Source organism: Aquisalimonas sp. 2447, assembly GCF_012044895.1.
Classification (GTDB): domain Bacteria; phylum Pseudomonadota; class Gammaproteobacteria; order Nitrococcales; family Aquisalimonadaceae; genus Aquisalimonas.
Map to the genome: position 1 here is coordinate 1,141,100 of NZ_CP050695.1, position 55,796 is coordinate 1,196,895.

Sequence of the window (55,796 nt, forward strand, 5' to 3'; positions counted from 1 at the left end):
CATCGCCATTGCCCAGGGTGCGCGAGATGACCGCCGTGGTGGCAATGCCGAGCCCCACCTGGAAGCCGATGATCAGCTGCTGCATGGGCAGGGTGAAACCCAGCGCTGCCAGAGGTTCCACGCCCAGCTGCCCGATGAAGGCGCTGTCCACGAGCTGGAAGCCCAGTAGTGAAACAACGCCGAACAGCATGGGCCAGGTCATGCTGAACAGTGTCCGGCCCAGGCCGTTGCGAGTGAGGTCCTCGGTGGTCATCGCCGGGATGGTACGTCATCGGCAGTGGGTTTGCCGCCAGTGCGCATGCCCATCAGCTGATCAGCGCCTCAATGGCCAGGGTCAGGCAACCGGCGGCCGGCGCCAGCGGCACACTGGCGAGCAGCCGGAGACCGGTGAACCGCCAGCCCATCATGGGCGCCTCGAACACCAGCAGCCGGTGTACGGCAAGCACTGACCAGGCAGTGACCAGCGTGACCATCTGCGGTACGCCCATGCCCGCCTCCAGCAGCGCCAGCCCCAGGGGAAAGGCGATCATGGGGCCGCCGGGTAACAGACCACCGATGAGTGTGGCCAGCAGGATGCCGCGCAGGCCCGAGGCCTCACCCAGGATTGCCACCACCTGCTGTTCCGGAACCAGCGCCGCCAGGAAGACACCGGCCAGGAGGGCCGGCGGCAGCCTGAGCAGCAAAGGCTGCAGCTGAATCCATGCATCGGTGGCTACGTCGGCATGGTGGATGTCCGCGCGCCGGTGGGCTGCAATGGCAGTGAGCACCAGCAACAGTGCGATGGTGCCGTAGGCAATCACCGTCATCATGGCCGCTGCCACCGCGTCAGGAACACCGTGAGATAGCCCGCCAGGAACGGCAACGGCAGCGACACCAGCAGCCGCAGAAGGACGAGATCCGGTCCCAGGAACGGGAGTTCCCATACCAGCGCGCGGTTGAGGCCCAACACCGACCAGGCGGTGATGTAGGACACGCACACCGGCGTCGAAGCCCCTGCACGGTAGAGTCCGACCACCAGCGGAAACGCCGCAAAGGGGCCGCCCGGCGTGATGGCGCCAGCGGCGGTGGCGACAACGAGTCCGCGCAGGCCGCTGCGACCACCCAGCCAGTGCTCCATGGTGGCCCGCGGGATGAGCCGCTGCATATAGGCACCCACCATCAGCGCACCCAGGAGCACGGGCGTGATCCAGGCAAGCAGCCCCACTGCGCGGCCCAGCGTCTGGTTGAAGACCGCGCCGCCATGCAGCCACCAGGTGGCGCCGCCGGCGCCGAGTGCCAGCAGGGTGAAAAAGACCGTGGTCCCGTCCAGACGGCGCCAGGGCGGGACCGGATTGCGTCCGTGGTCGGGCATGGCCATGCTTGGCTGGTATCTCGTAACTCGGTTACGGGGCATGATGGAAAATGCGCAGTCTACAACAATGCCGGCTCTGCGGTCCGGGGCCGGGGACAAGGGGGAGAGCATGGAACCGGCATACTGTTCCACAACACGACTGGCGGTGATGGTTCGCGAGCGGGAAGTGACCGCTGTCGAGCTGCTGGAGTATTTCCTGGATCGTGTGGCCCGCCACGACCCGGCGCTCAATGCCGTGGTCGTCAGCGATCCGGAGTCGGCCCGTGAGCATGCGCGGGCCGCCGACGCGGCATTGGACCGCGGTGAGCTCTGGGGGCCCCTGCACGGCATTCCCATGACCGTCAAGGAAACCTACGAGCTCGTGGGGATGCCGGCAACAGCCGGTGCCCCGAAGCTGCGGGAGCACTATCCGCAACGCAATGCGGTCTCCGTGCAGCGGCTTGTTGACGCCGGCGCCGTGATTTACGGCAAGACCAACACGCCCCTGTACGCAGGGGACCTGCAGACCTATAACGAGATCTACGGCACCACCAACAATCCGTGGGACGTGACCCGCACCCCAGGCGGCTCTTCCGGCGGCTCCGCCGTCGCCCTGGCCGCGGGCTTGACCCCGCTGGAGCTGGGCAGTGATATCGGCGGTTCCATTCGCACCCCGGCTGCCTTCTGCGGGGTGTGTGGTCACAAGCCCAGCTACGGGGTGCTCTCAAGTCGTGGCCATATCCCGGGTCCGCCGGGAACGCTGGCGCGCGCCGACATCAGCGTTGCAGGGCCGCTGGCGCGCAACGTGGATGACCTGGAGCTGGCCATGGACCTGCTGACCGGGCCGGATGCCGAGGACGCGCCGGGGTGGCGGCTGGAATTGCCCGCGGCGCGGCATCGGCAGCTCAGTGAGTTCCGTGTGGGAGCCTGGCTTGATGACCCGGGCTGCGCCGTGGACGCCGAGGTGGTGCAGGTTCTGGAAGGCGTTGTGCGCAGGCTTGGCGATGCCGGCGTGAGTGTGGACAGCACTGCGCGGCCGCCGGGGGTCGATCTCCGCGAGTCCCACGAACTCTACTACCGGCTGCTGACGGCGACCATGGGCCGGGGGCTGCCGGAGAAGGTCTTCACCGGCATGCTGCGCCAGGCGGAGACGGCTGCCCCGGATGCCGCCACGGCGGACGACTACCCGTCGATATTTGCCCTGGGCGCTACCCAGCGCCATGCCCAGTGGCTCGGGCTCAACGAGCGGCGCCAGCACCTGCGGGCGGCCTGGCAGACGCTGTTCCGGGACATCGACGTGCTGCTCTGCCCCGTGATCCACACCCGGCCGTTCCCTCACGACCACACCCAGCCCATGGCCGAGCGTCGGCTGGTGGTCAACGGCGAGGATCGCCCCTACATGGATGTGCTGGTCTGGGCCGGGCTCATCGGTGTGGCCTACCTGCCGTCGACGGTGGTGCCGGTGGGACAGACCGCGGACGGCCTGCCGGTGGGTATCCAGGTGGTCGGCCCCTACCTGGAGGACTACACCAGCCTCGCCTTCGCCCGGCACCTGGAAGCGTTGTTCGGCGGTTTCCGTGCCCCGCCCGGGCTCTGAGCGGGGCATAGACCATGAGTTGTGGTTTCAGGTGTCGCGCGGCGCGTCGATCTCCGGTACCCAGCCATCCAGGGCGTGGGCGACCATGTCCAGGCGGTCCTGCCCCCAGAACACGAGCCTATTGTCCACCACCAGTGTGGGTGCGCCGCAGGCACCCAGGGCTTCCGCCCTGGCGGTGTTCTCCTTGATCACCGCTTTGTTGTCGTCCGCCGTAGCGCGGTCGAGCACCTCGGCTGGATCCAGGCCGTTGTCCCGGATGATGGCGGAGACCGTGCTCTGATCGCCAAGGTCCCGATCTTCGGCCCAGGCTGCGCGATACAGCGGTTGGATCAGTTCGGGGGCGACCGCGGAGACCCGCAGAGCCAGAACGGTATTCAACGGAAAGTGGCTGGTGAAGTGGAACGGCACGCCCCACTCACGGGCCCAGAGTTGCATGTCGCGGACACCCCAGGCCTGGCGGTTGGTGCTCATGGCCTGTAACGGAATCATCGGTGTACCGATGGACTTGAACAGTGCACCCAGCAGCATTGGTCGCCAGATAAGCTCTGCGCCGTGCTCTGCGGCAATGCGCTCGACTTGCGTGCAGGCAAGATAGGAGAACGGGCTGGAGAAATCGTGAAAGACCTCCAGCCGCCGACGATGACCGTCCGGATAGGATGTCTGTGCCGGCGGCGCGCCGCCCAGCGCTGCGGCCACCAACGGCAACCGATCCGCGCCCCACCAGAGATCATCGCCCAGCATGACGGTGGGCACCCCGAAGACACCGCGTGCCGCTGCCTCCTCGGTGTTGTCCTCAAGCGCTGCCAGGCTTTTCTCGGCGTAGGCCAGTGCGGGGTCCACGCCATGGTCATCCGCGAGCCGCTGCAACAGGCCCTCGTCGTCCAGCGGTTTGCCGCGCTCCCAGGCAGCGCTGAGCAGCGCGTGCATTAACGGCGCGCGCGCGTCCCCCGGCGCACCGGCCAGGAGTTGCTGCGCTAGCGCGCTTTCCGTCACCGGACGCTGCAGCGGCCCCCGTAAACGCAGGCCGGCGAGTTCGGCCTGGCGGTGGGTATCCATGCGGAACAGTGTCCGCTTGTTCTCCGGCCATTGCTGTTCCGGCTGTGACGGCAACCGCTGGCGCTGGTACAGACTTGCCAGGGACACCGGGCGCAGCAGCAGTTCGTGGCCCGTCGCCCGCGCCAGGGTCTCGATCCGGGACGCGGCCAGAAACGTGTGGGGGCAGATGACGTCGAAGAACCACTCGAGTCGCGCCATGGCGTTGTTTTCTCCTCCGGGCGGATGCAGGGGGCACTCAGCGGTGGCCCAGCGCCGCCTCCAGCGCCGTGTAGTAGTGGGAGTCTCCCGTTCCGGCCAGTGCCGCGGCCTGCCGGGCGTGTTTCAGTCCGGCCTCGTCCTTGCCCTGCTGGAGCAGCGACCAGGCCAGGTTGTGGTGCAGCGCCGTGACCTCCGGGTCGCGCTCCAGGCCTTGTCGGTAGTGGCTTTCCGCGTCGGTGTAAGCTGTGCGGGCGTAGGCCAGGTTGCCGAGCCCCAGGTGCGGGATCGCATGCGCCGGCCAGCGCCGGGCGGCCTGCTCGTAGCTCGTCTGCGCCGCGTCGGGTGCCACGTTCTCCAGCGGTGCCACCGCACGCAGGTAGGTGTCGGCGTCGACGGTCGCCGGGAATTCCCCCGGGGGATGCAGCGTCATGGCCCAGTGATCGCCGCTGCGCCAGGTTCGCAGGAACCGCCTGAATGACACTGTCTCGCGCCGGGTTGTGCCGGAGCGCAGGATCATTTCCTGCGCCTCCAGGTCGTAGCCCACCGTCACCGCGTAGTGCCAGACCGGATACGCCTCCAGCGCCAGGTTCTGCAGCACCAGCACCGGGTTCCCGGCGGCCAGTTCCTGCAGCAGATCACCGAAGTCCGGCTCCAGCGGGTAGGGCACCAGGCCCTGGCGCCGGCTGGCCGAGCGGAGCTCCGGCTGGAGGCTGCCCTGGCGAGCGGGGAGGTAGACCTCCGGCTTCAGGGCGTCGGCGTCGGTGTCGACGCCGGCGACGTTCATCATCGTGGCCAGGGCGGCGGGGCCGCACTGGTAGGCGTCCTGCGGGTGGAACGGCACGTCCGTGAGTTCCACCTGGCTCGTCAGCCCGTATGCCGTGGTGTCCAGCCCGGCCTCCTCGGGTGCTGGCCCGGTCGCGCAGCCTGTCAGCAGCATAAGGCCGACTGCGGCCAGCAGCGCGCGCCGGGTCATCGCAGGACCAGCAGCAGGAGGATGATCACCAGAAGCAGAACCACCGTGCTGCCACCGGCGGGCAGGGCGTCGATCTGGGCGGTGAGCTCTGCCGCCTCGGCGTCGGAGAGGCTTGCTGCCCGTTCGGCAGCATGCTCCGGGTCCACGCCACGGGCAATCAATTGCTCCTGGACATCGTCCCGTTCCAGTAGCCCGATCAGGCGTTGCTGCTCGCTGCCCATCGGCTGTTCCAGGGCGGTTTCGGTGCCAACAATGCCCGCTGCGGCGGTCTGCATGGCGAAACCGCTGACAACCAGCACGACGATCAGGGGCAGGGCCAGAAGGCGACGGATCAAGGAACTCTGCATGGATTCACTTCCCGTGTTGCGGATGGTTGGCTCGCAGGCGCGCTGGTAATGCGCAGCGCCCACGCTGCCCTACACTCTACCTAGGCATGCGCAGGCTCGCTATCCCGCGCCGTCAGGGTCAATCGGCGGGCTTCGCTGACCGGCCAGGCTGTCGTCGCGCAGTGACAGTTACCCGGTACCGCTGGTTGCGGTTACCGTTGCACACTCCCTGGGCTTCGGCCGGGAGCGACGAGACTGAGAGACGTTCTGGAGGTGAAGGGCTCATGGCCATGTTCGATATCGGTAAACGAGGGAGCGGGCACGACCGTGATCGGCCCGAAGATGAACTTCCGGAAACTGCGCCTGTGGCGCCGGTGGCCCAGGACTGGGAAGCACCGGGGCAGGGCGGTGTGCGCCGTCGCGAGGCGGCGGTGATCGGGCCGTCGATCCACATTGATGGGACCCTCAAAGGTGAAGAGGATCTGCTCATCGAGGGGCACGTTACAGGCGCGGTGCAGTTGCAGGATCATAGCCTCACCATCGGTGCCAAGGGCCAGGTGGAAGCCGACCTCTACGCCCATAACGTGATCGTGGAAGGGACGGTGAAAGGCGATCTCTATGGCGTCGAGCGGGTGGCAATCCGCGGCAGCGCGAGAGTGCGCGGCAACGTGACGGCACCGCGGGTGAGCCTGGAGGATGGCGCCACGTTCAAAGGGGCCATCGAAATGGACGCCGATGCCGTGGCCGCTGCCATGGGCGGGCCCTCGGGCTCGGCGGCGACGAGGTCGGCGGCGGGCGCGGACAAGGGCGCGACCACGGGGGGCGGCGGCAGTGTATCCACCGGCGCGTCCACTGGGTCGGATTCCGGGAGTGCCACGGCGCCGGAGCAGGGGGCCGGCAGTAGCAAGGCGACCAAGGAGGAGGGCGGCGAACAGACCGGCAAGTCTGGCAGCGGTAGCGCGACCTCCCGCAAGACCGGTGCCGGAAGCGGATCCTGACGTCCCGGTGGTGGCGGTTCCCGGATTGGTGTATGAGCGTGCTTACTAACCTTCTGAGAAGGTGAGTAATGGCAGTGAAAGCGGATGCCGTGTCCTCGTCCTCCCGGGCCGGTGGTGAGCTGCTGCAGGTGCCACTCCTGGCGGAAAGTCTCACGCGCCTGGGCAGCGATGAGCGCATGACGCTGCTGGACCTGGGGCCGCCGCGGTCTGCCACGGTGGCGTACCTGAGTGGATACCGGTGCCGGCTCGGCATCGCTGATGCGCTCCTGGAGCTCGCTGACGCCGATGACCTATTGAAGGGGGCGGGAGCGGACGAGTACCTACAGCGTGCCCTGCCTGCTCGCTCGTTTGCCGACAGCGAGCTGATCCTGTGCTGGGGGCTGGCGGATTACCTCTCCCACGGCGGGATTCGTGCCCTGGGGCAGCACCTTGCGTCACTCGCCGTGCCCGGAACGGTTCTGCACATGCTGATCGCCTATGGTGCCGCCGTGATCCCGTCGCGCCCTCTGGTGTACAGTCTGGCGGCGGATGGCCTTCGCGGCGATCGGCAGCCGGCCGACGACGCGGGTGTGCGGCCACCCCGCCACAGCAGCGGGGAGTTGCAGCGGTTGTTGCCCGATTGGCACCTGGACCGTTCGGTGCTGCTCAGCAACGGCATGCAGGAATACCGGTTCCGATGCTGATCGGCCATTCCTCAGCGATGCTGATTCACGAACCACCGGATCAGGTGCCCGGCGATGGATATCTCGCCGGGCACCTGGGGTAAATCCTCCGGGGTGAACCAGTCGGCGTGCAGGATCTCCTCGCCGTCCACCTGGATGTCACCACCCGCATAATCGGCGATGAAAGCGACCATCAACGAGTGCGGGAACGGCCAGGACTGGGAGGCAAAGTAGCGGATATTCTCCACCTCCAGGCCGACCTCCTCGCGCACTTCCCGGCGCACGCACGCCTCCAGCGTCTCGCCCGGTTCGGTAAAGCCGGCCAGAACGCTGTAGAAACCCTCAGGGAATCGGGGCGCACTGGCGAGCAGTAACTGACGCCCGCGGCGGACCAGGGCCATCATGGCCGGCGTCAGCCTCGGAAACTGGCTGTAGCCGCACGCGGGGCAGACCCGCGCCCGTTGAGCCTCGGCGCGGTACGTCGCTGCGCCGCAGCGCCCGCAGAAGCGGTGATTGCGATCCCACTCCAGAATCTGGAAAGCGCGCCCGGCGAGCAGAAACAGGTCCATGTCCATACGCCCATGGAGGCGGAACAGGTCACGCTCGATAAGGTCCCCATCGGGTGCTGCGCCTGCGAGTTCGGCGGCGAAGCAGGGGGTTCCATCCAGGCGCCCGAGAAAATGCGGTTCCGGCTGTTCGGCGTGTTGCGGGCGCGGATCGCCAGCGCCATACAGGGGTTGCACCCGCCGTTCGTCCAGTCGGCTCAGCAACAGGTCTCGCTGGCGAAACAGGAACCACCAGCCGTCTTCGTCATCGCGCACCAGCGGTTCAATGGCAGGATCAAACGGTCGCTGAATATCGAAAGCGGATACTTCCACAACAGAATCCTCGGCCGGGAAAGTCCGCATTCAACAGCAGGCAGTCCCCCCCCTGCAACCCGGCATCGATCAGCAGGCGTCTGCCAGCACGCCCGTGGCTGGGTTGTCCCCGGGGTTGGAGGCCCGGGGCAGGCGCCGGTGAAGCTCGGTCATTATGTGCCGGAGTTGCTCCAGGCAGCGGATGGTGGCTTCGAAACCAGCGGGCGGCGTGGCGCCGGTTCCGCTCAGCCGTTCCAGGTTGTTGCGCAGGGTCAGGGTGAGGGACTCGATCTCCCCGGCTGCCGTCTGCAGCTGCTCGCAAGGACGCGGGTGATCACTGTCACGGGCGAAGGTCTCGTGTTCGTGCAGGTGGTCGAGGGAACGGGCCAGCTCGCCGCTACGCAGGGCCCACTCTTCCAGGCTCTGCAAGCCGGCCGGTGTGGCTCCGAGGCCGTGTTCCTGCCACTGCCTGGCACGCTGGCTCACATAGGTACTGAAGCTCACGATCAGCATGCTGAACTCTCTGGACATCCCCAACTCCGATGACTGATTTAGTCCGAAGTTGTACAGTTTCTGTATCGATATTGCAAGGCTGACGACGCGGCAAGGGTGGGTTGAGCGGCTCGAAGCGCGGAAGCACGCGGGGACCGGACACTAGAGAATGCCCGTGTCCAGTCCGGCGGCCATGTACAGCCCCAGCTCTTCACAGTCCGTCACGAACTGGTCCTGGAATTCACCGCGGCAGATCAGGGGATCCTGGGCCGGTTGCCAGCGCAGCCCGGTGACAATGGACTCCACCGCCCGGCGGGTGCCGGTGCCGTCCCGGCCCGCGCGCACGTAGAGTGCATAGGGCAGTCCCTGGGTCTCCTCCAGGCAGGGGTAGTAGATGCGGTCGAAGAAGTCCTTCAGGGCGCCGCTCATGTAGCCCAGGTTCTCGGTGGTGCCGAGAATGATGGCATTGGCGGCAAGCACGTCGTCGGGACCGGCCTCCAGCGGGGGGACGTGGCGGGTACTCACGTATTCCACGTCTTCGTGGCTCGCCCCTCGCAGTACCGCATCCACCAGCTTCTGTGTGTTCGGTGACGGCGCATGGGCGACCACAAGCAGATGCCGGGTTGCGCTCATGGGCGGCCTCCTCGTATCGGTTGAGGCGATTTGCTGCGCTCGTTATGACACTTCACAGTAACGCGTTATCCGTGCCCTGTCTCGGGGCGCAGGGACTACCATCGGGGAGATGCCGTGGCGCAGGAAACCCGTGCAACACTGCTGGCGCTCGGAGCGGTACTACTGTGGTCCACGGTGGCCACCGCCTTCAAGCTCTCGCTGGAGTACCTGCAGCCCATCCAGTTGCTGGCGTGGGCAAGCGTGGTATCGCTGCTGACTCTGGGGGCGCTGCTGGTGGCCAGTGGCCAGCTGTCGGTGCTCCTGGCCACGGCCCGGCGGGACGCGCTGCGGTCGCTGGTTCTCGGTCTCTGCAATCCTTTCCTCTACTACTTGGTGCTATTCGAGGCCTATGACCGCCTGCCGGCACAGGAGGCGCAGCCGCTGAACTACACTTGGGCCTTCACCCTGGCGCTGCTGTCCATCCCGTTGCTGGGGCAACGTTTGAGCCGCTGGGACGTGATCGGTGGCGTGATCGCCTATGCCGGCGTCTGGGTGATCGCTACCCGGGGCGACATCTTCGCTCCGGAATTCGCTAATCCCATCGGTGTCCTTCTGGCGCTGGGCAGTACGGTGCTCTGGGCGCTGTACTGGATCGGTTCCGCGCGGGACCATCGGCCGCCCCTGGTGGCACTGTTCAGCAACTTCGCCATGGCGACGCCGGTGGTGCTGCTGGTGTGTGCGCTGACAGTGGGGCTGGTGCCGGATGACTGGCGCGGGCTGGTGGGGGCGGCCTACGTCGGCATGTTCGAGATGGGGCTTGCCTTCGCCCTGTGGCTCGGCGCCATGCGCCTGACCAGTAGCGCCTCGCGGATCGGCAATCTGATTTTCCTGTCACCGTTCCTGTCCCTGGTGTTCATCAGGATACTGGTGGGCGAGCACATCATGGCGTCGACCTTCGTCGGCCTGGGTCTGATAGTGCTGGGCCTGGTGCTCCAGCAGACCCTGCGACGCGCCTGAGGAAACACGGGCCGCGGCCCGTGTTTCCTCCAAGCTCAGTCAGCAGCGGGTTCAGTCAGCGGTCAGTGCCTCCAGCGTCAGCTCCGCGGTGCGGGCGCTGGATGGCGGGTTCTGGCCGGTGACCAGGCGGCCGTCGTGCAGGGCATGGACCTGGAACGCCGGTGCCGGCTCGACCAGGGCACCGAGCTCGCGGAAGCGCGTCTCCAGCAGGAACGGCACGTCCTGGTCCAGTTCCACGGCCCGTTCCTCCTCGTCGGTGAAGACGGCCACCCGGCGATCGGCCACCAACGGCCGGCCGTCCTTGCCTTTGACGCCCACGAGCCCCGCCGGACCGTGGCAGACTGCCGCTATGACCTTGTCCCCGGTCGCGAACGCCTCAAGAAGCGTTACCAGCTGCGGGTTCTCCGGCAGGTCGAACATGGTGCCGTGGCCCCCTGGCAGGAACACCGCGTCGTAGTCGGCCGCCTGCACGTCGCCCAGCGAGCGGGTATTCTGCAGACGCTGTTGTGCTTCCTGCCACTCCTGTTTCTGGGCATCGTCCGGGGTGCTGCGGGGGTCCACCGGAGTCGCGCCGCCGCGTGGGCTCGCCACGGTGACGTCGGCGCCGTGCTGCTTGAAGATCTGGTAAGGAACGGCAAACTCTTCAAGCCAGAGCCCGGTCTGTTTGCCGCTGGTCATGGTGTCGGCGCTGGTGACAATCATCAGGATCTGCGGTGCGGACATAGTGCCTCCGTCAGGTGGCAAGAGTGTTCCCGGTAGCCCGGGTGGCAGGGGTCAGGTGTGGGGGCGTCCAGGGGGAAATCAATGGGGGCGGTGGTTGCGCTGTCGGCGGACGCGGCCGGAGTCGATCCCGACGGTATAGAATGCTGGCAGCCACCGTCGACCGACGGTGGCTGCCAGAGTAACTGACGCGGTAAGCCGTTGCCGCAGGATCAGGCCGTGCCGGAACGCTTGAACTTGCCGTCCGGTACTCGCGGGCCGGCATTGCGCAGCTCTTCGCTGGCCTGATCGGCGTACGCCTGGAAGTTTTGCTGGAACAGCTGCGCCAGATGTGCCGCCATCTCGCGGTACGCGTCCTGGTCATCCCAGGTGTTCGCTGGCGTGAGAACCTCGCTGGGTACGCCGGGGCAGGACGTGGGCACCGCCACGCCGAACACCGGGTCCGGACTGGTCTCCGCCTCCGCCAGGGAGCCGTCGTGGATGGCATCGATGATGGCGCGGGTATGCGCCAGGCTCATGCGCTGCCCCTGCCCGTAAGGACCACCGGTCCAGCCCGTATTCACCAGCCACACATTGGCACCGCTGTTGCGGATGCGCTCGGCCAGCAGATCGGCGTAGCGGGTCGGGTGCCAAACCAGGAACGGTGCGCCGAAGCAGGCCGAGAAGGTGGCCTCCGGTTCCGTGACGCCCATTTCGGTGCCGGCAACCTTGGCCGTGTAACCACTGATGAAGTGGTACATGGCCTGGGCCGGGTTGAGGCGACTCACCGGTGGCAGCACGCTGAAGGCGTCGCAGGTGAGGAAGATGATGTTCGACGGAGTGCCGCCGGTGCACGGAATCTTGGCGTTGTCGATGAACTCCACCGGGTAGGAGCAGCGGGTGTTCTCGGTCAGACTGTTGTCGTGGTAGTCCACCTGTCGCGTCTCCGGGTCGAAGACGACGTTCTCCAGGATGGAGCCGAAGCGGATGGCGTTGTAGATCTCCGGTTCGGCCCGCGGATCCAGATCGATGACCTTGGCGTAGCAGCCGCCTTCAATGTTGAACACGCCGTTGTCGCTCCAGCAATGCTCGTCGTCGCCGATCAGCCGCCGGCGCGGATCCGCCGACAGGGTGGTCTTGCCGGTCCCGGACAGGCCGAAGAAGACCGAGACGTCGCCGTCGGTGCCCTCGTTCGCCGAGCAGTGCATCGACAGCACGCCCTGGCCGGGCATGAGGTAGTTCATGATGGTGAATACGCCCTTCTTCATCTCGCCGGCATACTCTGTGCCGAGGATGACAAAGCTGCCCGACTGCAGGCAGAGGCTGACGCTGGTGCCGGAGCTGACACCGTCGATGCTCTCATTCGCCCTGGCGCGGCCGGCATTGTAGATGACGTAGTCGGGCTCACCGAAGTCGGCCAGTTCATCACGGGTGGGCCGGATCAGCATGTTGTACATGAACAGGGCATGGTAGGCGCGTTCGCAGATGACACGGATCTTGACCCGGTAGTTCGGATCCCAGCCGGCGAAGCCGTCCACCACGTACAGCCGCTCGCAGGCAGACAGGTGCTGCCGGGCCTGCTCGCGCAGGCTCTTGAAGCTGTCGGTTTCCAGGCCGATGTTCACTGCCCCCCACCACACGTCGTCCATGATGTCCGGGTGTTCCACCACGCGCTTGTCCCCGGGGCTGCGGCCGGTCTTTGCTCCGGACTGGGCGATGAGTGCGCCGCTTGCGGAGATGGCGCTGCCTTCCTCGTAGGCGAGGGCCTCTTCATAGAGGCGTGCGGGGGTGGGGTTGCGCAGGACGGTGTCCACGCGGATGCCGTGTTGCTCGAGACTGAAGGTCACGCTCCTGTCCTCCTGGTGTTTTCCGCCGTGGGGCTCCCTGAATCAGCGTGCGCCGACACGCCGCCCCCTTGCCGGACTAGATTGCTGTGAACGGGCTGCGCGCCAGCCATTGCAGTGATGATCGAAGGCATTCCGCCCGGATACCGGGCCTGCCCCTTGGAGTCAAGCGATCTTGCCGGTCAGGGCGATCGCGACTCGACCGATCGGGGAAAGCCAGCGCCAGCTGTTTCGGAGTTGCCGCGGCGGCACGGCGCGCACTTGCGTGCGCTGCCGGAGCATGGGGTCATGCTGCTGCGCGGCTCTCGACTCCGATAAAGGAGGGATGATACACGATTGGGCTGCAAACTCCGAAAACGCCTTACGGTTTTTCAGAAGTCCCAGACGTTCTCGATAAGAGGCTCGGCTGCCCCCGCGGCGCATATCCGCACGGTCTCGCTTATGCCGATTCCCCAGCGTCCGGGGAGGCGCAGGCACAACGGCAGGTGAAAGACCATGTTCTCCCGGAACAGTGTGTCCTGTCCCCGTGCAATGAATCCGGACCCTTCCACCCATGAGGGCGGGAATCCGGCCCCGACGGTGTATCCGAACACGCCAGAGAAGAACGCCTCATCGGCCACCGGCGCCATGGTGGCTTCCGCCGCGCGGGCGGCGTCATCGAAGGTATGGCCCGGGCGCATGTGTTCGGTCAACGTCTCGAATAGCGCCCGGCAGGTCGCGCGAATCCGTTCCATGTGCTGATCCGGGGTGCCGCAGATGCGCGTGCGCATCATCGGCGCGGTGTAGCGGTGGACGCTGGCACCGAATTCCATGAACACCGGGTCGCCGTCGCGTAGAACGCGACCGTTGTGATTGGTGTGGATGACGCTGCTGCGCGGGCCGGTTGTGACAATCGGCTGCATGCTCATGAATTCGCTGCCGCCACCCAGCATGGCCTGTGCCCCGGCTGCCGCGACGGCGCTGTCAGTAGTGCCTGCCGTGATGGCTGCCTCCGCCGCGTCCAGGCCCTGGCGGGTGATGGCGGCGCTGCGGCGAAGGTAGTCCATTTCGGCGGCGCTTTTCACGCGCCGGATGGCCGGCAGCAGATCGCCGGCGTCGTGAAAACCGCACCCGGGCAGGGCACGGCGCAACCCATCCAGCAGAGCGGGGCGGAAACCCGGTTGCCAGGCGTCATAACCCACCGTGCGCGTGCCCGCGAGCAGGTCGGTGAGCGGTGCCAATGGTCCGCCGGTGTCTTCCCAGCGATAGCCCATGAGCTCACTGACGCGGGTGCAGACCACCGCAGGTCCGGTTTCGATGGAAGGCACTTGCAGGGCCGCATAGCCGGGACCGAGGACAAGGCAGGCATGGACCGACACCTCGAAGGTGGTGTAACCGGTGAGGTAGAAGATGTCCGCGGGGGCAGTCACCAGTAGCGCCTCGAGACCGCGTTGCGCCATGGCGTGACGGACTTTGTCTTCACGCCGATCCAGTTCCTCGGCACTGAAGGCCACTTCGGCGCCGGCCAGCTCCCGGCGCAAGGCGTCGCGGTAAGTCTCGTGATCCATGGGGCGCTCCATCGATGGCCGACGCAGGCTTTGTTGGCAAAGGCTCGTTGGTCCCAAGCCTAACGCGGACTCGGGCAACGGGACAGTGAAGGAGGCGCCGGACAAGTCCACGATCACCCACGGTGCCATCAGGCTGTGGCAGAATCTGCTGCGGATTGGCACCGGCAAGGGGAATTCTGACTCATGACTGATCACGACAACGCGCCGCCGCCGGCGACCCCGGGGCGGGAGCTGCCACTGCTCCATGCCCTGTTTGCCCTGGTGGCAGTGGGCCTTCTTTATGCGCCGTTGGTGGAACTGGGCGACGGGGGCGTCTGGACGCTGATGGATATCGGCGGGGCGTGGGCCATGGCCACCCTGATTGTGCTTGCCCTGCTGGGTATTGCCGCGCTGCTGCTGATTGCTGCGGATCGGGTCACGTGGGCGCGTCTACTGGTGGTGGACATGCTCATTGTCATTGCGCTGATCCCGGTGGTGGTCGGGGTGGTCATCAACTGGGAGGCACCGGTTGTCGGTGTCGCCGGCTTCGGCTGGGGTTTCTGGGCTGCCATCGCCCTGCTGGTCGCCCGTTTCCCGCTGAGCATCTGGATTCGCACCCACGCCGCACGCGCCCAGGCGCAACTGCAACACCAGGATACCGATCAGGCCGGTGGCCGCGGCGAGTGATCCTCGCCGCCGGCCTGGTTAGTGACGGTTCAGCCCGATACGGCCCGGACCGGTGAGGATCAGGACCACAGCGGTGAACAGGAAGAAGGCCTGCAGCTCGATGGCCCAGCCACCGGTTCCCGAGAGCGCGAAGATCTCGTGAGAGTGGGCCAGGAAGATGGCAAACAGCATGTTGATGACAATCAGTAGCGCGCCGATGCCACAGTACCACCCGGCGATGACCATCAGCGGCGCCAGGATTTCGCCGATGAATACGCCGAAGGCCAGCCACTGGGGCAACCCGGCGCTGGCCAGCATGCCCTGAATGTGGTCGACGCCGCCCAGCAGTTTGGCGATGCCGTGGGGTAGCATCAGCAGGCCCAGCGTCAGGCGCAGCAGGAACTTGCCCAGGTGGTCGTTCTGCAGAAAAGTCATCGGTGTCGCTCCTGTCCGTCGCGTTCCTTGGTTGCGTCCGCCGCAATGCCGGCACAGTCTCGCGGAAGACCCGCGTGCTGTCGACCCGCTGGAGTTTCCGCTCCTGATCTGTTGCGATGAGCGGTCAGGTTTCCACTATCTCATTGAGGAGTTCCATTCATGCCCGCAGACGTCTTCAAGCTGACCGTCACCCTCCCGCTGCAGACCGCCCGGGAAATCATTGCCGCGAGTCTCGCCGAGGGGCGCCGCCGGGGGTTGCAGCCTCTCACCGTCGTGGTGGTGGACGCCGGAGGGCACATCGTGTCCCTGGACCGCGAAGACGGCTCCGGCATCCGCCGCGTGGAAGTCGCGCGGGGCAAGGCCGGTGCCGCTCTGGGTATTGGCATCGGCAGTGGTGTGGTCGGTGAACGCAACCAGGGCCGTGATGCCTTCCTGGCCAGTGTGGCCACGGCGTCCAACGGCGAATTCGTGCCCGTCCCTGGTGGTGTTCTGGTGCTGGACGGTGCCGAGCGGATCATCGGTGCCGTGGGTGTCAGCGGTGACGCCTCGCCGGAGGACCAGGCCTGTGCCGTTGCCGGTATCGAGGCGGCTGGCTGCCGAGCCGGACTGGACGCCGCCGGCTGAATACCGTATAGGTGTCAGGCGCCGGGGCGGAGTGTCCCCAGCGCCTGATGCAATCGCACCGGCACGTCGGCATCAAGCTCTCGCTTCCATGTGACCGTCGCCGGCGGAAACAGCAGGATTACCGTCGAGCCCATGTTGAAGCGCCCCATCTCTTCGCCGCGTTCCAGCTGCACGGGGTTGGTGTCATAACGCCGGGCGTGCAGCGCGCGTCCCCGGGGCGGGGTCACCTCGCCGGCCCAGGTCGTCTCGATGCTGCCCACGTTGATGGCGCCCACCAGCACCATGGCCATGGGGCCGGCGGAGGTGTCAAAGAGGCAGGCGACGCGTTCGTTGCGGGCGAACAGCCGTGGCACCGTGCGCACCGTATGGCGCCCGACACTGAACAGCCGTCCCGGGATATGGACCATCTCCCGCAGGGTTCCGCCCGCCGGCATGTGCACCCGATGGTAGTTCGCCGGTGACAGGTAGATGGTGGCGAAGGCGCCGTCCAGGAACGGCGCCGCCCGGTCCGCCGATCCCCCAAGGAGGTCCACCAGCGAGTAGTCCTGGCCCTTGGCCTGGATGATCCGCTGGTCGTGCAAATGACCCAGGGCGCTCACGGCGCCGTCCGCCGGGCAGCACAGGGCGTCATCGTCCTCCGGCATGGGGCGCGCACCGGGTTTCAGGGCCCGGGTGAAGAAACTGTTGAAGTCCGGGTAGGCGTCCGGGTCCGGTTCCAGCGCCTCGCCCATGTCTACGCCGAAACGGCGGATGAACCAGCGGGTCAGCGCTCGCCGCAGCCATTTCCGCCGGCTCCGCGTGACCCGGTGGGTGAGCCGGGAGACCGCGTGCTGCGGTAGCGGGTACAGGGGCAGCGACTTGAGCCGGTCGGCAAGGCTGGCTGCGCCGGTGAGATACCGCTGGTCACCGCTGTGGGTAGCCCGCCCGGAGGATTCAGGACGAGCCATGGAAATCGAGAATGGTGGCCAGGTCGCGACCAATTTCCCGGGCCCGATGCGGCGAGCCGAACATGGCCTGGAAGCGCCCGTCCGGGTTCACCAGCAGCACCGAGGCGCCGTGGTCCACCATGTAGTCGTTGCCGCCGTCTTCGTCATGGCGGATGTGGGCAATGCCCATGTCTCGCGCAAGCACGTCGATCTCGTCCAGGGAGCCGGTGATACCACGGAAATCATCGCGGAAATTGGTGACGTACGCCTCCAGGCGCTCCGGCGTGTCGCGTTTCGGGTCCACGGTGACGAACACGGTCTGCAGTTCTCCGCCCTTGCCCTGATCCTCCATCATCTCGTGAACGCGGCTGAGCTCGGCCAGGGTCATGGGACAGATGTCGGGGCAGTGGGTGAAACCGAAGAACAGCAGGGTCCACTGACCCTCGAGATCCGCCCGGGTGAAGGAATCGCCGTTGTGATCCACCAGCTGGAAGTCGGTGATATCACGGCCGCCTTCCATGTAGGTGGCATCGAGGTCGGAGTTCGCCAGGGTGGCGGGCGCGAACAGGTTGTTGGCCGCCCACATGCCGCCGATCAGTGCGACCAGGGCAGCGGAGATGCCGGCGATGGTGATCAGGGAAGTCTGCAGTGTCTTTGTCATGGTGCGGGATTCTGTCACAGGCCTGGTGTCAAGGAAACGCTGAACGATGGCAACAGTCTGACTGCGGCATCGCCCGCCGGTTCCCGGGGCCGGCAAAATGCGCCGCTGTCGGTTATCATGGCGCGCTGATTGAATCACCCGGAGTACGGCATGTTCGAGACACACCGCCCCGTGGAGTCCCTGGTCACACTGCGCGACTATGTGCGCTGGGGTGGCAGCCGGTTCCGCGAGGCCGGTCTGGTGTTCGGTCACGGCACCGACAACGCACTGGATGAAGCCGCGGCGCTGGTGCTGCATACGCTGCACCTGGAGCCGGACATGTCCGAGCCGTTCTGGGATGCCCGGGTGACGGCCGCCGAGGGCGAGGCCATCGTCGCGCGCATGGAGCGCCGGGTCGGCGAGCGTCTGCCGCTGCCGTACCTGACCCACGAGGCATGGTTCGCGGGACTGCCTTTCTTTGTGGACCAGCGGGTGCTCGTGCCGCGTTCACCGGTGGCTGAACTGATCGCGCACCGCTTCGCGCCCTGGCTGGATGCGGACGCGGTGGAGCGGGTTCTGGACATAGGGACGGGCAGCGGCTGTATTGCCATCGCCTGCGCCCTTGCCCTGGACAACGCCGTGGTGGACGCCGCCGACATCTCCGAGGATGCCCTGGAGGTAGCCCGGGTGAACATCAAGCGCCATCATCTGCAAGAGTGGGTGCAGCCGGTACAGGCCGACGTCTTCGATGGTCTCGTCCCCGGGACGCGCTATGATCTGATCGTGGCCAATCCTCCGTATGTGGATGCCGGGGACATGGCGTCCCTGCCGGAGGAGTACCGCCACGAGCCGCGCCTCGGGCTTGCCGCCGGTGACGACGGTCTCGACGTGGTACACCGGGTGCTGGCCGAGGCGCCTCGCTGGCTGAGCGAGAACGGGCTGCTGGTGGTGGAGGTGGGCAACAGCGCGCCGGCGGTTGAAGCCGCGTGGCCGGAAGTGCCCTTCGAGTGGCTGCAGTTCGAGCGCGGGGGCCACGGCGTATTCGTGCTGACGGCAGCAGAGCTTGCCACCCACGCCGGCGCGTTCCGCCGCGACCGGGGCAGAGGCGCGGTGAGCTGACCATCAGTAACGGGGCCCGGTGTGGCCGCCGTAACACAGAGATCGCAACCAGAAGGCTGATATGTCCGGAAATACGTTCGGCAAGCTGTTCCAGCTCACCACCTTCGGTGAAAGCCACGGGCCCGCCCTGGGTGCCATCGTCGACGGTTGTCCGCCCGGTCTGGCGCTGACCGAGGCTGATTTGCAGCACGATCTGGACCGCCGCCGCCCCGGTACGTCCCGATATACCACCCAGCGCCGGGAGCCGGACCAGGTGCGGATTCTCTCCGGCGTGTTCGAGGGGCGAACCACGGGCACTCCCATCGGTCTGCTGATCGAGAATACCGACCAGAAGTCCAAGGATTATTCCGAAATCGCTGCCACCTTCCGACCGGGGCACGCCGACTACACCTACATGCAGAAGTACGGCGTCCGCGACTATCGTGGCGGGGGGCGCTCGTCGGCCCGCGAGACCGCCATGCGCGTGGCGGCTGGCGCGATTGCCAAGAAGTGGCTGGCCCAGCGTTACGGTGTGCACATCCGTGGCTATTTGTCGCAGCTGGGCCCGATACGGCTTGCCCTGCGGGACTGGCAGGCGGTGGATGACAACCCCTTCTTCTGCGGTGACCCGGAACGGGTGCCGGAACTCGAGGACTACATGAACCGCCTGCGCAAGGACCTGGACTCCGTGGGCGCCGAGGTCACGGTGCTGGCAGAGGGGTGCCCGCCGGGCTGGGGTGAGCCCGTGTTCGACCGCCTGGATGCCGATCTGGCTCATGCGCTCATGAGTATCAATGCGGTGAAGGGGGTCCAGATCGGTGCCGGTTTCGACGCGGTGAGCCAGCGGGGGACCGAGCACAGGGATGAACTCACCCCGGACGGCTTCGTGGGAAACAATTCCGGCGGCGTGCTCGGCGGCATCTCCACCGGCCAGGACGTGGTGGCTTCCATGGCGCTCAAGCCCACCTCCAGCATCGTCACCCCCGGGCGCTCCATCAACGCCACCGGACAGCCGGTGGAGGTGGTGACCAAGGGTCGCCACGATCCCTGCGTGGGCATCCGCGCCACGCCCATCGCCGAGGCCATGATGGCGCTGGTACTCATGGATCACGCCCTGCGCCACCGCGCCCAGAACGGCGACGTGGAACCGCCGCTGACGCCCATCCCCGCGGAACCGGGCCGTCGGGGCGAGTAGCGCGTGCCGGCCGGCCTGCCGTACTGGCGGCTCTCCGCCTTTTACTGCTTTTTCTTCGCCGTGCTGGGCGGCCTCGCCCCGTACTGGGGGCCGTACCTCAATGCCGAGGGGTTCTCGGCGGCGGAGATCGGCCAGCTCATTGCCATCCTCCACGCCACCAAGATCGTCGCCCCCAACGTCTGGGGGTTGATCGCCGACCGGACCGGCCGGCGGATGGCCGTAGTCCGCATCGGCGCGCTGGCGGCACTGGTCACCTTCGCCGGCGTCCTGCTGGGCAGCAGCTTCTGGTGGCTCGCCCTGGTGATGGCACTGTTCAGCTTCTTCTGGAACGCCGCGCTGCCCCAGTTCGAAGCCAATACCATGAACCACCTGGGCCAGGCGGATCACCGCTACAGCCGGATCCGTCTGTGGGGTTCTGTGGGGTTCATCATCTCGGTGGTGGGTTTCGGCGAACTGATCGACCGCTTCGGCGTGCACATACTGCCGTGGCTGTTGCTGGTGCTGTTCGTCGGGCTCTGGGTGTCCAGCCAGATCGCCCCGGAGGCCCGACAGCACAGCCATCACCAGCACAGCGATCCCATCCTGCGGGTGTTGCTGCGCCCCGATGTGATCGGCTTCTTCCTCGCCTGCTTCCTGCTCAAGGCGAGCCACGGGCCCTACTACGCCTTCTTCAGCATCTACCTGGAAGAGGTCGGTTACAGCAGCAGCATGATCGGCATTCTCTGGGCCGTGGGCGTAGTGGCAGAAATTCTGCTTTTCCTGGTCATGCACCGCTTGCTGCCGCGCTTCGGCGCCCGCTGGCTGATGACCGTGGCCATGCTGCTCTCCGCCCTGCGCTGGATTCTCATCGCCGCCGCGCCGCAGCTCCTGCCCGTGCTCCTGTTCGCCCAGGGCCTGCACGCCGCCTCCTTCGGCGTCTACCACGCCGTGGGCATCGCCCTGGTGAACCGCTACTTTGTCGGCAGCAACCAGGGCCGTGGCCAGGCGCTCTACAGCAGCATCACCTTCGGCGCCGGCGTGGCCGTGGGCAGCCTGGCCAGCGGACTGCTCTGGGACGTCCTGGGCGGCAGCATGACCTTCTACCTGGGTGCGCTGGCCGCTGGACTGGCCGCAGTGATTGCCATGGCAAGCCTGCCGGGGCGACACGCCGAGGAGCCGGTTCCGGCATGATGGTTACGGGGTGCTTCGTACGGTTTGCGTTCGCGGCGAATCTGGGGCGCCGGGGCGGGGACTTTGGTTCCGGACACGCCGCAAGTACGTCCTTGTAGGCTCGGCTCCAGCCATCCATGGCTGGAGACGGTCCGGAACCAAAGTCCCCGCCCCGGCGCGTGCCGTGGAGGTGAATCCGGTGGTGCATCCGGGGCTGCTGGTGCCTCGTCATGGGTTGGCTGGAGGATGACTGCTGGGGCGACTAGCGGAGCCCCGGAACGCAGGCCGTCCGGCCCCGAAGGGGTGGCCGCAGGGATGCGGCCACCGGCGCCCAGCGCATGGATGCGCTGTAAGCCGGCCAGGCCGGAGTGGAGGGAACTTTTCTTCGAGAGAAGAAAAGTTAGGCGGAGCTCCGGAGCCCCAGCAGTCATCCCCCAGCCAACCCATGACCCATCCGTAAGCTGCCAATAGCCTGAGTCAGGGGGCTTGAACGAAGCCAAATTGCGCCACATCTCCGTGGATACATCGCTAACGCGGAATCCGTTATACTTACGGGTTTGCAGGCAAACTGAACACTGAAAGGCCGCGGGCCGGGTGAGGATATGGCAGGCAGAACGCTCTACGAGAAGCTCTGGGATGACCACGTCGTTCGTGACAACGAAGACGGCACCTCGCTTCTGTACATCGACCGCCAGCTGGTCCACGAAGTGACCTCGCCGCAGGCGTTTGAAGGGCTGCGCCTGGCTGGCCGGCAGCCCTGGCGCGTGGACGCCAACCTGGCCGTCACCGACCACAACGTGCCCACCACCGACCGCAGCCAGGGCATCGCCGACCCCGTCTCCAAGCTGCAGGTGGACACCCTGGACGACAACTGCCGCACCTACGGCATCGTCCAGTTCGGCATGACCGACCCGCGCCAGGGCATCGTCCACGTCATCGGCCCCGAGCAGGGTGCCACTCTGCCCGGCATGACCATCGTCTGCGGCGACTCGCATACCTCCACCCAGGGGGCCATGGGTGCCATGGCCTTCGGCATCGGCACCTCCGAAGTGGAGCACGTGCTCGCCACCCAGACCCTGGTGCAGAAAAAGAGCCAGACCATGTTCATCGACGTGGACGGTGAACTTGGTCCCGGTGTCACCGCCAAGGACATCATCCTGCACATCATCGGCACCATCGGCACTGCCGGCGGCACCGGCTACGCTATCGAGTACGGCGGCTCCGCCATCCGCAGCCTCGGTATGGAAGGGCGCATGACCATCTGCAACATGTCCATCGAGGCCGGCGCGCGCTGCGGCATGATCGCCGTGGACGACACCACCATCGACTACATCGCCAACCGCCCGTTTTCGCCCACCGGCGAGCAGTGGGAGCAGGCAGCGCAGTACTGGCGGACGCTCCACAGTGACCCGGATGCCGAGTTCGACAAGGTCGTGCGCATCAATGCCGCCGACATCGAACCCCAGGTGTCCTGGGGCACCTCCCCGGAGATGGTCGTGCCCGTGAGCGGCAAGGTGCCGAATCCCTTCAAGGAAGCCGACGAGAGCAAGCGCAGCGCCTACGCCCGGGCCCTGGAGTACATGGATCTCGAGCCCGAGACACCCATGAAGGATATCCGGCTGGACAAGATCTTCATCGGCTCCTGCACCAACGCGCGCATTACCGACCTGCGCGAGGCCGCCAAAGTCGTCGCGGGCAAGCGCATCGCCGACAACATCAAGCTGGCCATGGTGGTGCCGGGCTCCGGTCTGGTGAAAAAACAGGCCGAGGACGAGGGCCTGGATCGCATCTTCAAGGACGCTGGCTTCGAGTGGCGCGAGGCGGGCTGCTCCATGTGCCTGGGCATGAACCCGGACCAGCTCTCCCCCGGCGAGCGCTGCGCGTCCACATCCAACCGCAACTTCGAGGGCCGGCAGGGGCAGGGCGGTCGCACGCACCTGGTCAGCCCCGCCATGGCCGCGGCCGCCGCCGTGGCCGGCCACTTCGTCGACGTCAGGGATATCTGAGATGGAACCGTTCAGTCAGCACAAGGGGCTGGTGGCGCCGGTGGAGCGCAGCAACGTGGACACCGACGCCATCATTCCCAAGCAGTTTCTCAAGTCCATCAAGCGCACCGGTTTCGGCGACAACCTCTTCGACGAGTTGCGCTACCTGGACCACGGCGAGCCCGGCCAGGATTGCAGCCAGCGGCCGAAGAACCCCGATTTCGTGCTCAACCAGGAGCGCTACCAGGGTGCCACCGTGCTCCTCACCGGGCGCAACTTCGGCTGTGGCTCCTCCCGCGAGCATGCCCCGTGGGCGCTGAAGGACTACGGCTTCCGGGCGATCATTGCGCCGAGCTTCGCCGACATCTTCTACAACAACTGCATAAAGAACGGTCTGCTGCCCGTGGTCTTGTCGGAGGAGACCGTGGAGCGGCTGTTCCGCGAGGTGGAGGCAACGCCTGGGTACGAGCTGGCGGTGGATCTGCCGAACCAGACCGTAACCACGCCGTCCGCCGAGAGCTTCGGCTTCGAGATCGACGGCTTCCGCAAGCACATGCTGGAGCAGGGCCTGGACGAGATCGGTCTGACCCTGCAACACGCCGACGCCATCCGTGCCTACGAGGAGCGGCGCCGGCAGGAAGCGCCCTGGCTGTTCCGCGCCTGAGCCGGAACGGCCGCACGCCAACCACGACCTTGCGAGACCCGCAATGACCCGACAAGTGCTCACGCTGCCCGGCGACGGCATCGGCCAGGAAATCGTGGCCGAGGCCACCAAGGTACTGGATGCCCTGCGCGCTGACTTCGGCCTGGACATCACGTTGGAGCAGGGGCTGATCGGTGGCGCGGCCTATGACGCCCGCGGCGTGCCGCTGCCCGAGGAAACCCTGGAGCAGGCCCGCGCCTCAGCCGGAATTCTCCTCGGCGCCGTGGGCGGCCCGCAGTACGACAAGCTCGAGCGCCCGCTGCGTCCCGAGCGGGGCCTGCTGGCGATCCGCTCCGAACTCGGTCTGTTCGGCAATCTGCGACCGGCCATTCTGTACCCGCAGCTCGCGGAGTCCTCGGCGCTCAAGCCCGATGTGGTGGCCGGGCTCGACATCATGATCGTGCGCGAACTCACCGGTGGCATCTATTTCGGCGAGCCCCGGGGTATCCGGACGCTGGAGAACGGCGAGCGCCAGGGCTACAACACCCTGGTCTACAGTGAGTCGGAGATCGAGCGCATCGGCCGTCTGGCCTTCGAGACGGCGCGCAAGCGCGACAAGCGCCTGTGCTCCGTGGACAAGGCCAACGTCCTGGAGGTCACCGAACTCTGGCGCGAGGTCATGGATCGCCTGTCCGCCGACTATCCGGACGTGGAGCTGTCCCACATGTACGTGGATAATGCGGCCATGCAACTGGTGCGCACTCCCAAGCAGTTTGACGTCATCGTCACCGGCAACATGTTCGGCGACATCCTCTCCGACTGTGCAGCCATGCTCACGGGGTCCATCGGAATGCTGCCATCGGCCTCCCTGGACGAGGAGGGGCGCGGCATGTACGAGCCTGTGCACGGTTCGGCACCGGACATTGCCGGGCAGGATCTGGCCAATCCGCTGGCCACCATCCTCTCGGTGGCGATGATGCTGCGTTATTCTCTCGGGGAGGCCGCCCACGCCGAGCGCGTGCAGCGCGCGGTGGGCCGAGTGCTGGATCAGGGGCTGCGGACGCCGGATATCCACACTGGCGACACCCGGCGCGTCGGCACCCGCGAGATGGGCGACGCCGTGGTGGCGGCACTGTACGACTGAACGCGGGGTGGCGCGGCGCCGCTCCGAGGCAATCGAACGAAGCGAGGTGACGTGATGAAGCGCGTAGGATTCGTAGGCTGGCGGGGCATGGTCGGTTCCGTGCTCATGCAGCGCATGCGCGAGGAGGGGGACTTCCGGGATATCGAGCCGGTGTTCTTCACCACGTCCCAGACCGGCCAGCCCGGCCCCGACGTGGGCAAGGACGTGCCCGCGCTGAAGGACGCTAAGGACCTGGCCGAACTCCAGGCCATGGACGTGATCGTGACCTGCCAGGGTGGTGATTACACCAGCGCCGTCTATGCCGACCTGCGCAGGCAGGGCTGGAACGGCTACTGGATTGACGCTGCCTCCACGCTGCGCATGGCCGATGACAGCATTGTCGTGCTGGATCCCGTGAACGCGGACGTGATCCACCAGGGCCTGGCGGATGGGGTGAAGACCTATGTGGGCGGCAACTGCACCGTCAGCCTCATGCTCATGGGCATCGGTGGACTATTGCGCGAAGGCCTGGTGGAGTGGATCAGTCCCATGACCTACCAGGCGGCCTCCGGCGCCGGCGCCCAGAACATGCGCGAGCTGATCGCGCAGATGGGCTACCTGCGCGACGCCGTTAGCCAGGAACTCGCCGATCCCGGCAGTGCCATCCTGGAACTGGACCGCAAGGTGCTCGCCGCCATGCACGATGACGGCTACCCGCGGGAGCATTTCGGCTTCCCGCTGGCCGGCAGCGTACTGCCGTGGCTGGACAGCAAGATGGACAGCGGCCAGAGCAAGGAAGAGTGGAAGGCCGGAGTCGAGACCAACAAGATCCTTGGTCGCAGCGACCGGCCCATTCCCATCGATGGCATCTGCGTGCGCGTGGGCGCCATGCGTTCCCACGCCCAGGCATTGACCATCAAGCTCTCCCGGGATGTGCCGCTGGACGAGATCAACACCATCATCACCGAGGCCAACCCGTGGGCCAGCGTGGTACCCAACGACAAGGAAGACACGCTTCGTGACCTGACGCCGTCGGCGGTGACGGGCACACTCAATGTGCCCGTCGGGCGTCTGCGCAAGCTCAGCATGGGCGCGGACTACCTGGGCGCCTTTACCGTCGGCGATCAGCTGCTCTGGGGCGCCGCCGAGCCGCTGCGGCGCATGCTGGGCATCCTGCGGGAGCAGTAAGCGCCTGTCACTCCCGGAGGATCGGTCCTCCCGGGGGCGATTTCCGGGGAGTCGCCTGCGGCTCTGACGGCGGGCGCGACATTTTTACCGGATTGTCCCTTTTTTGCTGCAAGGGTTTGAAATTAACCGGGCTGAGGGCTACTGTGCTCGAGTCGATCAGGCTACCCGGGCGCGTGTACCGTTTCCGCAACCGGGCGGTCTGCCCCGATTTCCGTCGCAGAATGGGAACGGTCGCACAGACTTGTAACAGGGATAAGAATCACAATCGCAAGGGCTGACGGCTTGGCCGGGCAATTTTTGGCCGATCGGCCCCATCGATAAGGGAATGCCATGGCACGCAGACTGGCTCGCATCGCAGCGCTGACCACGTTCGTTATTCCATCAATCTCGGCAGCAATCGGCGTTGGTTCACTGGAAACCGAATCGGCGCTGAACGAGCCGCTGGAAGCGCGAATCCCACTGGAATCGGCGGACCTGGAAGAGCTCGAAACGTTGAGTGCGACGCTGGCATCTCCGGATGCCTTCGACCGCGCCGGCCTTGAGCGGCCGTTCATGCTCTCGCGCCTCGAGTTCGAGGTGGTCACCGAAGATACCCGGGAGCCCTATGTGCTGATCCGCACTTCGGAGCCGGTCCGGGAGCCCTTTCTTGCCTTCCTGGTGGAGCTCAACTGGGCCGGTGGTCGGCTGATACGCGAGTACACCATGCTCCTGGATCCACCGGTGCACTCGCCGGAGCAGGAGACGGCGCCGGCCGCGGCCGATGCCCCGGCACCTGATGAGCCCACACCTGACGCCGATGCCCCTGCGACGGTGTCCCCCGGCGATCCCGGTGACCCGGAAGCGGTTCGCGAGGTGGATACCGCCGACGAGATCCAGGTGCAGGACAACGATACCCTGTGGGAACTCGCCGACGAGGTCCGGCCTGACGATGGCGTCTCCGTGCACCAGATGATGATGGCCCTGCTGGAGGCCAATCCCGAGGCGTTCTCCGACGGTAATGTCAACAATCTGCGCTCCGGCGCGATCCTCCGTGTGCCCGAGCGCGAGGCCGCCGAGGTGCTCACCGCCGGAGAGGCCAGGCAGGAGTTCGCCGCGCAGGTCGAGGCGTGGCAGGCCGGTCGCGCACCGGAGCCTGCGGAGCCGGATCCGGCCGATGAGCCGGCAGTCGCGGAAGACGAAACGCCAGCGGAGGACGACGGCCGCCTGGAAGTGGTTGCCGCCGGTGAGACCGCCGGTGAAGACGCCACCGCCTCGCTTATGGACGATGACCTGGAAGCGTCCCCGGAGACCGTGGCGCGGTTGCAGTCGGAACTCGCCGCCATGCGCGAGGAGGAGGCGTCGCTGCGCTCGGAGAACGAGGAGCTGCGCCAGCAGACCGCGGAACTCATGGAGCGGGTCGAGGCGCTGGAGCGCACACTGGACGTCCAGGTCGAAGGTGCGTTGCCGGGCATGACCGACGAGCCGGTGGAAGATGACATTCCGCTGGCAGATGCGCCGGAAACGGCGACGGATCCGGAGGAGGAAGCGGCGGCCGTCGCAGATGAGGAACTGCCGGCGCTCTTCGACGAGGACTCCGCCCTGGCACAGGATCTCGCGGCGCTGGATGAAGAGCCGGCGGTGGAGGCCGTCGACCCTGCCGATGAGCCTGCAGTGGAAGACGATCCCGCGGCGGACGTCGCGGTGGAGGACGAAGAGCCCGCGCCGGTGGCGGCCGATGAGCCGGCTGCACCGCAGGCGCCCTGGGAGGATACCCGTCTGCTGAGCATGGCCGGGGGCGCCGCGGCGCTGATTGCGCTGCTGGTGCTGCTCATGATTCGCCGCCGGCGCAATGCTGCCGAGGATGCTTCGGGCATGGTTGCGGCTTCGGCCGGAGCCGGCGTTGCCGCGGCGGATGCGGATGAGGCCGATCTGCAACAGGACCTGGAGGCGGATGGCGACGGTGTGCAGGAGACTGCGGGCCGCGATGGCGTCGATCCGCTGGAAGAGATCGAGGTCTACCTCGCCTATGGTCGTTACGACCAGGCCGGTGATCTGCTGGCCTCTGCCATTGGCAATGAGCCGGACCGGACCGACCTGCGGCTCAAGCAGCTGGAAGTCCATGCGTTGACGCATGACCGTGCCGCGTTCGAAGCCGATGCCCAGGACTTGTACGGCATGGTGGACGGCGTCGACGATCCGGTCTGGCAGCAGGTGCAGGAGATGGGCCGGGAGATTGCGCCCGAGAATCCGCTGTTCGCCGCAGCCGCCGCGCCGTCCTCACTGGCATCGGCGGATGAACCGGACGACGTGCCTGAACCCGTCCAGCCTGTCGAGCCTGCGGCGGAAACCCCGGAGCCTCTGGACGAGCCGTCGACTCCTGAAGAAGAGAAGGCCGGGCCCGTGGCGCCGACCACGGAGGCTGACGGTACAGACGAGGACGATTTCGGCGATCTCGACTTCAGTCTGGATGATGTCGACGAGGACAGCGGGGCAGAAGCGCCTGCCGAGAAGGCGGCTGGGGCTGCCGCTGCTCCCGCGGAGGACGAAGACGCGTTCAGTCTCGATTTCGATTTGGACGATTTCCAGGCGCCGGCCGATGGTGGCAAGCCCGTCGCCGAACCGGCCGGGGAGAGGGGTCAGCCTGCGGATCAGCCGGAAGGCGAAGACGAGCTGTCCCTGGACTTCGAAGCCTGGGAACGTCCCGAGGGCGAACAGCCCAAGGGCGGCGATGCCCAGTCGCCGGCGTCCCCGGAAACCGGGGAGGATGATGACGATGCGCCCTCGTTCGATCTTGATGATCTGGATGTCGGTGATGACCCGGTTGCCGAGGAGGAAGGGCTGCGTTACGACGGGCCGAACGGCGCCGACGACGATCAGGGCACGGATGAATCGCTGTCCGCGGCCGACGACGACGGTGCTGCCGGGGCCGCCTTTGCCGCGGGTGACGGCGACGATGACGATGACGATGACGATGACGACGATCTCTTCGATGCCGGTGACGAGAACAGCACTAAACTGGATCTGGCCCGTGCCTACCTGGACATGGGTGACAGCGAGGGGGCCAGGTCGTTGCTGGACGAAGTGATTGCCGAGGGCTCCGACGAGCAGAAGCAGGAGGCGCGCTCCCTCTACGAGGAAGCCTGAGGCAGTGACCGCAGTACGGATCGCCATGGGCGTGGACTACGCCGGCAGCCGTTATGCCGGCTGGCAGGAGCAGCGCCATGCCGATTCGATCCAGAGCCGGGTGGAGGCGGCGTTGAGCCGTGTCGCCAACGAGCCGGTGCGGGTGGTAAGCGCCGGTCGCACCGACGCCGGCGTCCATGCCCTGGGGCAGGTGATTCACTTCGATACCCGGGCCCGGCGCCGGCTGCACGGCTGGCGCCTGGGCGGAACCACCTATCTCCCCGACGATATCGCCCTGCCCTGGGCGAGAGAGGTCTCGCCGGATTTCGATGCCCGCCGGAGCGCCCTGCAACGGCATTACCGCTACGTCATCCTCAATCGGCAGGTTCGTCCCGGCTGGCTGCAGGGGCGGGTCGCCTGGCACTGGAAACCCCTGGATGCCGACCGCATGCAGTCCGCCGCCCGGTGTCTCATCGGCGAGCACGACTTCAGCTCCTTCCGCGCGGTGGCCTGCCAGGCACAGCATGCCCGGCGGGAAGTGACCGACGTTCGGGTTGTCCGCGGAGACGGTGATTTCATCTACCTGGATGTGAGTGCCAATGCCTTTCTCCACCACATGGTTCGCAATATCGCCGGTACGCTAATGACGGTGGGCGCCGGGGAGCGCGAGCCGGACTGGGTGGCGGAGGTGCTTGCTGCGCGGGACCGGACCCGCGGCGGCATGACCGCGCCGGCGGAGGGGCTCTATATGGTGGCGGTGGATTACCCCGCGGAGTTCGGCCTGCCGGCGCCACCGCCGCCGCCCCGCTTTGCCTGAGGGTGATGCACCGGGTTACTATCGGGAGCTTTGCAAGCGAGGGTCGGCGCGTGCGCACGCGGGTCAAGATATGTGGTATCACCCGGCCAGCCGATGCGGCCGCGGCGTCACGTCTCGGTGCGGACAGCATTGGCCTCGTGTTTCATGAATCCAGTCCGCGTGCCGTGGACCTGCAGACCGCCCGCGCGGTGCGCGCCGCCGTTCCGCCGTTCGTCACCGTGGCGGCCCTGTTCATGGACGCCACGGTGGAACGGGTCCGCGAGGTGCTGGCGGCGGTGCAGGTGGATCTGCTTCAGTTCCACGGCAGCGAGTCACCGGAGTACTGCACCGGCTTCGGTTGTCCCTACATCAAGGCGGTGCCCATGGGGGGCGGTTCCCCGCCCGAGCAGGTGATCGGTGCACATGAGCAGGCCCTCGGTTTTCTCCTGGATAGCCATGGCGTCGGGGAACAGGGCGGCAGTGGCATTGTCTTCGACTGGAAGGCGATCCCCGACCTCCACGGCCGGCCGTTGATTCTTGCCGGTGGCCTGACGCCGTACAACGTGGCCGAGGCGGTGCGCCAGGTGGGGCCCTGGGCGGTGGATGTCAGCAGTGGGGTCGAGAGCGCGCCGGGCGTCAAGGACGCACGGCGCATGGCGAGCTTTATCAACGAGGTCCAACGTGTCTAACACCAGCGAAGCAACACGCGAGCCGATTGATTTCGCACGGTTCCCGGATGCCCGGGGGCACTTCGGCAAGTACGGCGGCCAGTTTGTCCCCGAGACGCTGATGGCGCCGCTGCGGGAACTGGCCGAAGCCTACGCCCGCTACCGTGAGGATCCGGACTTCGTCGCCGAGTTCCAGCGTGACTGTCAGGACTTCGTCGGCCGGCCGTCACCGCTGTATCTGGCAGAGCGCTGGACCCGGGAAACCGGTGGCGCGCGGATCTACCTCAAGCGGGAGGACCTCAACCACACCGGCGCCCACAAGGTGAACAACACCATCGGCCAGGCGCTGCTGGCCAAGCGCATGGGCAAGACCCGGGTGATCGCCGAGACCGGTGCCGGTCAGCACGGCGTTGCCACGGCCACCGTCGCCGCGCGCCTGGGTCTGCAATGCGTGGTCTACATGGGCGCCGATGACATCAAGCGCCAGTCACCCAACGTCTACCGTATGCGCCTGCTCGGTGCCGAGGTGGTGCCGGTGACCTCCGGTTCGCGCACGCTCAAGGATGCGCTGAACGAGGCCATGCGCGACTGGGTGGCCCATGTGGACGATACCTTCTACATCATCGGCACCGTGGCTGGCCCCCACCCGTATCCCATGATGGTGCGGGATTTCCAGTCCATCATCGGCCGCGAGACCCGGGAGCAGATCATGGCCGTGGAGGGGCGTCTGCCGGATGCGCTGGTGGCCTGCGTGGGTGGCGGATCCAACGCCATCGGTCTGTTTCATCCGTTCCTGGGCGACGAATCCGTCAGCCTGTACGGGGTCGAGGCGGGGGGGCACGGCATTGCCACCGGCGAGCATGCCGCGCCGCTGAGTGCCGGTCGTCCGGGTGTGCTGCACGGCAACCGCACCTACCTCATGGAGGACGACAACGGGCAGATCATCGGCACCCACTCGGTCTCCGCCGGTCTGGACTACCCCGGCGTCGGCCCCGAGCACGCATGGCTCAAGGATATCAATCGGGCCGTGTACACTTCCGTGACCGACGACGAGGCCATGGCGGCATTTCATGCCCTGACCCGCACCGAAGGCATCATCCCGGCCCTGGAGACGGCCCACGGCCTGGCCTATGCCGAGAAGCTCGCCCGGGAACTCGGACCCGATCGCTGCCTGGTGGTGAATCTCTCCGGGCGCGGCGACAAGGACATCCAGACCGTGGCCGAACTGGAGGGAATCGAGCTGTGAGCCGTCTTGCCCAATGTTTCAGGACCCTGCAGCAGCAGGGGCGTACCGCCCTGATCCCCTACGTGACCGCCGGGGATCCGGAGCCGGGTTTCACGGTCCCGCTCATGCACGAGATGGTGGCCAGCGGTGCAGACGTGCTCGAACTGGGCGTGCCGTTCTCCGATCCCATCGGTGATGGCCCGGTGATCCAGCAGGCCTGCGAGCGTGCCCTGCGCCATGGCACCGGCATCCGTGATGTGCTCGCCATGGTGCGGCGGTTCCGCGAAAAGGATACCGAGACACCCGTGGTGCTCATGGGCTACATGAATCCCGTGGAACTCATGGGTTATTCGGCGTTTGCTCGCGAGGCCCTGGAATCCGGCGTCGACGGTGCCCTGATCGTGGACATGCCCCCCGAGGAAATGGCTGAAGTGGCCGAATACCTGGAGGGGGAAGGGTTGGACTCCATCTTCCTGGTGGCGCCCACCACCACGGAAGAGCGCATGCAGCTGATCTGCGACAAGGCCCGGGGATTTGTGTACTACGTTTCCGTGAAAGGCGTCACCGGCGGTGACGGCGGCCTGGACGTGGAGGCCGTTGGCGGCCGCGTGCAGCGGCTGCGGAGCATGACCGGGTTGCCCGTGGGTGTGGGCTTCGGTATCAGCGACGCCGACATGGCCGCCCGCATGGGGGCCGTGGCGGATGCCGTGATCGTCGGCAGCGCTCTGGTGCGCCGCATCGATGCCAATCAGGACGACCCTGATCGTGCGCGTCACGAGATCACCGCTCTGGTTGCGGACATGCGGCGCGCATTGGACGCCGGTACAGTGCCTGCCTGAGAATGTCGGCGTTGAGGAACACTGAACACAGCCGGTTTTCCATTCACCGTGAACAGGACATGCGATCATGAGCTGGTTCCAGAAACTCATGCCCTCCAGGATTCGCACCGACGCCACGGAGAAGGCGCGGAACCGCAGCATCCCCGAAGGCCTCTGGACCAAGTGTCCCGGTTGCAGCGCCGTGCTCTATCGCCCGGAGGTGGAGCGCAACCATGAGGTCTGCCCCAAGTGCGCGCATCACATGCGGATCGGCGCGCGGGTGCGGCTGCAGAGCTTCCTGGACGACGCGGACGCCACCGAGATCGGTGCCGCCGTGAAACCCGTGGATGCGCTGCGCTTCAAGGACAGCAAGAAGTACAAGGACCGCCTTGCCCAGGCACAGAAGAGTACCGCTGAAGAGGATGCCCTGATCGCCTACCAGGGGCGGCTGCGTGGTCAGCCCGTGGTGGCCTGCGCCTTCGAATTCGAGTTCATGGGGGGGTCCATGGGCTCGGTGGTGGGCGAGCGCTTCGTGCGGGCCGCCAACGTGGCCCTGGAAGAGCGTATTCCCATGGTCTGCTTCGCCGCCTCCGGCGGTGCCCGCATGCAGGAAGCCCTGTTCTCGCTGATGCAGATGGCGAAAACCAGCGCGGCCCTTGGCCGTATGCGGGAAGAGGGCGTGCCGTACATCTCTGTGCTCACTGACCCCACCATGGGCGGCGTGTCCGCCAGCCTGGCCACCCTTGGCGATATCAACATCGCCGAGCCCGGCGCGTTGATCGGCTTCGCCGGCCCCCGGGTCATCGAACAGACCGTGCGCGAGACGTTGCCGGAAGGCTTTCAGCGCTCGGAGTTCCTGCTGGACCACGGGGCCATCGACATGATCGTCGATCGCCGCGACATGCGTGACACTATCGCCCGCCTTTTCGCCATCCTCACTCACCAGCCCTCTCCGGACCAGCGCGACCCGCAGGAGGAGGCGGTGGCCGACACCACGGCCTGAGCGAGTGTCCTGTCCCCAGAGGACAGGCAAAATGCAACGCACTTCGGGGACAGGACACTAGTGCGCTACCACACCCTTGATGCATGGCTGGAATGGCAGGCGGGGCTGCACCCCCGCGCCATCGATCCCGGCCTGGAGCGGGTCAGTGCCGTGGCCGACCGCCTTGGCCTGCGCCCCGCCACCGTGCCGGTGATCACCGTCGCCGGCACCAACGGCAAGGGGTCATCCGTGGCCCTGCTGGTCGCCATCCTGGAAGCCGGCGGGTATCGCACCGGAGCCTACACCTCGCCTCACCTGCTGCGTTACAACGAGCGCATCCGTATCGGTGGTGCGGAGGCGGACGATGAGGCCATCATGGCGGCATTTGATGCCATCGATCGGGCGCGCGGCGAGATCAGCCTGAGCTACTTCGAGTTTGGCACCCTGGCGGCGCTCTGGCTGTTCCGCGAGCAGAATGTTGATGTTTGTCTGTTGGAGGTGGGCCTTGGCGGCCGCCTGGATGCGGTCAACATGATGGACCCGGACGTCGCGCTGCTCACCAGTATCGGTCTGGATCACGCCGAGTGGCTGGGTCATGATCGCAATGCCATCGGCCGGGAAAAGGCGGGCATCATGCGACGGGATCGGCCGGCGGTGTTCGCCGGGCCGGCCATGCCGGAGGTGATCCGGGAAATGGCGACGGCGCAGAGAACGCCGCTGATCGTGGCCGGGGAGGGTTACCACTGGCGGGTGCACGGGTCCGGCGCCTGGGACTGGCAGGGCTGTCATGGCAGCCAGGAAGGGTTGCCGGCGCCGGCGCTACCGGGCGATATGCAGTACCGCAACGCCGCCGGCGTGCTCACGGCGCTGGAGTGCATGCAGGGGCCCCTGCCGGTGTCGCGGGAGGCGCTGGCGGCGGGTTTGCAGCGCGTCCAGCTGTCGGGGCGGTTGCAGGTGTTGCCGGGCCCGGTGGAGTGGCTCCTGGACGTGGCCCACAACGCCGACGCGGTATCGATACTGGCATCCGAACTGCGGCGCCGTCCTGTCACCGGGCGGTGTCACGCCGTGCTGGGCATCATGGCCCGCAAGGATCTGGACCCACTGCTGGAGGTCCTCCGTGGCCATATTGATGTCTGGTGGCCCCTGGCCCTTCACGACGCCGATGCCCGTTCGGCGCCCCAGGTGATCCGTGAACTGGAGCTTCGGGGCGAGGCGGTGGCCGGCAGTGGAGACGCTCCCGCCCTGGTGCAGCGGCTGCGCCAGGAGACGCGGCCGGGGGACCGGGTGGTGGTTTTCGGCTCCTTCCGCACCGTGGAGGAAGTATTGCATGCTGTGCAGGAACTCGGCGAATGAACGCCAGAGCGCGACTGATCCGTATAGCGGGTCGGTTACCGGGAAAGGGAGGACGGCGCAGTGCAACAGCAGCATAAACAAAGGCTCATTGGCGCGGTGATCGTGGTTGCACTGGCGGTGATCTTCCTGCCCATGCTGTTGCAGGGGCCGGTGGATCGCGGCACGACCTACGTCGCCATGGATATTCCGCCCCGGCCTGAGGTTGAGCGTGGACCTGACGCGGATCCCGGTGAAGCGCCGCCCACGGGGGAACTGGAAGCCGTGCCGCTTCCCGATGAACCAGAAGATGATGTGGCCGCCGATCCAGGTGACGCCCCGCCACCGGAGCTGGACGAACCCGTGGACGCCACGCCCGAAGAAGAGGGTGAACAGGAATCTGCTGCAGCGCCCTTGGAGCAGCCTGAGACGGATCAGGAGGTCGAGCGTGTGGACGATTCCGCCGAACCCGAGGACGAGTTGGCCTCCTGGGCGGTTCAGGTGGGCAGCTTCAGTCAGGAATCCAATGCCCTGGGCCTGCGTGACCGGTTGCGGGAGCAGGACTTTTCCGCCTACGTGGAGCGTGTCGACCGCGACGATGCGGACCCTGTATACCGGCTGCGGGTGGGTCCGGTGAGTGAGCGCGCGGACGCCGAAGCCCTGCTGGGCCGTCTGGCGGATGACGCGGATCTGGACGGTCTGGTGGTCTCACATCCCTGATGCGGGCGACCATACGCTGGCGTGTCAGGGCAGCTTTCTCCCTGACGGGGGCTTTGCTACCATTCACCCCTTCGTGCTGCCCCGGCGCTGACCTCCGCTCATGAATTGGCTCGATTACGCCATCCTCGCTGTGATCGCCGTCTCCGTGGTGATCAGTCTGATCCGTGGTTTCGTGCGCGAGGTCATCTCCCTTGTGGTCTGGGTGGCTGCCTTCTGGGTCGGCATTCGCTACTCCGACAACCTGGCGGTCCACCTCAGCGATTATATCGCCTCGCCGACCCTGCAGCTGGGCGCCGCCTTCGCTGCCCTGTTCGTGGCGACCCTGATCGTCGGCGCGGTGATCAACTACGTCGCCGGACAGCTGGTTGGTCGCACCGGTCTCACCGGCACGGACCGGTACATCGGCCTGATTTTCGGCCTGGCACGGGGGGTGGTCGTGGTGGCCGTGCTGGTGCTGGCCGCGGGGCTGACGGCGTTGCCGCGGGAACCCTGGTGGCAGGATTCATTGCTGGTGGCGCAGTTCCAGCCCTGGGTCTGCGAAATCGGAGTGCGCGAATGGCTGGATGATCTGATGGTCTACGCGCCGCTGGCGGATGACCCGGATCTTGACGGCACGCCGGCACCGGAATACTGGCGGGAGTTCTGTGAAGGCGCCGGGGAGACCGAGCCCCCGGATCTGGAGGCGGAGGAGGACTAGGCCTGGCGGCCGAAGCTTCACCGCCCCGTGACAGCGAGCGGCAAGAGGATTCAGCGTTCATGTGCGGCATTATCGGAATGGTGGCTCACGGGCCGGTGAACCAGGCGATCTATGATGGCCTCACCGTACTGCAGCATCGCGGGCAGGATGCCGCCGGGATCATGACCTGGGAAGACGGACGTCTCTACCTGCGCAAGCGCAACGGCCTGGTGCGCGACGTTTTCCGTACCGAGCACATGATCCAGCTGCGCGGGCATATCGGCATCGGCCACGTGCGCTACCCGACGGCGGGCTGCGCGAGCAGCGCCGAGGCGCAGCCGTTCTATGTGAACTCGCCCTACGGCATCAGCCTTGCACACAACGGCAACCTCACCAATGCGGAGCAGCTCAAACGGGAGCTGTTCCTGGAAGATTTGCGCCACATCAACACGGCCTCCGATTCGGAGATCCTGCTTAACGTCTTCGCCCACGAACTGGCCCGCCCGGGCAAGTTGCGGGTGGACGAAAACGACATCTTCGATGCCGTCTCTGGCGTGCATCGACGCTGCAGCGGTGGCTATGCCGCGGTGGCCATGATCAACGGCTACGGCATGCTGGCCTTCCGCGACCCCCACGGCATCCGCCCGGTCTGTTTCGGTGAACGCGAAACCCCGGAGGGCCGGGAATACCTGGTGGCCTCGGAGAGCGTGGCCATGGACACCCTGGAGTTCCGTCTGGTGCGGGAGCTGGCGCCCGGCGAAGCGCTGTTCGTGACCCTGGAGGGCGAGTTGCACACACGCCAGTGCGCCGATGCCCCCGAGAACAGCCCCTGTCTGTTCGAGTACGTCTACCTGGCACGCCCCGACTCCATCATCGATGATGTGGCCGTGTACAAGGCGCGGCTGCGCATGGGGCAGCACCTGGCCGGCAAGATTCTGCGGGAATGGCCGGATCACGACATCGATGTGATCATTCCCGTGCCGGACACCAGCCGCACCTCCGCACTGGAAATGGCGCAACACCTGGGCGTGAAGTACCGCGAGGGCTTCATCAAGAACCGCTATATCGGGCGAACCTTCATCATGCCCGGGCAGCAGGAACGGCAGAAGTCGGTGCGTCAGAAGCTCAACCCCATCGGCCTGGAGTTCAAGGGCAAGAACGTACTGCTGGTGGATGATTCCATCGTTCGCGGAACCACCTGCGGACAGATCATCCAGATGGCCCGGGACGAAGGGGCCCGCAACGTCTACTTCGCCTCGGCGGCGCCGCCGGTGCGTTATCCCAACGTCTACGGCATTGATATGCCCTCGGCCCGGGAACTCATCGCCCATGACCGATCGGAGGAGGAGGTTGCCCGCCTGATCGGGGCCGACCGGCTGATCTACCAGGACCTCGACGATCTGGTTGCCGCCGTGCAGCATGGGAATATGGCGCTGACCCGGTTCGACGCCTCGTGTTTCAACGGCGAATACGTGACCGGCGACGTGACCTCCGATTACCTGGAAGCGCTGGACCAGCAGCGAAACGACGATGCCAAGAATCAGCGCGAGAGTGCGGATTCGCTGGTGGATCTGCAAAGTGAACCGGATTGATCGCGGCCATCGCGGCTGTCGCTTTCGGCGCCGCGGGCGCGACATGGACAGGATTATCGAGGACAGCTGCATGACGGAGGACCGCAAGCCAACGGGATTCGACACCGACGCCGTGCGTGCCGGCCAGGTGCGCACCGGCGAGCAGGAGCAGTCGGAGCCGCTGTTCCTGTCGTCGAGTTTTACCTTCGACAGTGCCGCCCAGGCTGCGGCGCGTTTTGCCGGTGATGAACCCGGCAACATCTATTCCCGCTTCACCAACCCCACGGTGCGCACCTTCGAACAGCGCCTGGCAGCCCTGGAAGGCGGTGAGGCCTGCGTGGCTACGGCCTCCGGCATGGCGGCCATCAACGCCATGTGCATGGCGCTGCTGCAGTCGGGTGACCATATCGTGTGCTCACGGGGTGTATTCGGCACCACCACATCCTTGTTCACGAAGATCCTGCCCAAGTTCGGCGTGGAGACCACCTTCGTCAGCCCCACCGATTACCAGGGCTGGGAGGCGGCCATCCGTCCGCGAACGCGTTTGCTGTTCCTGGAGACGCCGTCCAACCCGCTCACCGAGGTGGCGGACATCACCCGGTTGGCTGCCCTGGCCCATGGTCATGATGCGCTCCTGGTGGTGGATAACTGTTTCTGCACGCCTGCGCTGCAACGGCCCCTGGATCTCGGGGCGGACCTCATCATTCACTCGGCCACCAAATATCTGGACGGCCAGGGGCGCTGTGTCGGCGGCGCCGTGGTCGGTGACGCCAAGCGCGTGGGCGAGGACATCTTCGGCATGCTGCGCACCGCTGGCCCCACCATGAGCCCGTTCAACGCCTGGGTGTTCATCAAGGGCCTGGAGACCTTGCGGCTGCGCATGCGTGCCCACTCGGAGAATGCCCAGGCCCTGGCGGAATGGCTGCAGGAGCATCCGCGGGTCACCGGGGTGAACTATCCCGGGTTGCCGGGGCACCCGCAGCATGAGCTGGCGCAGCGTCAGCAGTCCGGGTTCGGCGGCATTGTCTCCTTCGAGGTGGATGGGGGGCGCGACGCGGCCTGGGCGGTGGTGGATCACACGCGCCTGCTCTCCATTACCGCCAATCTGGGCGATGCCAAGACCACCATTACGCACCCGGCGAGCACCACTCACGGTCGGATCACCCAGGAGGAGCGGGATGCGTCGGGGATCACGGAAGGGTTGTTGCGCCTGTCCGTCGGCCTGGAGGACGTGGCCGATCTGCAGGCTGACCTGGAGCAGGCGCTGGCGCGGATGTAACAGGGGCGTCTTGTGCGCAACTGACGTCGCTCCGCGGGGTGCCAGTCAGCCCTCGTAGGAGCGACGTCAGTCGCGATGCCGGCAGTAGCCGGCGACGGGGGATGTGCGTTTCCTTGATCGGGAGGTGGCCGATGGACCATCGCGAGCTTTTGCAACACCTGTTCCGCGCGGCCCTGGATCGCGTTGGTGGACGGCCCGCCGTTCGCCACGCTCTGGAACAGGATCCGCCCGCCGGCGACACGCACCTGCTGGCCATCGGCAAGGCCGCGGCAGCCATGAGCCAGGGTGCCATGGACGCCCTGGGCGAGCGGCTGATCAGCGGCCTGGTCATCACCAAGACCGATCACCTGAGTCATGCCGTCAGTGATGATCCCCGGCTGCGCTGCCTGGAAGCCGCACACCCCGTGCCGGATCAGCGCAGTCTCGCCGCCGGTGAGGCGGCGGTGGAGTTCCTGGAGCATCTGCCCGAGGGTGACGAAGTGCTGCTCCTGATCTCCGGCGGCGCCTCTAGTCTGGTGGAGCGCTTGCCGGATGGCCTCACCGCCGACCACCTGGGCGACCTCAATCGCTGGCTGCTGGGGCGCCACCTGGCGATCGACACCATGAATGCCGTGCGGCGTTCGGTGTCCCGGATCAAGGGCGGTCGACTGGCGCTGCACCTGCACGGCCGCCCAGCGCGGTTGTATCTGGTCTCCGACGTCCCGGGCGATGATCCCGGCGTGATCGGCTCCGGCCTTTTCGTGCCCGCGCAGGCCGCGGCTGCGCTGCCGCAAGGCGTGCCGGACTGGGTCCGCGACGCCGCCGCCCGGGTGTCGCCACCGCCCGGCGAGGACGCACCGGAACTGGCTGGCCTCCGGCGGCGGATTGTCGCCCGCAACGCCGATGCCGTCGCCGCCGTGCGCGATCGCGCCGAGCATCTGGGGCTGCCCGTGCGCGTCCACGATGAGCAGCTCACCGGTGACGCCCTGCGCGCCGGCGAGCAGATCGCCGAAGGCTTGATTCACGGCCCGCCGGGGGTTCAGGTCTGGGGCGGCGAGACCACGGTGGCGCTTCCGGACGCGCCGGGACAGGGCGGCCGTGCGCAGGCCCTGGCGCTGACGGCGGCGGCCTGCATCGAAGGGTATCGCGACCTGTGGGTGCTGGCCGCCGGTACCGACGGTACCGACGGTCCCGGCGATGCCGCGGGCGCGCTGGTGGACGTGCACACCTGCTTCCGCGGCAGGCAGGCCGGGCTGGACCCGGAGGCCTGTCTGGAGGCCGCCGACAGCGGCCGGTTCCTCGACGCCAGTGGCGACCTCGTGCGAACGGGGCCAACAGGAACCAACGTCATGGATGTCGTCATCGGTTACCGCGGGTGACAGGACACGAGACGATGATGGAGCGGATTACCGAGCCCGAACTGATGGACGGCGCGGATCAGGCTGCAGCCTACGCCGGGGCGGATTTCGAAGAGCCCAACAGCCACTTCATCCAGCTGTTCGCCGAGTATGTGGGGGCGCCCTCCGGCCCGGTTCTGGATGTCGGCTGCGGGCCCGGAGATATCGTTCTGCGGTTGGCGCGGCAGTATCCGGAGGTCGCGATACACGGCCTGGACGGTGCGGACACCATGCTCGCTTTCGCCCGCGAGGCGCTGGCGGCGGAGCCGGAGCTGCAGCCGCGGGTGGAGTTCGTCCTGGGGACCGTTCCCGGCGCCGCTCTGCCCGCCGACGCCTATGCCGCCGTGACCAGTAACAGCCTGCTGCATCATCTGCACGATCCCATGGCGCTGTGGCAAACGATCCGGGCGGTTGCGCAGCCCGGGGCCGCGGTGCTGGTGATGGATCTCTTCCGGCCAGCGGACCGGGCAGCCGCCGCGCGGATCGTTGACGCCTACGGCGCCGGCGAGCCGGAGATCCTGCGTACGGATTTTTTCAACTCCCTGCTCGCGGCGTTCACTCCGGATGAGGTCCAGGAGCAGTTGCGTGCCGCAGGACTTCCGGGCCTGAAGGTTGCCGTTGTCTCGGATCGGCATCTTCTGGTTCATGGTCGTGTCTGACCCCTGATCCCCCTGATCGGGCATCGAGGATTGGTCATTCCCGTACCAAAGTGAGTACCCTTGTTACGCTGAGTGTGGTGTCGCGTTTCTCCCCGGGAGATGCGACAGTGCTCCATCTGGCGACGTGGCGACGGAGGTGGCCCATGGCGAAGCGTGACGAGTATCTGGAAAAGTTCAAGGCTCAGCTCGATCAGTGGAACGCCGAACTGGCGCGACTGGAGGCTAAGGCGCAGGAGGCGCAGGCGGACGCGCGACTGCGCTACGAGGCCGAGATCGAGGAGTTACGCCAGCGCCGGGAAGAGGCCCGGGAACGGATGAAGGAGATGGAACGCGCCGGTGAGGACGTCTGGGACGATTTCCGCAAGCGCGCCGAGAAGGCGTGGAACGAACTCGACGAAGGCTTTCGCAAGGCCTGGTCGAACTTTCGCGACTGAAAATACAGCCAACACTGAAACTGGACAGGAGACTCGATCGATGCCACAGATCTCGTTGCGCGGCACCATGGTGCAGACCGTCGGTGAACTCCCGGAACTGGGCGCCCCGGCGCCGGAGTTCACGCTGACCCGAACGGACTTCTCCAGTCTGGCCCTGAGCGATCTCAAGGGCAAGAAGGTGGTGCTGAACATCTTCCCGAGCATTGATACGCCCGTGTGCGCGCAGTCGGTGCGGCGGTTCAACGAGGAAGCCGCGAAACGGGACAATGCGGTGGTCCTGTGCGTCTCCGCGGATTTGCCGTTCGCGCAGTCGCGTTTCTGCGGCGCCGAGGGCATCGAGGACGTGGTGCCGGTCTCCTGCTTCCGCACTCCGGAATTCGGCCGGGATTATGGCATTGCCATGGCCGACGGGCCGCTGGCCGGTCTGCTGTCGCGTTCCATGGTGGTGCTGGACGAGGATGCCCGTGTGTTGCACACGGAGCAGGTCCCGGAAATCTCTCAGGAGCCTGACTACGAGGCGGCCCTGAAACACCTCTGACGGCAGCGGCCGTCGACGCCGGTCCGGCCGCGACACACGCGGCCGGGGCCGTTCCCTGACGCGCTTCGGCGCCGGAGTACCCGAGCAGTCATGACCGAGACCCGTGATCCCCGCGAACTGCAGGAAGACACCGACGAGCATCGCCTGAGTCTGCGTAATCTCAAGCCGGACGACTACGAAGACATCCGGGAGATCATGGAGGAAGTCTACCCCTCCATGGGGCCGTGGACACGCAAGCAGTTCAACGCCCAGCTCAACCGGTTCCCCGATGGGCAGATCTGTGTCGAGGACAACGGCAAGGTCGTCGCTGGCGCGCTGACCCTGATGGTCGACTACCGCCGGTTCGGTGATCGCCACACCTATGATCAGATTACCGGCAATGGCTACTTCACCACCCACGATCCCAACGGCGATGTGCTCTACGGCGTGGATATCTTCGTCAGCCCCAAGTATTCAGGGATGCGCCTGGGGCGGCGGCTGTATGATGCCCGCAAGGAGCTGTGCCGCAAGCTGAACTGCCGCTCCATCGTCGCCGGTGGCCGCATCCCCGGGTATACCGAATACGCCGACGAGATGAAGCCGGAGGAGTACATCGAGCTGGTGAAGCGCCAGGAGATCTACGATCCCATCCTGAGCTTCCAGCTGGCCAATGACTTCCACGTCCGCCGGGTGATTACCAATTATCTCCCCGAGGACAGGGACTCCAAGGCCTTTGCCACTCTGGTGCAGTGGAACAACATCTTCTACCAGGAAGAGGACGAGAAACCGCTGATCGGCGGTGAGAAGAGCGTCGTGCGTGTGGGCGCAGTGCAGTGGCAGATGCGCTCCATGCACTCGGTGGAAGAGTTGATGCAGCAGGTGGAGTTCTTCGTCGACGCCCTGGCCGGCTATAACGCCGATTTCATCATGTTGCCGGAGTTCTTCAACGCGCCGCTGCTGTCGAACTTCAACCAGGACAACCCCGCTGAAGCCATCCGCGGCCTGGCCCAGTACACCGACGAGATCCGGGAAGGGATGCTGGCTCTCGCAGTGAGCTACAACATCAACATCATCGGCGGCAGCATGCCCGTGTACGGGGACAAGGAGCTGAACAACGTCTCCTTCCTGTTCCGCCGCGATGGTAGCTGGGAGACCCAGCACAAGCTGCACATCACCCCGGATGAGCGCAGTTACTGGGGCCTGCGGGGTGGTGACGGCCTGCGCGTATTCGACACCGACGTGGGCAAGATCGGCATCCTGGTCTGCTACGACGTGCAGTTCCCGGAGCTCTCCCGGGTACTCATGGAGCAGGGCATGCGCATCCTGTTCGTGCCGTTCTGGACCGACACCAAGAACGGCTATCAGCGGGTGCGCCACTGCGCCCAGGCGCGCGCCATCGAGAACGAGTGCTACGTCGCCATCACCGGCAGCGTCGGCAACCTGCCCAACGTGGAGAACGTCGACATCCAGTACTCCCAGTCCGGCGTGTTCTCGCCCTCGGACTTCGCCTTCCCCCACGATGCCGTGGTGTCCGAGGCCACGCCGAACACGGAAATGACGCTGATCGTGGATCTGGACCTGGATAAGCTCCGCGAAATGCGCTACCAGGGCTCGGTGCGCAACTATCAGGATCGGCGGCTGGATCTCTACCAGGTGCAGTGGATCGGCCAGGACACACGGCGCTCTGACTGAGGAACCCGAGTCCATGTGCTCTCACGCAGACGATCACGGTCCTCCCCCTGAGGTGCTGCTCGAGGCCAACCGGGCTTGGGCGGAACGCATGCAGGCCGAGGACCCGGAGTACTTCAGGCGCCAGGCCGAGGGGCAGGCGCCACGCTACCTGTGGATCGGCTGCGCGGACAGCCGGGTGCCCGCCACGCAGATGGTGGATCTCGGGCCGGGTGAGATGTTCGTCCACCGGAACATTGCCAACGTTGTCTCCGGCACCGACCTCAACTGCATGGCAGTGCTGCAGTACGCGGTTGACGTACTGCAGGTGCGGGACGTGATTGTTTGCGGGCATTACGGTTGCGGCGGCGTTAAAGCAGCTCTTGGCGATCAGCAGCATGGCCGGATCGACGCCTGGCTGGGACAGATCAAGGACGTGTGGCAGCACAACCGGGAAGCTGTCGAGGCGATGGAGGGGGAAGCCCGGGTCGACCGCTTATGCGAGCTGAATGTTGTGGCGCAGGTCTATAACACTGCCTTGACCACGATCGTGCAGAATGCCTGGGCCCGGGGCCAGGCGCTCGCCGTGCATGGCTGGATCTATCGGCTCGCCAATGGACGACTGTCCGATCTCGGCGTCACGCTTACGGGAGCCGAACAGCTCTCGGCGGTTTATCGCATGCAACACCCATGAACCGTTGCTGGGTGGCGTCGCTTCAGAACAGAGGGAGAAACCAGTGCTGATTTCCGCGGAACAGTCGTGTCTGCTGGTGGTGGATGTCCAGGAGAAGCTGGCGCCGGCCATCCATGAAAGCGAGCGCGTGATCGAGAATGTGGGATGGTTGATCAAGGTGGCCCGCGAGGTGGACCTGCCGGTGCGTCTGACCGAGCAGTATCCACAGGGGTTGGGACCCACGGTTGCAGCGACGCGCGCCCTGGTGCTGGACGACGAGCTGATGGAAAAGGTGCACTTTTCATGTATGGAGTCTGATGCCATCCGCCGGCAACTCGCCGGGCTGGGGCGTCGTCAGATCGTGATCACCGGCACCGAGGCGCACGTGTGCGTGATGCAAAGCGCCCTGGGGCTGGTCCGCAGCGGCTACGAGGTCTATGTGGTCGCCGACGCCGTATCAAGCCGCCGTCCCGTGGATACGGAAATGGCCCTGGAGCGGATGCGCGGCGAGGGGGTTCGGGTGGTGACCCGGGAGATGGTGGCCTTCGAATGGCTCAATCGCGCCGATACGGACCTGTTCCGCCGCGTGCAGCAACGCTTTATCAAGTAGCTGCCCAAAAAAGTGCGGCGCCCCGGGGACGCCGCACCCTCTGGTAAACCCGGTGGTCGCGCTTAGTGCGCGTGCCCGTGTTCTTTCTCTTCGTCGGTGGCCTCGCGGACTTCCACGACCTTGACCTCGAAGTTCAGCGGCACGCCGGCCATGGGGTGATTGGCGTCCACAGTGATGTCGTCGCCGTCGATACCCGCGATGGTAACGATCTGCTCACCGCCTTCGGACTGGGCCTGGAACTGCATGCCCACCTGGAGCTCGTCCACGCCCTGGAAGAGACTCCGCGGCACCACCTGCTGGAGGTCGTCGCGCCGCTCGCCGTAGGCTTCTTCCGGCGGAACCTGGACGTTCACTTCGTCGCCCTGAGCTTTGCCTTCCAGGGCCTTCTCCAGGCCGGGGATGATGTTGCCGGAACCGTGCAGGTACGCAAGCGGCTCTTTGCCCTCGGACGTATCCAGGACGCTGCCGTCGTCGTCCTTCAGGGTGTAGTCGATGGCAACGACCTTGTCCTTAGCAATCTGCATTAGGGAGAACCTCTGACTTTGAATGAACCTTCCATTGTACCGGTGCGAGGGCAAACGGGTAAAGGATAACGCTTGACGATTGCCTTGTTCTATGTCGTCCGCGGCACCAGTCCCCGCAGGGCGGCGAGGTAGGCCTGTTCATCGGGCATGCCGCCACTGCGTTGCGCGTTCCACATGGCTTCGGCCAGCGGCTCCATCATGCGGTGTTCGGCGTCCAGGTGATCGCCCAGTTTCCGGGTGAGCCGCTCGTGGACGGCGCGTATGCCGGCCGGGCGGTCCCCGGCAACCTGTTCCCGCAGTGCCAGATGCAGGCCCATGTGCAGGAACGGATTGGTGGCACCGCCCTCCGGCTGCCAGTCCGCATCCACCGCCTGGTCCGGATCCTCCAGCAGGGCGTGGTATTCGGGATGCTCGGCGACCACCGTGCCGATCATGGTCTCCAGCGGTGTGCATGGTTCGCCATCGCGGTACTTGCGCCAGGCATCCAGGTACTGGCGTCGGAGGGTGGCGCGGTCGTTGGAGAACATGGTGCTCCGGAAGTGGTAATGCGATGCGGTATCTACGTACGCCGTACCCTAGCATGCTAGGATTCTGCCGGGTACATGCAGGAGCGGGGGGCGTCTTGCAGCTGGATCCGGTGATCCTGTTCTTCATTCTGGGCTTCGGCGCGGGGCTGCTGCGTGCAGAGATGCGCCTGCCGTCGGCGGTGTATGAGCTGCTGACAGTGATCCTGCTGCTGTCCATCGGCCTCAAGGGCGGCGTGGAGCTGGCGGAGGCGGATCTGTTGCAGATTCTGCCGCGGCTGGGCGCAGTGCTGGTGATGGGGGTCGTCCTCGGCCTGATCGCTTTCGGCCTGCTGCGGCTGTCCCGCGGATTGCCCCGCTCGGATGCCGCCGCCATCGCTGCCCACTATGGCTCCGTCAGTGTCGGCACCTATGCCGTGGCTGTGGCCTTCCTGGACACTGTGGGCATCTCTTACGAGGCCTACTCCGCTGCGTTCGTCGTGGTGCTGGAAGTGCCGGCCATCCTGCTCGGTATTGTCCTGGTGCGGGGGCTGCGGCCGCAGAACGGGTGGTCTGACGTGCTCCACGAGGTGTTCCTGGGCAAAGGCGTGGTGCTCCTTCTGGGTGGCCTGCTCATCGGACTGCTGGTCGGGCGCCAGGGCATCAGCGATCTGGAACCACTGTTCATCGACGCCTTCAAGGGATTCCTGGCGCTTTTCCTGCTGGAAATGGGGCTGGTCGCGGCCTCACAGTCCGGTGCCATCCGGCGCCATGGCACCTTCCTGCTGGCGTTCGCGCTGGGCTTTCCGCTCCTGGGGGCGGCAGTCGGCGCCGTGTTCGCGTGGCTCATGGCCATGAGCCTGGGCGGTGCCCTGCTGCTGGCGGTGCTCGGGGCCAGCGCCTCCTATATTGCGGCACCGGCCGCCATGCGCCTGTCCGTCCCGGAGGCGAATCCCGGGCTTTCGCTGACGGCGTCGCTGGCGATCACGTTCCCCTTCAATGTGCTGGTGGGGGTTCCGCTGTATTATGCGGTGTTGAGCGCCGTCTACCCCGGGGCAGGAGGCTGAAGCCATGAACCGGAAGCTGCTGACCGTGATCACTGAACAGGCCCTGGAGCGCCAGCTCGTTCGCTGCGCCATGGAAGCGGGAGCTCGGGGTTACACGATCACCGAGGCGCGCGGTCAGGGCGAGCGCGGGCTGCGCTCGGCGGATTTCGAGACCGGTGGCAATATCCGCCTGGAGGTGATCTGCGAGGAGGCCGTGGCCCGACAGATTTCCACGCGCCTGCATCGGGACTACTTCGAAGATTTCGCCATGGTCCTGTACCTGGAGGACGTGGAGGTGCTGCGTCCGGAGAAGTTTGACGCCCCGGATGATCGATGAATTTCCCCCGGGGCCGACCGCAAGAGCTACGCCTCGGTCTTGTCCCGGTACTCACACAGGTCATGGATGACGCAGGCCCCGCAGCGCGGCTTGCGCGCCACGCAGACGTAGCGTCCGTGCAGGATCAGCCAGTGGTGGGCGTCCTGGAGGAATTCCCGGGGCGTCCAGCGCATGAGCCGGTCCTCCACTTCCCGCACGTTCTTCCCCGGTGCCAGGCCGGTTCGATTGGCGACCCGGAAGATGTGCGTATCCACTGCCATGGTGGGTTCGCCGAAGGCCGTGTTGAGGATGACATTGGCCGTCTTGCGCCCGACCCCGGGTAACGCCTCGAGCTCCTGGCGGGTGCGAGGAACCTCGCCGCCGTGTCGGTCCACCAGCATGCGGCAGAGTTTGATGATGTTGGCCGCCTTGCTGTTGAACAGGCCGATGGTCTTGATGTGCTCCTTCAGGCCGTCTTCGCCCAGCGCCAGGATCGCTTCGGGTGTGCTGGCCACCGGGAACAGATTGGCGGTGGCCTTGTTGACGCCGCGGTCGGTGGCCTGGGCAGACAGCACAACGGCCACCAGGAGCTCGAACGGCGTGCTGTAGTGCAGTTCGGTGGTGGGGCCCGGGTTGTTTTCCCGCAGGCGCCGGAAGATGTCTGCGCGTTTTTCCTTGTTCATGGTAGCGAGGAATCTTGATCACAGGGGGCGAAGGTCAGGAACTCTGCAGGCCGGTGGCCGGTTTGTCCACCGGAACGTCGGCGGCGGCGCGCCGCTCCAGGTGCCCGTCGATGGCGTTCTTCAATGCCAGTAGCAGCCCGAGGCCGATGAAGGCGCCCGGTGGCAGCAGCGCCAGCAGGAAACCCTGATCCACGGGCACCACTTGCAGGCTCATGGCCCGGCCGGGGGCGCCGAACAGCAGGTGGGCGTCGCGCAGCAGCGAACCGTGCCCCAGCAGCTCCCGCATGGCACCCAGGGCCACCAGTACGCCGGTGAAGCCGATTCCCATCATCAGACCGTCGAAGGCAGCCGGACCGGGGGTGATGCGTGAGGCGAACGCCTCGGCGCGGCCGAGAATGGCGCAATTGGTGACGATCAGCGGGATGAATATCCCCAGGATCAGGAACAGTTCGTGGAAGAAGGCGTTCATCACCAGTTCCACCATGGTGACAAACGAGGCGATGATCAGCACGAACACCGGTATGCGGATCTCCGGCCGTGCCGCGTGGCGGATCAGGGACACGGTGACGTTGGACCCCAGCAGCACCAGCGTGGTGGCAAGCCCCAGGGCCAGGGCATTCACCGTGGTGTTGCTCACCGCCAGCAGCGGGCACAGGCCCAGCAGCTGCACTAGGCCAGGGTTGTTGGTCCACAGGCCTTCGCGGGCGAGGTGCTTGTAGTCGGTATCGGCCATGGGGTATCGGGTCGTGCTCCGGTGCCGGAGCGTATTGTAGCGGAGTTGGCGGACCTGTAGGGTGGACCACGCGAAGCCTGGTCGCTTGGGATTGGTGGCATGGAGGCGGCCATGAAATTGCGAGAGGGACCCAGCGGGCCGTTGAGCCCGCCCGGTAGAGGTTGGCCACCAGCCGGAAGCGAGTCTTGCGCTGCAGTGGGTAACTGCTGTGGTGAAGCGTAGACAGCGAGTGTCCAGGCTGCGTGATTGAGCCCCGAAATCCGCGACATTGTGGGTGCCGACGGTGTCTGAAGACCGGAAGGCAGTAACGCTGCACTGTAGAGGCCTGGTGTGGTGTGCCCGCCGGGGTCCGAGAGCGGGGCATGGGCACATTGGGGTCCCCCAGGAACCTGGGAGGGCCTGTCGTCTCCGCCTAAGAAGTAGACGGTGCGGGCGACCGCTGATCCGCAGTCCGGGCCAGTGGTGGGAGCGTCCTCCTGCTGCTGGAGCGAAGGCTGAGGGCGCTGCGGCGGTATGGTGCTGCGAGGACAGCCAGAGCGGTGCCAGACGGGCGGCAGGCAGTCGGAGTCTCCCATAGTACCGGAGCAGCCGGGGAACGCGCCCCAGCGGACCCGGTGAAGGGGAAGGGGAGACCGTGTGAGTGGAGCTGTTGGAGGGACCGATGGCGGAGGCATTGGACTCTGATCTCATCTCAACGCGATGCCAACAGATAGCGGATCTGGCGCGGCGTCTTCCGGACAGGCCGCTTTTGACGTTGGCCCATCACATTGACGAGGCGTGGTTGCGTGAGGCGTATCGACGCACGCGCAAGGACGGGGCGCCGGGCGTTGATGGTCGCACGGGTGCCGCCTACGGCGAGGAGCTTGAGGCGAACCTGAGCTCGCTGCTGGAGCGGGCGAAGTCCGGGGCGTACCGGGCGCCGCCGGTGCGGGGCACCTCGATCCCCAAGGGTGACGGGAGCGAGCGCCGAGCGCTCGGCATTCCGACGTTTGAGGACAAGGTGCTCCAGCGGGCGGTGGCGATGGTGCTGGAGGCGGTCTACGAGCCGGAGTTCCACGAGGGCTCGTACGGCTTCCGCCCGGGACGCTCGGCGCACCAGGCGCTGCAGGCGGTCTGGCGGCCGTTGATGGCGATGGGCGGTGGCTGGGTGATTGATCTTGACGTGCGCAAGTTCTTTGACCGGGTCGACCATGGTCTGTTGCGGGAGGTGCTGCGTCGGCGGGTACGTGACGGCGTGCTGGTTCGGTTGATCGGCAAATGGTTGAACGCCGGCGTGCTGGAGGAAGGGCAGTGGCGCCAGCCTGGCGGGGCACCCGCAGGGCGGGGTGATCTCGCCGATGCTCGCCAACATTTTCCTCCACGAGGTGCTGGATACGTGGTTCGAGGACAGTGTCCGGCCCCGGTTGCGCGGTGAGGCGCACCTGGTGCGTTTTGCCGACGATGCGCTGCTGGTGTTCGCCTGCGAGAGCGATGCCCGGCGGGTGATGGAGGTGCTGCCCAAGCGTTTTGCGCGCTACGGGCTGGAACTCCACCCGGAGAAGACCCGGGTTGTGCGGTTCGACCGGCCCGGATCGGGCGGAGGACCGCACCCGGAGACCTTCGATTTTCTCGGCTTCACCCACTACTGGGGGCGGTCGAGGCGAGGGCGCTGGGTGGTCAAGCGCAAGACGGCGCGGGATCGGCTGCGCCGGGCCATGCATGCAATCGATCGTTGGTGCTGTGTGATGCGGCATCACCCCGTGGTTGAGCAGTGGCAAGCCCTGAACCGCAGACTCCGGGGCCACTACGCCTACTTCGGCGTGCGTGGTAACTTTGCAGCGATCGACCAGGTCCGCTCCCAGGCGATGCGCTCCTGGCACCGATGGCTGTCGCGGCGCTCGCAGAAGGCGGCGATCCCGTGGTCGGAGTTCTCCCGGTTCCTGGAGTGTTACCCGCTCGCCCGGGCCAGGATCTGCGCCACGTAGCGAAGCCACTCACACGAGGAGCCACTTGCGGGAAACCCGCACGAGTGGATCTGTGGGGGCCGGCCGGGTAACCGGCCGGCCTACCCGACGTCCGCTGTGCAAGACATGCAAGCCAAGGTGGCTCAATCGAAGCCCGAGCGGCGGACCTGAAGGTCCGCCCTACGGGTGCTACGTGTCCCCGGACTCCCGGCGTTCCCCGAGCAGTTCGTCCCTCCGGTCCTCGAAGACATCCAGCGCCCGGGCGACGGCCTGGATCACGGCCCGGGCGGTAATCGTGGCCCCGCTGATGCCGTCGAACTCACCACCCCGCCGGTGGACTGTCCAGCCCTCCCGGGGTGGATCGCCCAGGCTGCGATCCTCGAATCCCTCCAGCCAGTCGCTGCGGGCCGATTCAATGGCGTCCCCCAGGCCCGGTGTTTCCCGGTGGTTCAGCACCCGCACGCCGGCCACGCTGCCATCGGCGCGGATGGCCACCAGCAGTTCGATGGGACCGCTGTAGCCGTCCGGGGCCGTGACCGGCAGGATGACGGCCACCGGCTCGCCATTGTGGCGGGCGCGGTAGACGGTCACCGGTTCATCGGTCCCCAGCCGGCCGTCGTCGATGGTGATGGTCTCCTCGGCCGGGTTGTTGGTATAGGCGGCCGCCGGGAGGACCGCGTCCAGCTGCCGCAGCGTCTGCTCGTGCTGGCGGGTGTCGATGTGCTCCCGGGTCTGCAGATGGGTGAAGCTCACCACCGCCACCCCGGCCACCGCCACGGCCACCAGCAGCCCCACGGCCCGGGCCATGGTGCGCAACAGTTCCGCCGGCAGACTCACGAAGTACCTCCGCCGTGGCCGAAAATCCGCGGTCGGGTGTAGCGGTCCAGCAGAGGTACGGTCATGTTCATGAGCAATACGGCGAAGGCGATGCCATCGGGATAGCCGCCCCAGGTGCGGATGATCCAGGCGAGCAGGCCGATCCCCAGGCCGAACAACAGTCGCCCCCGTGGTGTCGTGGCCGCGGATACGGGATCCGTGGCGATGAAGAACGCGCCCAGCATGGCGCCACCGCTCAGCAGGTGGAACAGAGGTGACAGGTGCTGATCAGGATTGGCCACCCAGAACACCAGCGCCGGCACGGCCATGCCGGCCAGCACGCCCACCGGGATCTGCCAACGGATCACCCGCATCCACAGCAGCCAGGCACCGCCGGCCAGGAACAGCAGGTTGATCCACTCCCAGCCGCTACCGGCAAACACCCCGAACAGCGGCCCGCCGCGCAGCTCGCCGATGGTCAGTCCGTCGCCGAGCTCGGTGCGCACATGGTCGAGCGGGGTGGCGTGAGTGATGGCATCGACGCTGAGCCCCTCTGGCAGCCCGCCGGTGAGCATGGCACGCAGCGTCTCCAGCGGCCCGAGCGTGGTGTCGGCCATGAGCGTGGGCGGTAGCCACTGGGTCATGGCCTGGGGAAAGGCGATGAGCAGCACCACGTAGCCCACCATGGCCGGGTTGAAGGGGTTGTAGCCCAGGCCGCCGTAGAGATGCTTGCCGAACACCAGGCCGAAGGCCACACCCAGGACGGTTATCCAGGCAGGCAGCAGCGGTGGCAGGGCCAGGGCCAGCAACACGGCGGTAACGATCGCGCTCCAGTCGCTCAGGAACAGCCGCACCGGGCGCCCCCGCAGGCGCAGCATGGCCGTCTCCGTGGCCACGGCGGCGAAAACGGCCACCAGCACGTTCACCAGCACACCCCAGCCGAACAGCAGCGTCATGGCGGCGACGCCCGGAACCAGCGCGTAGAGCACTCGGCGCATCACCAGGGAGACGCTGGTACCGGCATGGATATGGGGCGCGGGTCCGCTTTGCAGGCTCATTGGTCGCCACCGCCCCCGCGTTTCCTGTCCCGGGCCCGGGCGATGGCGGCTTGAATTTCCGCCTTCTTGTCGGGTTTGCCGGTTGTCTCCGTATCACCTTGCAGGGCCTTCTTCTTGCGCCGTCGGCGCTCTTCTCGTTCTCGGCGTTCCCGCTCGAGACGCGCCTGCCGGAACGCGTAGCGCTGGCGGGCGGCTTCTGCCTCCTGCTGCTCCTGGTCGGCGGCGCGAATGGCGGATTTGGCGTGGCGGTAGATTCCCGCCAGCGGGATATGGCTGGGGCACACGTAGGCGCAGGCGCCGCACTCGATGCAGTCGAACAGCCCGTTCCGGCGAAGGTCATCGAAGTCCCGGGCGCGGGCGTGCCAGTAGAGCTGCTGCGGCTGCAGAGTCATGGGGCAGACCTCGGCGCAGTCGCCGCACCGGATACACGGCATGGCGGGCTCCCGCGCTGCGTCTGGCTCCTCCGTGGTGGCCAGGAGGCAGTTGAACCCCTTGGTCACCGGGACGTCGGCCGTCTCCAGGGTGAATCCCATCATGGGGCCGCCGACGATGAGCCGGGTCAGGCTGTCAGGGTTCGTGGCAGTGGCTTCCAGCAAGGTGCGAACCGATGTCCCCAGGCGCACCCGCAGGTTGCGGGGCGCACCGATGCCGGTGCCGGCCACAGTAATTATGCGCTCGGTGAGCGGTCCGCCCTGGCACACGGCCCGCGCCGTGGCGGCGGCGGTGCCGGCGTTGTGGCAGAGCACGCCCACTTCCGCCGGCAGGCCACCCGAAGGGACCTCGCGGCCGGTGAGGGTATGGATGAGCTGCTTTTCGCCGCCGGCCGGGTAGATCACGGGAACCCGAACAATCTCGATGGTGGTCGCGCCCTGCTGTTCCACCGCTTGTTCCAGCGCCTGCCGGGCGGTCAGTTTGTTGTCCTCCAGGGCGATCACGGTGCGGTCGGCGTCGAGAATGTGCGCCATGATCCGCGCCCCGGTGACCACGTCGTCCGCCCGTTCCCGCAGCAGCATGTCGTCGCAGGTGATCCACGGCTCGCACTCGATGGCGTTGATGATCAGGGTTCCGATGGCGCAGTCGGCCGGCGGGGTCAGTTTGACGGTGGTGGGGAAGGCGGCGCCGCCGAGGCCGGCGACGCCGCAGCCCGCGATGCGCTCCAGCAGGGTGGTGGGGTCCATGGCCTGCCACTCCGGCAGGGGCGGGTACGCGTCCGGATCGGTGCGGTCTTCGCCGTCGGTGGCGAGGACGATGCAGGTTTCCGGCAGACCGGAGGGGTGCGGCACCGGGCGCGGTTCCACCACCGTCACCATGCCGGAGGAGGGCGCGTGTACGCTGACGCCGAAGTCGCCCGGCGGGCGGCCGATGCAGGTGCCCCGGGCGACGCGGTCACCCGCTGAAACAAGGGCTTCCGCAGCATCCCCTCCGTGCAGGCCCAGTGGCACGACCAGTTCCTCCGGCAGGGGCAGCTCCATCACCGGGGCATCGGTGGACGCCTCCTTGTACCCCGCCAGGCGGATACCGCCGGGGAAGCCGAACAGGTCACCGATGCTCATGCCGTTGTCATCAGGAGGCCATGCGGTCGGGGGTGTTGTCCGGCAGGGGCCAGCGCCAGTTGCGGGTGGTGGTCTGCACGGGGACCATGTGGATGCAGTCCACCGGACAGGGGTCGACGCAGAGGTCGCAGCCGGTGCAAAGCTCTTCCACCACGGTGTGCATCTGGCGTTGGGCGCCGATGATGGCGTCCACGGGGCAGGCCTGGATACACAGGGTGCAGCCGATGCACCGGCTCTCGTCGATCCAGGCAACGGTGGCCTGGGTCTTGGCCTCGCCGTATTCGGCGTTCAGCGGCAACGGTTCACGGTCCAGCAGGTGGGCCAGGTCGCGGATGGTCTTCTCCCCGCCGGGCGGGCACTGGTTGATCTCCGCCGCGCTGCTGGCAATGGCCTCGGCATAGGGCCGGCACCCCGGGTAGCCGCACTGGGCGCACTGGGTCTGCGGCAGCAGGGCATCGATCTGCTCCACCACCGGATCGGACTCGGGCCGCAGTCGCACGGCGGCATAGCCGAGGATCAGGCCGAACACTGCGGCCAGGATGCCGATTGCCAGGATTGCCGTTGCCATCAGAGTGCGTCGATGCTACCGGATTCAATCCCCTATGATGGCATGTTGTGGGCGCGGCTTCAGCCACGACCATCCCGGAGCATCCATTGATCCCGTCGCGCCACCTTAGGAGCGGCGTAAGCCGCGACCATCCCAGGGCAAGGAGGATTGTCTCACCGTCGGATCCGTGCCTTCGATCCGGGGCCGCTGATCGGGTAATCCGGTCACGGACACGCCGCAAGTACGTCCCTGTAGGCTCGTCTCCAGCCGTCCATGGCTGGAGACGGTCCGTGACCGAATCACCCGATCAGCGGCCGTGCCAGCTTGATGGTGGGTGCCTTGGTTCGTCCGGCATCGAGCGCTCTGGGATGGTCGCGGCTTGCGCCGCTCCTACACGCGCCGTTCCAAGCGGGCCGGCGGCGTAGGGCGGACCTTCAGGAGCGCCAGGCGAAGCCTGGTCGCTTGGGATTGGTGGCATGGAGGCGGCCATGAAATTGCGAGAGGGACCCAGCGGGCCGTTGAGCCCGCCCGGTAGAGGTTGGCCACCAGCCGGAAGCGAGTCTTGCGCTGCAGTGGGTAACTGCTGTGGTGAAGCGTAGACAGCGAGTGTCCAGGCTGCGTGATTGAGCCCCGAAATCCGCGACATTGTGGGTGCCGACGGTGTCTGAAGACCGGAAGGCAGTAACGCTGCACTGTAGAGGCCTGGTGTGGTGTGCCCGCCGGGGTCCGAGAGCGGGGCATGGGCACACTGGGGTCCCCCAGGAACCTGGGAGGGCCTGTCGTCTCCGCCTAAGAAGTAGACGGTGCGGGCGACCGCTGATCCGCAGTCCGGGCCAGTGGTGGGAGCGTCCTCCTGCTGCTGGAGCGAAGGCTGAGGGCGCTGCGGCGGTATGGTGCTGCGAGGACAGCCAGAGCGGTGCCAGACGGGCGGCAGGCAGTCGGAGTCTCCCATAGTACCGGAGCAGCCGGGGAACGCGCCCCAGCGGACCCGGTGAAGGGGAAGGGGAGACCGTGTGAGTGGAGCTGTTGGAGGGACCGATGGCGGAGGCATTGGACTCTGATCTCATCTCAACGCGATGCCAACAGATAGCGGATCTGGCGCGGCGTCTTCC

At 66.5% G+C, this 55,796-nt stretch carries 58 protein-coding genes (1 of these 58 cut by a window edge); 35 read left to right on the plus strand and 23 right to left on the minus strand.

What is annotated here, in order from left to right; all coding sequences use genetic code 11:
- The 3 genes in view from KU884_RS05275 to KU884_RS05285 are tightly spaced (at most 52 nt apart) and all read right to left on the minus strand, a layout consistent with a single transcriptional unit that may run on beyond the window.
- Positions 1–253, minus strand: the 5' portion of a protein-coding gene (locus tag KU884_RS05275; RefSeq protein ID WP_167781634.1) for an MATE family efflux transporter. Its footprint begins 1,124 nt before the window's first position; the window shows 253 of its 1,377 coding nt (coding positions 1–253); its start codon is at positions 251–253; its stop codon lies off the left edge, out of view.
- A 52-nt stretch (positions 254–305) separates the two neighbouring features.
- Entirely contained in the window at positions 306–809 is a 504-nt protein-coding gene (locus KU884_RS05280) for a hypothetical protein (RefSeq protein ID WP_254432180.1), read from the minus strand.
- Positions 806–1,357 (minus strand): permease, encoded by a 552-nt coding sequence (locus KU884_RS05285; RefSeq protein ID WP_254432181.1) that lies wholly within the window; start codon positions 1,355–1,357, stop codon positions 806–808. The genes KU884_RS05280 and KU884_RS05285 overlap by 4 nt, the downstream gene beginning before the upstream one ends.
- A gap of 103 nt (positions 1,358–1,460) precedes the next feature.
- Between KU884_RS05285 and KU884_RS05290 the strand changes: the two genes are divergently transcribed.
- Positions 1,461–2,927: an amidase gene (locus KU884_RS05290; RefSeq protein WP_167781635.1), complete on the plus strand. Its 1,467-nt coding sequence runs from the start codon at positions 1,461–1,463 to the stop codon at positions 2,925–2,927.
- 27 nt (positions 2,928–2,954) lie between these two features.
- Here the strand turns inward: KU884_RS05290 and KU884_RS05295 are convergent, their stop codons facing one another.
- The 3 genes from KU884_RS05295 to KU884_RS05305 are packed head-to-tail and all read right to left on the minus strand — an operon-like array spanning position 2,955 to position 5,501.
- The gene (locus KU884_RS05295; protein WP_167781636.1) at positions 2,955–4,181 is read right to left on the minus strand and encodes a 2-hydroxychromene-2-carboxylate isomerase; all 1,227 of its coding nucleotides are present in this window, start codon (positions 4,179–4,181) and stop codon (positions 2,955–2,957) included.
- Between the two features lie 37 nt (positions 4,182–4,218).
- Positions 4,219–5,154 carry a PA2778 family cysteine peptidase gene (locus KU884_RS05300; RefSeq protein WP_167781637.1) on the minus strand — a complete coding sequence of 312 codons (936 nt, stop codon included), beginning with the start codon at positions 5,152–5,154 and terminating at the stop codon, positions 4,219–4,221.
- Entirely contained in the window at positions 5,151–5,501 is a 351-nt protein-coding gene (locus KU884_RS05305; protein WP_167781638.1) for a PA2779 family protein, read from the minus strand. Before KU884_RS05305 ends, KU884_RS05300 begins: the two co-directional genes overlap by 4 nt.
- A gap of 263 nt (positions 5,502–5,764) precedes the next feature.
- On the opposite strand from KU884_RS05305, the gene KU884_RS05310 reads away from it, so the two are divergent.
- Together KU884_RS05310 and KU884_RS05315 are read left to right on the plus strand one after the other, a co-directional pair.
- On the plus strand, positions 5,765–6,478 hold the full coding sequence (locus KU884_RS05310; protein WP_167781639.1) for a polymer-forming cytoskeletal protein: 714 nt from the start codon (positions 5,765–5,767) through the stop codon (positions 6,476–6,478).
- A gap of 68 nt (positions 6,479–6,546) precedes the next feature.
- Positions 6,547–7,161, plus strand: a complete 615-nt coding sequence (locus tag KU884_RS05315) for a hypothetical protein (protein ID WP_167781640.1) — start codon at positions 6,547–6,549, stop codon at positions 7,159–7,161.
- Between the two features lie 11 nt (positions 7,162–7,172).
- Here the strand turns inward: KU884_RS05315 and nudC are convergent, their stop codons facing one another.
- The 3 genes from nudC to KU884_RS05330 all read right to left on the minus strand — a co-directional run bounded on the left by nudC (position 7,173) and on the right by KU884_RS05330 (position 9,122).
- Positions 7,173–8,018, minus strand: a complete 846-nt coding sequence (gene nudC, locus KU884_RS05320) for an NAD(+) diphosphatase (protein WP_217351421.1) — start codon at positions 8,016–8,018, stop codon at positions 7,173–7,175.
- A gap of 69 nt (positions 8,019–8,087) precedes the next feature.
- Positions 8,088–8,528 carry a hypothetical protein gene (locus KU884_RS05325; protein WP_167781642.1) on the minus strand — a complete coding sequence of 147 codons (441 nt, stop codon included), beginning with the start codon at positions 8,526–8,528 and terminating at the stop codon, positions 8,088–8,090.
- A 123-nt stretch (positions 8,529–8,651) separates the two neighbouring features.
- Positions 8,652–9,122 carry a flavodoxin family protein gene (locus KU884_RS05330; protein ID WP_167781643.1) on the minus strand — a complete coding sequence of 157 codons (471 nt, stop codon included), beginning with the start codon at positions 9,120–9,122 and terminating at the stop codon, positions 8,652–8,654.
- Between the two features lie 114 nt (positions 9,123–9,236).
- Between KU884_RS05330 and KU884_RS05335 the strand changes: the two genes are divergently transcribed.
- Positions 9,237–10,118, plus strand: a complete 882-nt coding sequence (locus KU884_RS05335) for a DMT family transporter (protein WP_167781644.1) — start codon at positions 9,237–9,239, stop codon at positions 10,116–10,118.
- A 51-nt stretch (positions 10,119–10,169) separates the two neighbouring features.
- Here KU884_RS05335 and KU884_RS05340 read toward each other — a convergent pair whose 3' ends face one another.
- The 3 genes from KU884_RS05340 to KU884_RS05350 form a co-directional block, all read right to left on the minus strand.
- The gene (locus KU884_RS05340; RefSeq protein WP_167781645.1) at positions 10,170–10,841 is read right to left on the minus strand and encodes a type 1 glutamine amidotransferase domain-containing protein; all 672 of its coding nucleotides are present in this window, start codon (positions 10,839–10,841) and stop codon (positions 10,170–10,172) included.
- A 209-nt stretch (positions 10,842–11,050) separates the two neighbouring features.
- On the minus strand, positions 11,051–12,664 hold the full coding sequence (gene pckA, locus KU884_RS05345) for a phosphoenolpyruvate carboxykinase (ATP) (protein ID WP_167781646.1): 1,614 nt from the start codon (positions 12,662–12,664) through the stop codon (positions 11,051–11,053).
- Positions 12,665–13,032: 368 nt separating this feature from the next.
- Positions 13,033–14,208 carry a Xaa-Pro peptidase family protein gene (locus tag KU884_RS05350; protein WP_167781647.1) on the minus strand — a complete coding sequence of 392 codons (1,176 nt, stop codon included), beginning with the start codon at positions 14,206–14,208 and terminating at the stop codon, positions 13,033–13,035.
- A 183-nt stretch (positions 14,209–14,391) separates the two neighbouring features.
- Between KU884_RS05350 and KU884_RS05355 the strand changes: the two genes are divergently transcribed.
- Complete coding sequence (locus tag KU884_RS05355) at positions 14,392–14,874, plus strand: hypothetical protein (RefSeq protein WP_167781648.1); 483 nt, start codon at positions 14,392–14,394, stop codon at positions 14,872–14,874.
- 18 nt (positions 14,875–14,892) lie between these two features.
- Here KU884_RS05355 and KU884_RS05360 read toward each other — a convergent pair whose 3' ends face one another.
- On the minus strand, positions 14,893–15,288 hold the full coding sequence (locus tag KU884_RS05360; RefSeq protein ID WP_167781649.1) for a DoxX family protein: 396 nt from the start codon (positions 15,286–15,288) through the stop codon (positions 14,893–14,895).
- Between the two features lie 159 nt (positions 15,289–15,447).
- Here KU884_RS05360 and KU884_RS05365 point away from each other — a divergent pair, with 159 nt between their 5' ends.
- Positions 15,448–15,912, plus strand: a complete 465-nt coding sequence (locus tag KU884_RS05365) for a heme-binding protein (protein ID WP_167781650.1) — start codon at positions 15,448–15,450, stop codon at positions 15,910–15,912.
- Positions 15,913–15,926: 14 nt separating this feature from the next.
- On the opposite strand, the gene asd (KU884_RS05370) is transcribed toward KU884_RS05365, so the two are convergent.
- Together asd (KU884_RS05370) and KU884_RS05375 are read right to left on the minus strand one after the other, a co-directional pair.
- Entirely contained in the window at positions 15,927–16,859 is a 933-nt protein-coding gene (gene asd / locus KU884_RS05370; protein WP_167781651.1) for an archaetidylserine decarboxylase, read from the minus strand.
- Positions 16,846–17,499 carry an SCO family protein gene (locus KU884_RS05375; RefSeq protein WP_167781652.1) on the minus strand — a complete coding sequence of 218 codons (654 nt, stop codon included), beginning with the start codon at positions 17,497–17,499 and terminating at the stop codon, positions 16,846–16,848. The genes asd (KU884_RS05370) and KU884_RS05375 overlap by 14 nt, the downstream gene beginning before the upstream one ends.
- A gap of 150 nt (positions 17,500–17,649) precedes the next feature.
- Here KU884_RS05375 and prmB point away from each other — a divergent pair, with 150 nt between their 5' ends.
- From prmB to KU884_RS05500, 25 genes are all read left to right on the plus strand, one after another.
- The gene (prmB, locus tag KU884_RS05380) at positions 17,650–18,597 is read left to right on the plus strand and encodes a 50S ribosomal protein L3 N(5)-glutamine methyltransferase (protein ID WP_167781653.1); all 948 of its coding nucleotides are present in this window, start codon (positions 17,650–17,652) and stop codon (positions 18,595–18,597) included.
- A gap of 61 nt (positions 18,598–18,658) precedes the next feature.
- Complete coding sequence (gene aroC / locus KU884_RS05385; protein WP_167781654.1) at positions 18,659–19,771, plus strand: chorismate synthase; 1,113 nt, start codon at positions 18,659–18,661, stop codon at positions 19,769–19,771.
- A 3-nt stretch (positions 19,772–19,774) separates the two neighbouring features.
- Positions 19,775–20,941, plus strand: a complete 1,167-nt coding sequence (locus tag KU884_RS05390) for an MFS transporter (RefSeq protein WP_217351422.1) — start codon at positions 19,775–19,777, stop codon at positions 20,939–20,941.
- A 581-nt stretch (positions 20,942–21,522) separates the two neighbouring features.
- Entirely contained in the window at positions 21,523–22,926 is a 1,404-nt protein-coding gene (leuC, locus tag KU884_RS05395) for a 3-isopropylmalate dehydratase large subunit (protein ID WP_167781655.1), read from the plus strand.
- Between the two features lies 1 nt (position 22,927).
- On the plus strand, positions 22,928–23,569 hold the full coding sequence (leuD, locus tag KU884_RS05400; protein WP_167781656.1) for a 3-isopropylmalate dehydratase small subunit: 642 nt from the start codon (positions 22,928–22,930) through the stop codon (positions 23,567–23,569).
- A 43-nt stretch (positions 23,570–23,612) separates the two neighbouring features.
- Complete coding sequence (leuB, locus tag KU884_RS05405; RefSeq protein WP_167781657.1) at positions 23,613–24,692, plus strand: 3-isopropylmalate dehydrogenase; 1,080 nt, start codon at positions 23,613–23,615, stop codon at positions 24,690–24,692.
- Positions 24,693–24,746: 54 nt separating this feature from the next.
- Complete coding sequence (gene asd, locus KU884_RS05410) at positions 24,747–25,859, plus strand: aspartate-semialdehyde dehydrogenase (RefSeq protein ID WP_167781658.1); 1,113 nt, start codon at positions 24,747–24,749, stop codon at positions 25,857–25,859.
- Between the two features lie 330 nt (positions 25,860–26,189).
- Positions 26,190–28,982 (plus strand): FimV/HubP family polar landmark protein, encoded by a 2,793-nt coding sequence (locus tag KU884_RS05415; RefSeq protein WP_167781659.1) that lies wholly within the window; start codon positions 26,190–26,192, stop codon positions 28,980–28,982.
- 25 nt (positions 28,983–29,007) lie between these two features.
- Entirely contained in the window at positions 29,008–29,778 is a 771-nt protein-coding gene (truA, locus tag KU884_RS05420) for a tRNA pseudouridine(38-40) synthase TruA (protein WP_167784132.1), read from the plus strand.
- A 50-nt stretch (positions 29,779–29,828) separates the two neighbouring features.
- Positions 29,829–30,446, plus strand: coding sequence for a phosphoribosylanthranilate isomerase (locus KU884_RS05425; protein ID WP_167781660.1), 618 nt, complete (start codon positions 29,829–29,831; stop codon positions 30,444–30,446).
- A complete protein-coding gene (gene trpB, locus KU884_RS05430; RefSeq protein WP_254432182.1) occupies positions 30,439–31,671 on the plus strand; it encodes a tryptophan synthase subunit beta in 1,233 nt (410 codons plus the stop codon). Before KU884_RS05425 ends, trpB begins: the two co-directional genes overlap by 8 nt.
- On the plus strand, positions 31,668–32,489 hold the full coding sequence (gene trpA, locus KU884_RS05435) for a tryptophan synthase subunit alpha (RefSeq protein WP_167781662.1): 822 nt from the start codon (positions 31,668–31,670) through the stop codon (positions 32,487–32,489). The genes trpB and trpA overlap by 4 nt, the downstream gene beginning before the upstream one ends.
- A gap of 67 nt (positions 32,490–32,556) precedes the next feature.
- The gene (accD, locus tag KU884_RS05440; RefSeq protein ID WP_167781663.1) at positions 32,557–33,471 is read left to right on the plus strand and encodes an acetyl-CoA carboxylase, carboxyltransferase subunit beta; all 915 of its coding nucleotides are present in this window, start codon (positions 32,557–32,559) and stop codon (positions 33,469–33,471) included.
- Between the two features lie 60 nt (positions 33,472–33,531).
- Positions 33,532–34,803, plus strand: coding sequence for a bifunctional tetrahydrofolate synthase/dihydrofolate synthase (folC, locus tag KU884_RS05445; RefSeq protein ID WP_167781664.1), 1,272 nt, complete (start codon positions 33,532–33,534; stop codon positions 34,801–34,803).
- Positions 34,804–34,863: 60 nt separating this feature from the next.
- Positions 34,864–35,499 carry an SPOR domain-containing protein gene (locus KU884_RS05450; RefSeq protein ID WP_167781665.1) on the plus strand — a complete coding sequence of 212 codons (636 nt, stop codon included), beginning with the start codon at positions 34,864–34,866 and terminating at the stop codon, positions 35,497–35,499.
- A gap of 100 nt (positions 35,500–35,599) precedes the next feature.
- Positions 35,600–36,196, plus strand: coding sequence for a CvpA family protein (locus KU884_RS05455; protein WP_167781666.1), 597 nt, complete (start codon positions 35,600–35,602; stop codon positions 36,194–36,196).
- Positions 36,197–36,255: 59 nt separating this feature from the next.
- Positions 36,256–37,767, plus strand: coding sequence for an amidophosphoribosyltransferase (gene purF, locus KU884_RS05460; RefSeq protein ID WP_167781667.1), 1,512 nt, complete (start codon positions 36,256–36,258; stop codon positions 37,765–37,767).
- A gap of 70 nt (positions 37,768–37,837) precedes the next feature.
- Positions 37,838–39,025: an O-succinylhomoserine sulfhydrylase gene (locus tag KU884_RS05465; RefSeq protein WP_167781668.1), complete on the plus strand. Its 1,188-nt coding sequence runs from the start codon at positions 37,838–37,840 to the stop codon at positions 39,023–39,025.
- A 131-nt stretch (positions 39,026–39,156) separates the two neighbouring features.
- Positions 39,157–40,383, plus strand: a complete 1,227-nt coding sequence (locus KU884_RS05470; RefSeq protein WP_167781669.1) for a glycerate kinase — start codon at positions 39,157–39,159, stop codon at positions 40,381–40,383.
- 14 nt (positions 40,384–40,397) lie between these two features.
- Complete coding sequence (locus KU884_RS05475; RefSeq protein WP_371807949.1) at positions 40,398–41,060, plus strand: trans-aconitate 2-methyltransferase; 663 nt, start codon at positions 40,398–40,400, stop codon at positions 41,058–41,060.
- A 143-nt stretch (positions 41,061–41,203) separates the two neighbouring features.
- Positions 41,204–41,494 (plus strand): hypothetical protein, encoded by a 291-nt coding sequence (locus KU884_RS05480; RefSeq protein ID WP_167781670.1) that lies wholly within the window; start codon positions 41,204–41,206, stop codon positions 41,492–41,494.
- Between the two features lie 40 nt (positions 41,495–41,534).
- Positions 41,535–42,032: a thiol peroxidase gene (tpx, locus tag KU884_RS05485; protein ID WP_167781671.1), complete on the plus strand. Its 498-nt coding sequence runs from the start codon at positions 41,535–41,537 to the stop codon at positions 42,030–42,032.
- Between the two features lie 90 nt (positions 42,033–42,122).
- Positions 42,123–43,703, plus strand: a complete 1,581-nt coding sequence (locus KU884_RS05490) for a GNAT family N-acetyltransferase (RefSeq protein WP_167781672.1) — start codon at positions 42,123–42,125, stop codon at positions 43,701–43,703.
- A gap of 88 nt (positions 43,704–43,791) precedes the next feature.
- Positions 43,792–44,373: a carbonate dehydratase gene (gene can / locus KU884_RS05495; protein ID WP_254432183.1), complete on the plus strand. Its 582-nt coding sequence runs from the start codon at positions 43,792–43,794 to the stop codon at positions 44,371–44,373.
- Between the two features lie 43 nt (positions 44,374–44,416).
- Positions 44,417–44,962: a hydrolase gene (locus tag KU884_RS05500; protein WP_167781674.1), complete on the plus strand. Its 546-nt coding sequence runs from the start codon at positions 44,417–44,419 to the stop codon at positions 44,960–44,962.
- Positions 44,963–45,024: 62 nt separating this feature from the next.
- Here the strand turns inward: KU884_RS05500 and KU884_RS05505 are convergent, their stop codons facing one another.
- Together KU884_RS05505 and KU884_RS05510 are read right to left on the minus strand one after the other, a co-directional pair.
- Entirely contained in the window at positions 45,025–45,486 is a 462-nt protein-coding gene (locus KU884_RS05505; protein WP_167781675.1) for a peptidylprolyl isomerase, read from the minus strand.
- An 89-nt stretch (positions 45,487–45,575) separates the two neighbouring features.
- Positions 45,576–46,013 carry a DUF1841 family protein gene (locus KU884_RS05510; protein ID WP_167781676.1) on the minus strand — a complete coding sequence of 146 codons (438 nt, stop codon included), beginning with the start codon at positions 46,011–46,013 and terminating at the stop codon, positions 45,576–45,578.
- A 95-nt stretch (positions 46,014–46,108) separates the two neighbouring features.
- Here KU884_RS05510 and KU884_RS05515 point away from each other — a divergent pair, with 95 nt between their 5' ends.
- Both KU884_RS05515 and KU884_RS05520 read left to right on the plus strand, forming a co-directional pair.
- Positions 46,109–47,056, plus strand: coding sequence for a sodium-dependent bicarbonate transport family permease (locus tag KU884_RS05515; RefSeq protein WP_167781677.1), 948 nt, complete (start codon positions 46,109–46,111; stop codon positions 47,054–47,056).
- A gap of 4 nt (positions 47,057–47,060) precedes the next feature.
- The gene (locus tag KU884_RS05520; protein ID WP_167781678.1) at positions 47,061–47,372 is read left to right on the plus strand and encodes a P-II family nitrogen regulator; all 312 of its coding nucleotides are present in this window, start codon (positions 47,061–47,063) and stop codon (positions 47,370–47,372) included.
- Positions 47,373–47,398: 26 nt separating this feature from the next.
- Here KU884_RS05520 and nth read toward each other — a convergent pair whose 3' ends face one another.
- Complete coding sequence (gene nth / locus KU884_RS05525; RefSeq protein ID WP_167781679.1) at positions 47,399–48,034, minus strand: endonuclease III; 636 nt, start codon at positions 48,032–48,034, stop codon at positions 47,399–47,401.
- A 34-nt stretch (positions 48,035–48,068) separates the two neighbouring features.
- Positions 48,069–48,767 carry an electron transport complex subunit E gene (locus KU884_RS05530; RefSeq protein ID WP_167781680.1) on the minus strand — a complete coding sequence of 233 codons (699 nt, stop codon included), beginning with the start codon at positions 48,765–48,767 and terminating at the stop codon, positions 48,069–48,071.
- Between the two features lie 754 nt (positions 48,768–49,521).
- Between KU884_RS05530 and KU884_RS18885 the strand changes: the two genes are divergently transcribed.
- Positions 49,522–50,181, plus strand: a complete 660-nt coding sequence (locus tag KU884_RS18885) for a reverse transcriptase domain-containing protein (RefSeq protein WP_254432122.1) — start codon at positions 49,522–49,524, stop codon at positions 50,179–50,181.
- Positions 50,105–50,731: a reverse transcriptase domain-containing protein gene (locus KU884_RS18890; protein WP_254432049.1), complete on the plus strand. Its 627-nt coding sequence runs from the start codon at positions 50,105–50,107 to the stop codon at positions 50,729–50,731. Before KU884_RS18885 ends, KU884_RS18890 begins: the two co-directional genes overlap by 77 nt.
- A 168-nt stretch (positions 50,732–50,899) precedes the next feature.
- Here KU884_RS18890 and rsxG read toward each other — a convergent pair whose 3' ends face one another.
- The 4 genes from rsxG to rsxB are packed head-to-tail and all read right to left on the minus strand — an operon-like array spanning position 50,900 to position 54,705.
- Positions 50,900–51,547: an electron transport complex subunit RsxG gene (gene rsxG, locus KU884_RS05540; RefSeq protein ID WP_254432184.1), complete on the minus strand. Its 648-nt coding sequence runs from the start codon at positions 51,545–51,547 to the stop codon at positions 50,900–50,902.
- Complete coding sequence (gene rsxD / locus KU884_RS05545; RefSeq protein ID WP_167781681.1) at positions 51,544–52,584, minus strand: electron transport complex subunit RsxD; 1,041 nt, start codon at positions 52,582–52,584, stop codon at positions 51,544–51,546. Before rsxD ends, rsxG begins: the two co-directional genes overlap by 4 nt.
- On the minus strand, positions 52,581–54,137 hold the full coding sequence (gene rsxC, locus KU884_RS05550; protein ID WP_167781682.1) for an electron transport complex subunit RsxC: 1,557 nt from the start codon (positions 54,135–54,137) through the stop codon (positions 52,581–52,583). The genes rsxD and rsxC overlap by 4 nt, the downstream gene beginning before the upstream one ends.
- Before the next feature lie 10 nt (positions 54,138–54,147).
- Complete coding sequence (gene rsxB, locus KU884_RS05555) at positions 54,148–54,705, minus strand: electron transport complex subunit RsxB (protein WP_167781683.1); 558 nt, start codon at positions 54,703–54,705, stop codon at positions 54,148–54,150.
- Positions 54,706–55,796: the final 1,091 nt, after the last annotated feature.

Excerpts from the sequence above, each read along its gene's own strand:
- KU884_RS05280 (WP_254432180.1), bottom strand. The coding sequence starts at position 809 with ATGATGACGGTGATTGCCTACGGCACCATCGCACTGTTGCTGGTGCTC.
- KU884_RS05285 (WP_254432181.1), bottom strand. The coding sequence starts at position 1,357 with ATGGCCATGCCCGACCACGGACGCAATCCGGTCCCGCCCTGGCGCCGT.
- KU884_RS05290 (WP_167781635.1), top strand. The coding sequence starts at position 1,461 with ATGGAACCGGCATACTGTTCCACAACACGACTGGCGGTGATGGTTCGC.
- KU884_RS05295 (WP_167781636.1), bottom strand. The coding sequence starts at position 4,181 with ATGGCGCGACTCGAGTGGTTCTTCGACGTCATCTGCCCCCACACGTTT.
- KU884_RS05300 (WP_167781637.1), bottom strand. The coding sequence starts at position 5,154 with ATGACCCGGCGCGCGCTGCTGGCCGCAGTCGGCCTTATGCTGCTGACA.
- KU884_RS05305 (WP_167781638.1), bottom strand. The coding sequence starts at position 5,501 with ATGCAGAGTTCCTTGATCCGTCGCCTTCTGGCCCTGCCCCTGATCGTC.
- KU884_RS05310 (WP_167781639.1), top strand. The coding sequence starts at position 5,765 with ATGGCCATGTTCGATATCGGTAAACGAGGGAGCGGGCACGACCGTGAT.
- KU884_RS05315 (WP_167781640.1), top strand. The coding sequence starts at position 6,547 with ATGGCAGTGAAAGCGGATGCCGTGTCCTCGTCCTCCCGGGCCGGTGGT.
- KU884_RS05325 (WP_167781642.1), bottom strand. The coding sequence starts at position 8,528 with ATGTCCAGAGAGTTCAGCATGCTGATCGTGAGCTTCAGTACCTATGTG.
- KU884_RS05330 (WP_167781643.1), bottom strand. The coding sequence starts at position 9,122 with ATGAGCGCAACCCGGCATCTGCTTGTGGTCGCCCATGCGCCGTCACCG.
- KU884_RS05340 (WP_167781645.1), bottom strand. The coding sequence starts at position 10,841 with ATGTCCGCACCGCAGATCCTGATGATTGTCACCAGCGCCGACACCATG.
- KU884_RS05350 (WP_167781647.1), bottom strand. The coding sequence starts at position 14,208 with ATGGATCACGAGACTTACCGCGACGCCTTGCGCCGGGAGCTGGCCGGC.
- KU884_RS05355 (WP_167781648.1), top strand. The coding sequence starts at position 14,392 with ATGACTGATCACGACAACGCGCCGCCGCCGGCGACCCCGGGGCGGGAG.
- KU884_RS05360 (WP_167781649.1), bottom strand. The coding sequence starts at position 15,288 with ATGACTTTTCTGCAGAACGACCACCTGGGCAAGTTCCTGCTGCGCCTG.
- KU884_RS05365 (WP_167781650.1), top strand. The coding sequence starts at position 15,448 with ATGCCCGCAGACGTCTTCAAGCTGACCGTCACCCTCCCGCTGCAGACC.
- asd (WP_167781651.1), bottom strand. The coding sequence starts at position 16,859 with ATGGCTCGTCCTGAATCCTCCGGGCGGGCTACCCACAGCGGTGACCAG.
- KU884_RS05375 (WP_167781652.1), bottom strand. The coding sequence starts at position 17,499 with ATGACAAAGACACTGCAGACTTCCCTGATCACCATCGCCGGCATCTCC.
- prmB (WP_167781653.1), top strand. The coding sequence starts at position 17,650 with ATGTTCGAGACACACCGCCCCGTGGAGTCCCTGGTCACACTGCGCGAC.
- aroC (WP_167781654.1), top strand. The coding sequence starts at position 18,659 with ATGTCCGGAAATACGTTCGGCAAGCTGTTCCAGCTCACCACCTTCGGT.
- leuC (WP_167781655.1), top strand. The coding sequence starts at position 21,523 with ATGGCAGGCAGAACGCTCTACGAGAAGCTCTGGGATGACCACGTCGTT.
- leuD (WP_167781656.1), top strand. The coding sequence starts at position 22,928 with ATGGAACCGTTCAGTCAGCACAAGGGGCTGGTGGCGCCGGTGGAGCGC.
- leuB (WP_167781657.1), top strand. The coding sequence starts at position 23,613 with ATGACCCGACAAGTGCTCACGCTGCCCGGCGACGGCATCGGCCAGGAA.
- asd (WP_167781658.1), top strand. The coding sequence starts at position 24,747 with ATGAAGCGCGTAGGATTCGTAGGCTGGCGGGGCATGGTCGGTTCCGTG.
- KU884_RS05415 (WP_167781659.1), top strand. The coding sequence starts at position 26,190 with ATGGCACGCAGACTGGCTCGCATCGCAGCGCTGACCACGTTCGTTATT.
- truA (WP_167784132.1), top strand. The coding sequence starts at position 29,008 with ATGGGCGTGGACTACGCCGGCAGCCGTTATGCCGGCTGGCAGGAGCAG.
- accD (WP_167781663.1), top strand. The coding sequence starts at position 32,557 with ATGAGCTGGTTCCAGAAACTCATGCCCTCCAGGATTCGCACCGACGCC.
- KU884_RS05455 (WP_167781666.1), top strand. The coding sequence starts at position 35,600 with ATGAATTGGCTCGATTACGCCATCCTCGCTGTGATCGCCGTCTCCGTG.
- purF (WP_167781667.1), top strand. The coding sequence starts at position 36,256 with ATGTGCGGCATTATCGGAATGGTGGCTCACGGGCCGGTGAACCAGGCG.
- KU884_RS05465 (WP_167781668.1), top strand. The coding sequence starts at position 37,838 with ATGACGGAGGACCGCAAGCCAACGGGATTCGACACCGACGCCGTGCGT.
- KU884_RS05470 (WP_167781669.1), top strand. The coding sequence starts at position 39,157 with ATGGACCATCGCGAGCTTTTGCAACACCTGTTCCGCGCGGCCCTGGAT.
- KU884_RS05475 (WP_371807949.1), top strand. The coding sequence starts at position 40,398 with ATGATGGAGCGGATTACCGAGCCCGAACTGATGGACGGCGCGGATCAG.
- KU884_RS05480 (WP_167781670.1), top strand. The coding sequence starts at position 41,204 with ATGGCGAAGCGTGACGAGTATCTGGAAAAGTTCAAGGCTCAGCTCGAT.
- tpx (WP_167781671.1), top strand. The coding sequence starts at position 41,535 with ATGCCACAGATCTCGTTGCGCGGCACCATGGTGCAGACCGTCGGTGAA.
- KU884_RS05490 (WP_167781672.1), top strand. The coding sequence starts at position 42,123 with ATGACCGAGACCCGTGATCCCCGCGAACTGCAGGAAGACACCGACGAG.
- can (WP_254432183.1), top strand. The coding sequence starts at position 43,792 with ATGCAGGCCGAGGACCCGGAGTACTTCAGGCGCCAGGCCGAGGGGCAG.
- KU884_RS05505 (WP_167781675.1), bottom strand. The coding sequence starts at position 45,486 with ATGCAGATTGCTAAGGACAAGGTCGTTGCCATCGACTACACCCTGAAG.
- KU884_RS05510 (WP_167781676.1), bottom strand. The coding sequence starts at position 46,013 with ATGTTCTCCAACGACCGCGCCACCCTCCGACGCCAGTACCTGGATGCC.
- KU884_RS05520 (WP_167781678.1), top strand. The coding sequence starts at position 47,061 with ATGAACCGGAAGCTGCTGACCGTGATCACTGAACAGGCCCTGGAGCGC.
- nth (WP_167781679.1), bottom strand. The coding sequence starts at position 48,034 with ATGAACAAGGAAAAACGCGCAGACATCTTCCGGCGCCTGCGGGAAAAC.
- KU884_RS05530 (WP_167781680.1), bottom strand. The coding sequence starts at position 48,767 with ATGGCCGATACCGACTACAAGCACCTCGCCCGCGAAGGCCTGTGGACC.
- KU884_RS18890 (WP_254432049.1), top strand. The coding sequence starts at position 50,105 with ATGCTCGCCAACATTTTCCTCCACGAGGTGCTGGATACGTGGTTCGAG.
- rsxD (WP_167781681.1), bottom strand. The coding sequence starts at position 52,584 with ATGAGCCTGCAAAGCGGACCCGCGCCCCATATCCATGCCGGTACCAGC.
- rsxC (WP_167781682.1), bottom strand. The coding sequence starts at position 54,137 with ATGAGCATCGGTGACCTGTTCGGCTTCCCCGGCGGTATCCGCCTGGCG.
- rsxB (WP_167781683.1), bottom strand. The coding sequence starts at position 54,705 with ATGGCAACGGCAATCCTGGCAATCGGCATCCTGGCCGCAGTGTTCGGC.